This window comes from Saccharibacillus alkalitolerans (genome assembly GCF_011090185.1).
Taxonomy (GTDB): Bacteria; Bacillota; Bacilli; order Paenibacillales; family Paenibacillaceae; genus Saccharibacillus; species Saccharibacillus alkalitolerans.
This window is the reverse complement of sequence record NZ_JAAFGS010000011.1, coordinates 1-57671: the sequence shown is the minus strand read 5'-3', so window position 1 is coordinate 57671 and position 57671 is coordinate 1. Positions and strand designations below refer to the sequence as shown.

Here is a 57671-nt window from a genome sequence, read left to right as displayed (position 1 = left end):
CGTCAGCAGCTTCTCTCCGTTTTCCGTGTAGCCCGAAATGATGCCGTAGCCGCTGTACGAAACCATACTGTAATCGGCATTCACGGCTTGGGCGGCCAAATAGGCGTAAGCCTGCGTCACGTCCTCCGTCGCGGTCGAAAAAGGCTTTTCGCCCTCCTGCTCGTCTACCCCGTAACCGCAGGTGATGGAATCGCCGATAAATTCGATGCGATGCGGCTTGTCCGCCACCGGCTTAATACCGTCCGCGGCCTCGACCCCGATCTCCAAAATGCCGACCGTCGACATCGCCGCCTCCGACAGTTTCACGATCTGAACGCTCACTTCCTGCTCCGTATCGCTTTCGAACACGGTGTACGTTTTGAGCGCTTGATCGACCTGATCGTCGATCACCCGCGCTCCGTTCACGTAAATCCCGATTCTGGCCAAATTCACGCTGCCCGGCGCGACGTTATCGCCTTTGAGAACGATCTCCGCTTTTTTGCCGGTAAAAGAAAAAGCGGCTCCGCTCCCCGACAACCCCAACCACAATGCATCGTTATATTCATAAGTTCTGCCCAGCTTTTTCACGTATTCCCCGGTCGCTTTGAATCTTTTCATTTCGCTCATTCTTTCCCTTCCTTTTCGCTGTCGCTGATATGAACGCGGATCAAGATATCCTGATCGTGATTGCCGAAGCCCGCCCCGTAAAGCGTCAGTCCGCCTACGTTGGCCGCCTGCTCGTCGACTTCGAAACGCAGCGTCCAAAACGGTTCTCCCAGCCGAATGTCCTCCACCGTGATATCCGATAAGCGTTCCCCGTCGATAAAAGTGCCTGCGACGTCGATCCGGATCGTTTTCAACAGGCCGTACTGGTTCACGTTCCGGTGCCACCAGGGCGGCGTGTATTTGCCCCGCGCGGCGCGGCCGAAATCGGCCGGGCTGGTCCAGGTGCCAAGAAAGATGCCGTTGAACGCAATGCCGATATCCGAGGGCCAATCGTCGCGCAGGCCCGGGGCTTCCGAAGCCAGCTCCATCGAAATCTCGATCGCCTCCGCCGTTTGTTCCGGCAGCAGATAATTCGGCGTCTTATACTCGACAAATCCACGTCCGAACCACAGAATCGCGGCCTGCACCCGTTCGGGATCGAGGAAGTAGCGCGGATCGTCCCAGACGCCGATTTCCTTCTCCAGTGTGCCCAGCCCGCAGGTGGGATACACGTCGAACGCCGTGTAATGACCGATCGCGATCGTCTGCTCCCTTACTTTCGACTCTTCGCGGGAGGAGGGAAGTTCGATTTCGATCTTTTTCTGCTTGAGAAAACACAGCTTGTGCGTGCCGCCGTTCAATCGAACCCGGCGGCTTCCGATCAGCCCCGCCTGCTCCAGCTTGCGGATATGCAGGGTCACGATCGACGGACTAAGATTCATCTTCGCCGCAAGATCTTTGGCATTGATTTCGCCTTCGGCAATGAGGCTCATCATTTTCCATCTTACCTCGCTCGCCAGCGCCTCGTACAGCGGCATAAATTCGGCTCTGCCGTTCGCTTTGATCATGGCCTTCTCCTCCGTCCGCCTGTTGAATTCACAATTATATTCATTGAATTGATTTTAGCGGCTGATCCAACTTTATCATATTGTAAGCTTTCCGAGGATACTGTTTAATTTGCTTAGTCGCGATAAATTTACAATTCATAAAAATATGAATTCAGAAAAAGAGGTGCGGAATGAATTACAGCAATCCCGTCGTCAAAGGCTTTTACCCCGATCCCAGCGTATGCAGAGCCGGAGACACTTATTATCTCGTCTGCAGCTCCTTTCACTATTTTCCCGGCGTCCCGCTCTTCGAAAGCAAAGATCTGATTAACTGGACGCAGATCGGACACTGTCTGACCCGCGAAAGCCAGGTTCGGCTCGGCGGGGTCAACAGCTCCGGCGGCGTATTCGCCCCGACGATCCGGCATCACGGCGGTCGATTTTATATGACGACGACCAACGATACGACGCGCCAGAACTTTTACGTGTGGACCGACGACATTTACGGCGAATGGTCGGATCCGGTCTATGTCGATCAAGGCGGCATCGATCCGGATCTGTATTTTGAAGACGGGCGGGCTTACTTTATGAGCAACGGGGTAGGCGACGACGGGATCGGCGGCGTCGTGCAGTGCGAGATCGACATCGAGACGGGAGCGAAACGCTCGCCCAGCCGCTCCGTCTGGCAGGGCGCCGGCGGACGTTATCTGGAAAGCCCTCATATGTACAAAATCGACGGGCGTTATTATCTGATAGCGGCGGAAGGCGGCACGGAGTACGGCCACATGGTCGTGTACGCGCGGGGCGAATCGCTGTCCGGACCGTTCGAGGCGTATCCGGCCAATCCCGTGCTGACCAACCGCAATCTCGGCGGATACGAGCTGCAGGGAGTCGGTCACGGCGACCTCGTGCAGGACGGCGAAGGAAACTGGTGGATGCTGCATTTGGGATTCCGCCAGATCGGACGCTGGATGACTTATCACCATCTGGGGCGCGAAGTTTTCTTGACTCCGGTGACCTTCGGCGAAGACGGATGGTTTACTGCCGGACAAGACGGCACCGTGCTGAGCCGGTTCCAGACCGATCGCATCCCCGAAACGGTCGTGCAGCGCGAGAACAAGGTCGAGACGTTCGGCAGCACGGACTGGACGCTGGATTGGTGTTATTTACGCCATCCGCGTGCGGAAAATTACCGAACGGAATCGGATAAGCTGGTCTTGAAGGGCACGGAAGTCTCCCTGGATATGCCGGCTTCTCCGACTTTTGTCGGCATTCGGCAGAAAGATTTCGAAGCCGAGATCGCCTGCGATATCAAACTGAGCGGGGACGGCGAAGCAGGAATTACGCTGTATATGGACGAAAACCATCACTACGACTTGGCGGTTCGCCGGAACGCTTCCGGACTCCGGGCGATCGAACGCCTGAATGTCGGAGATATCAAATCCGTCGAGCATACGGCGGATCTCGCCATTGAAGGCCGGGCCACGCTGATCGTCCGTTCGGACGCCGAACGTTATCGTTTCTCCGTCGTTGTTGGCGGGCAGGAAATTTCGCTCGGAACGGCTCAGACCCGCTATCTGTCTTCCGAAGTCGCGGGAGGCTTCACGGGCGTGCTGATCGGGCTTTACGCCTATGGGCCGGAAGCGGAAGCCGAGTTCACGAATTTCAAATGCGAATACGCATAAGCTTAGACGAGGCCGGGAAAGGAGGCGCATCATGGAGATTGCCAGAGGCACTTACGGATTTCGGTTCACCGAACACGAAGAGCTGCCGCTCTGCCGCTTATTTGCGGTAGGCTGCGATACGGTGGACCGATCCGACTACGATTGGGACGGGCTGAGACGAACGGACGGCCCCCTGCTGCTGTTCCAATATACGCTGTCCGGCGAAGGGGTATACGAAGCGGAAGGCCGGAAGCACCGCATTTCGGCCGGACAGGCTTTTCTCGCCGAAATTCCCGGTCCGCACCGTTACTACTACGATTCGTCGGCCGAAGCGCCGTGGACCTTTCTGTTTTTGCTGTTCCGGCCCGACACGATTCTGCCTTACTGGCAAAAATACCGGCGCGAAGCGGGCATCGTTCCCCGGCTGTCCTCCGACAGCGCGCCGGTCCGGATGCTGCGCATGATCGTGACCGATGCAGCGGCGGGGAGAATCTCCGATCCGCTGATTGCCTCCTCCTGCGTATATCAGTTCATGACCGAATTGGTTCGCGCGCAGGTCGTAAATTCGCGCAGCCGCTCGAACTGGCCCGAGAATATCCGGCATGCCGCCGAATTCATCGAACGCGATTATGCGGACATGGTCAGCATCGACCAGCTGGCGGAACATGTCGGACTGTCCAAATACCATCTGATCCGGCGCTTTTCTTCCTCTGTCGGAATGACGCCGGGGGTGTATCTCGCACGAATTCGTATCGAAAAAGCGATGGAACTGCTGCGGGGCACGGAGCTGGGCATCGAGAATATCGCGCAGCGGGTCGGCTACTCGAGCGGAAGTTATTTGATCAAAACTTTTCGCCGGATGACCGGACTGACGCCCGGCGAATTTCGTCACGGCAGCGAAAGCCTGCTGTACCGCAAACTTTTCCTGGATTGAACGGCTTGGCCAGCGAAGGTTCCGGGAGAGCAATATCGTACAAGTTCCGAATCAAAATCGTTATGGATACGGTTTCATTGCTCCGCTATTATAAAAGTGCATGAGCAATAAAAATCAATGACGATCAAAGGAGATTCATTATGGATCATAAACTGTCAGCCCCTCTTCCGCCGCTCGGCTGGAACAGCTGGGATTGTTACGGCGCGGCCGTAACGGAAGAAGAAGTTCGCGGCAACGCGGAATATATGGCTCGGCATCTCAAAGAATTCGGCTGGCAGTACGTTACGGTGGATATTCAATGGTATGAGCCGTATGCCAATTCTTCGCAGTATCGGCCTTTTGTTCCCCTGATCATGGACGAACACTCGCGGCTGATGCCGGCCGAGAACCGTTTTCCTTCCGCTGCGGGCGGACGGGGATTCAAGCCGCTGGCCGATTACGTGCACGGACTGGGACTTAAATTCGGCATTCACATCATGCGCGGCGTTCCGCGTCAGGCCGTTCATGCCGCTTCCCCGATCCTGAAGACGTCCGCGACGGCGCGGGACATCGCGCACCCCAATTCCATCTGTCCCTGGAACACCGACATGTACGGCGTCGATGCTTCCAAGGAAGGCGCTCAAGCATATTACGATTCGTTGTTCGAGCTTTACGCGCAGTGGGGCGTCGACCTGGTTAAAGTAGACGACATCGCGGCTTCCCGGCTGTACGATACCCATCAGCCGGAGATCGAGCTCATTTCCCGGGCAATCAAGCGCTGCGGCCGTCCTATGGTGCTGAGTCTGTCTCCTGGACCCGCTCCGATCGAGTATGCGGACTTTTTCGCGGAACACGCCAATATGTGGCGCGTCACGGACGACTTCTGGGATCTGTGGCCGCTGCTGCTCGACATGTTCGATCGCTGCCGGACCTGGCAGGGCGTGCCGCAGCCCGGCTGCTGGCCGGACTGTGACATGCTGCCGCTGGGCCATATCGGCATACGGTCCGTCGACGGCGGCGGATCCGACCGCTGGACCCGCTTTACCCGCGACGAGCAGCTGACGATGATGTCGCTGTGGAGCATTTTCCGTTCTCCGCTGATCTTCGGCGGCGAGCTGCGGGACTGCGACGATTGGACGCTGTCTCTGCTGACCAACCGCGACGTGCTGCGAATGCATCGCGAAAGCCGCGGCGCGCGGGAAGCGCTGCGCGAAGGAGACCTGATCCTCTGGACGGCCGAAGGTCCGGATAAAGAGCGCTATGCCGCCCTGTTCAACATCGGCGACGAAGCCCGATCGTTCGACCTTGGTCTTGAGCAGGCCGGGCTGCAAGGATATCAGGACGGCCTGGAACTCTGGAGCGGTGCTTCGGCAGCGCTGTCGGAAGACGCGCTGAGGGCCGAAGTTCCGCCGCACGGCGTTCGCTTGTACCGCTTCTCCTGATCGGACGCCGGCTTCGGTTCAAGCTCTGCCCGCTATTTTCGGGCAGAGCTTTTTCGTGTTAGGTCGTTCTTGTCGTGCTCCGTTCCCTATGCTGTCCTAACCGTCGACTTACGCAGCAAAAAAAAGAGTCCGCGAATGCGGACTCTTTTTCGTAAAACATACTGCGGAAAGAATTGCCTGGGGCGACTCTCTACATTCTCATGCCGATCTGGTTGTTGCCCATGATCCAGATGGAGCCGATAACGATCGTCAGCAGAATCAGAATGCCGAATACGAGCGTGATCGCGTTCCAACGAGGCTGTTCGCCGTCGCGGATGTGCATGAAGAAGACCAGCTGAACCAAAAACTGCAGCGTCGCCGTGACCATGATAACCGCGATGGTTGCGGTACGGCCCATCATGTCGTTCATGACGACGACCAGCGGAATGATCGTCAGAATGATCGAAATGATATAGCCGATGACGTAGGACTTGACCGAGCCGTGCTCGTGACGTTCTCCGCCATGGCTGTTATGCGTGTTGTTGTGATCCGCCATCTTACATCACCTCCATCAGGTACACGATCGAGAGCAGGAAGATCCAGACGGCGTCCAGGAAGTGCCAGTACAAGCTGAATACCGTAACTTTACCCTTCGTATCCGAATTCAGGCCTCGGCGAAGGATTTGGATAATGATCGAAATCATCCAGCCGATACCGATCGTAACGTGTACGCCGTGCGTGCCGACGAGCGTGAAGAAGGACGACCAGTACGCGCTTGTTTGCAGCGTCGCGCCTTCATGCACCAGTTCGACGAACTCGATCAATTCGAGCGCGAGGAATCCCGCGCCGAGCAGTCCGGTAACGACGAGCCAGGTGATCATCGGCTTGACTTTGTTTTGGTGCATGGCCAGAACGGCCAGACCGCTGGTGAAACTGCTTGTCAGGAGCAGGAACGTTTCGGCGATGACGCCCGTCATGTTGAACAATTCCGCGCCCGTTTCAAAACCGTCGGTGCCGCCGCGAAGCACGATAAAGGTCGCGAACAGCGTTGCGAACAAGATAACGTCGGTTACGAGGAAGATCCAGAAACCGAGCAGTTTGATATCCTGCGGGTCGTGATGACCCGCAGCGTGATGATGATCGTGGTGATCCGTGCCGTGTGCCGGAGACTGTGCCATTATACCGCGCCCCCTCTTAACGTAGCTTCGGTTCTTTCAATTTCCTCAACCGGAATGTAGTATTCCGCTTTGTGGGCGCTGAAGGAACGAGCATACAAACAAATGAATACGCCGATCAGGCCAGGAATGGCCATCCACAGCCAGTGGAAGACGAGGCCGAAACCGAGAACGAACCAACATGCGGCCATAATGGCAGGGATCGCCGAGTTTTTCGGCATGTGGATCGGCTCGATCGGTCCGAGCTGCCAAGGCTTCTCGCCGCGTCTGCGGCGTTCTTTCTCTTCCCACCATTCGTCGCGGCTGTGAACCTGCGGGATAACCGCAAAGTTGTATTCCGGCGCCGGGGAAGGAATCGAGAACTCGAGCGTACGAGCATCCCAGATATCGCCCGTCGTGTCCTTCTCGTGACGGAAGATGCTGTAGCCGATCTGCGCCACTTGGAACAGGAAGGCGATACCCATCAGGTAAGCGCCGATCGTCGAAACGACGTTCAGTCCCGTCCAGTTCGGATCGCTGAAGACGCTGATCCGGCGTGTCATGCCGTCGAGGCCGACCAGGTACTGCGGCATGAAGCAGACGTAGAAACCGATATTCCAGAACCAGAAAGCCCATTTGCCGAGGTATTCGTTCAGCTTAAAGCCGAACATCTTCGGCCACCAGTAGTAAAGACCCGCGAAGTAACCGAATACGACGCCGCCGATCAGCACCTGGTGGAAGTGGGCGATCAGGAAGTAACTGTTGTGGAACTGGAAGTCCGCCGGCGCGACCGAGAGCATAACGCCGGTCATCCCGCCGACGACGAACGCCGGAATGAATGCGATCGTCCACATCATCGGAGTCGGGAAGGTAATCCTGCCCTTGTACATCGTAAACAGCCAGTTGAATATCTTGACCCCTGTAGGAATCGCGATGATCATGGTCGTTACGGCGAAGAAGGCGTTAACGTTCGCGCCCGAGCCCATCGTGAAGAAGTGGTGAGCCCAAGTGAAGAACGAAATGATACTGATGATAACCATGGCGAATACCATCGAAGCGTAGCCGAACAGCCGTTTTCTCGCAAAGGTCGCGACCGTTTCCGAGAAGACGCCGAAGGCCGGCAGGACGACGATATACACTTCCGGGTGACCCCACATCCAGATGAGGTTGATATACATCATCGGGTTGCCGCCGCCGTCGAGCGTGAAGAAATGGGCGCCGAAGAAGCGGTCCATGAACAGCAGCAGCAGCGTGATCGTCAGAATCGGGAAGGCGAAGATGATCGTCGTCGAAGCGGCGAATACCGACCAGGTGAACATCGGCATTTTCATCATCGTCATGCCCGGAGCGCGCATTTTGAGAATGGTGACGATAAAGTTGATACCGGACGCGAGCGAGCCGATACCGGATATCTGAATACCCCAAATGTAGAAGTTCATGCCGACGCCCGGGTTGAACTGCGAACCGGACAGCGGCGGATAAGCCAGCCAGCCGGCGTCAGGCGAACCGCCGATGACGAACGACAGGTTGAACAGCATCGCACCCGCAAAGAAGAGCCAGAAGCTGAGCGAGTTCAGATACGGGAAAGCGACGTCGCGCGCGCCGATCTGCAGCGGCACGACGATATTGAACAGACCGAACATCAGCGGCATGGCCATGAAGAAGATCATGACGACGCCGTGCGTCGTGAAGATTTGGTTATAATGTTCCGGTTCCAGGAAGTTCAGATCCGGAAAAGCGAGCTGGGTCCGCATCATGACGGCGTCCACGCCGCCGCGGAAGAGCATCAGGATAGCGGCCAGGATGTACATGATCCCGATCTTCTTGTGATCGACGGTCGTGATCCAGTTTCTCCAGAGCCAGCCCCATTTTTTGAAGTACGTCAGTACGAAGACGATCCCGAGCGTCGCCAGTACGATGGACGCGTCCGCGCCATAGATGAGCGGGTCGCCCGTTACAAAAAACTCGGATGCGAACTCTTTGATATTATCGAGCATTAGGGAGCTCCTTTCGTTGCGTTGAATGTCCGGGGCTTAATAGGCGGCCAAAGCCGGGTATCAATGCCCGCTATGCGAGGAAGAATGATCTTCCGAGTCCGCGTTGTTGGCGTCGGCCGTAGCCGCTCCGTTCGTTTCTCCGGCCGAAGCGCTGCCGTGTTCGTGCAGCTCGGCGCCTTCATGCATGTATTTCGTCACGATGCTCTCGTAGATGCCGTTCGGGAACGAAGCGTACAGCTTGGGTTCTTCCTTCTCGGTCGGCTTCGAAAGCTCTTCGTACGACTCCGCCGTCAGCGTCTCCGGAGAACTTTTTGCTTCGGCGATGAAGTTCTCGTACTCTTCTTCGCTCGTCGCATTGACGTCGAACGTCATGTTCGCGAAGTGCTCGCCGGTGAAGTTCGCGCCGGTACCGAAGTACGTTCCCGGCTCGTCGGCCTGCAGATGCAGCGCCATGGACATGCCGGACATCGCGTAGATCTGTCCGCCGAGTTCCGGAATCCAGAACGAGTTCATCGGCGAATCCGCCGTCAGTTCGAAGCGAACCGGATGTCCTTCCGGAATCGTGATCGTGTTGACTGTCGCGATGCCTTCTTCCGGATAGAGGAACAGCCATTTCCAGTTCAGCGACACGGCTTGGATGACGACTTCATCCTTGTCCGAAGCCAGCGCCTTGGAAGGCTCGAGTTCGTGCGTGTAACGAACCGTCACGATTGCCAGAGCGATAATGATGACAATCGGAATTCCCCACCAGATCGTTTCCAGCAGGTTGTTGTGCGCCCATTCCGGCTTATAATCGGCTTTCTTGTTGCTGGCCCGATAGCGCCAAACAATGACGAACGTGATAATCAGCACCGGCACGATGATAACCGAGCACAGTAACGTGGTGATGATAATCAGGTCCAGCTGCTTTTCCGCAATCGGTCCCTTCGGATCGAGAACCATGTAGTTCCCGCAGCCCGAGAGCAGCAGCATCGTCAGAACAAGAGTGACGGCCGAGAAAGCTGCACGAACGAGCGATCTTCGTTTTTTGCTCATGTAGATCCCCTCTCCTTGTTGAACGCTCAAGTCATTCGATAAGCATTTCACACAATAAAACGCAACTTTGATTCTACACTTAAAGATAACAGAAATGAACAGATTTTTCGAAAAGTTTTGACTTTGTTAACAAAGATGTCAAACTATCCGGTTTGTTTGGTGATATTGAGCCTTGAAAAAGGCCATATTCAACCATCTTACTTTCCTTCCATAACCGACTATTTTTCTGCTCCCCCCTCACTTTATTTCAATTTTTAATTTTTCTCTTCCTTTATATACTCTTAATAGCCTTTAACGTCTTCAGGTCCGATCCTAAACATCTTTCTGCGGTCCCTCTCCCCTCCTTCTTGCCTGTCTTTCCTCTATTATCGACCATTCGTTCGCCCTTTGCCTGCTTGGAAAATCGTTTTGTTCGACACTTCTGTGACATATCTCACATTTCCGGGAAAAATGCTCCAACTTCCGTTCTTATCCCCTTCTTTTTCCGAAAAACGCATTAAAAATCCCCGAATCGATTCCTCCCGGAACCCCATTCGGGGATAACGCCCAACAAAAACGGCTTGCGTCCGTAACCCGTCAGTTTTCGACCTTGCCTTTGCCTTCTTCCTTGCGCATTTGCGCCATCCCTACCGCCCGGCTGAGGCCGTAGATGATGATACTGCCGACGATAAATCCGATACCGACCATGACCGGATAACTTTTATCGCTAAAGTTGCCCAGATCCATGACGATCATCACGATTCCGATAACCATCAAGACAATGGAGATGATGGTCGCAACCAGCATGAGACCTCTGGTGTTCTTCGCTTCGCGGTTCATTGTCCTGCCCCCTTCTTTTGATGCCGCTTCCGCGGCTCGAATCGTTTGGTTACTTCCCATTAACTCTTTTGAGGGCCGTTTAAACAATCCGGCTAACCTGCCGGCTGCGGCATGCCGAAAAGGACGCGGGTTTTCGCGTCCTTTTCGCTGCCGTGGTTATTTGTCACGCAAGGCCGCTGGGAACTTCGTTCCCTACGCTACTCCTTGCGCTGTACCCGCAAGCCGCTGGGAACTTCGTTCCCTACGCTACTCCTTGCGGGTTTCCATCCAATTGTTTTTTACGACGTTCTGGTACCAGTAGAAGCTCTCTTTCGGCGTGCGCTTCAGGGAACGGTAGTCGACGTGTACAAGGCCGAATCGCATGCGGTAGCCTTCCGCCCATTCGAAGTTGTCCATCAGCGACCAGGCCATATAGCCTTTGAGGTTGATGCCGTCGGCGATCACGCGGTGGATCTGGGCGATATGCTGCTGAAGGTAGGAAATGCGGCGCGTGTCGTTGACTTTGCCGTTCACGACGTCGTCGTTGATGCAGGCGCCGTTTTCCGTAATGTAAATGTCGATGTTGCCGTATTTTTGCAGGTAATGGATGACGTCGTACAGGCCTCTCGACTCCACCGGCCAGCCGATATCGGTCTTGGTCAGGCCCATGTCCACTTCTTCCATCTGCAGATAACCGCCGTTCGGGTTGAACTTGTTGACGCTCATCGAATAGTAGTTGATCCCGATATGGTCGATCGGCTGCGCGATGGCCTCCATGTCGCCTTCCTGAATCGGAGGAACATGGCCGGACTGCTCGAACCAGTCGTACAAAGGCTTCGGATAACTGCCCTTGTAGATCGGGTCGAGGAACCAATCGGAATAGACTTGAATATTGCGATCCGCCGCGCCTTTGTCTTCCTCGCTCTTGGAGTAAGGAACGGCCCAAGCGACGTTCGGCGCGATGCCGATCTTGCCGTCCACGCCGAGTTCGCGGAATTTGGACACGGATTTGCCGTGCGCGACCAGCACGTGGTGGGCGACGTCCAGCGCGGCCTGCAGATCCTGCTTGCCCGGAGCATGGACGCCGATCACGTTCGACAGGAACGCGATGCACCACGGCTCGTTAAAGGTCAGCCAGTATTTGATTTTGCCGTCGAATTCGCGGTACATGACTTCGGAAAACTTGACGAAAGCGTCGATGCTGCGGCGGTTTTCCCACCCTCCCACGTCCTGAAGCGCCTGCGGCAGATCCCAGTGGTACAGCGTGCAGAACGGTTCGATGCCGGCTTCCAGCAGCTTGTCGACGAAGCGATGGTAGTAGTCCAGGCCTTCGCGGTTGATCTCCCCGTCGCCGTCCGGAATGATGCGCGGCCACGAGATGGAGAAACGGTACGTGTTAATGCCGAGCTCCTTCATCAGTTCGATGTCTTCTTCGTAGCGGTGATAGCTGTCGCACGCCACGTCCCCGTTATCGCCGTTATAGACCCGGCCGGGCGTATGGGAGAACGTATCCCAGATGGACGGACCGCGTCCGCCTTCCTTCGCGGCTCCTTCGATTTGGTAAGCGGCCGTGGCCGTTCCCCATTTGAAGTCGTTCGGAAATTGAAAAATCGTCATAGTTGTCGTTCCTCCATAGGCTTGTTGTCGTTTGGTTTATTGCAAAAATTCGGCAGGGCAAACAAGAACTTCGGCGGGATTCCGCCCCCTGCCTTGCGCATCGCCTACTCGAAGGCGATGCGCAAGGTCTGGCCGGCCGCGATGCTCAGCTCGCCGGCAAAGCTTCCCGCTTCGCCCGCCGCGGCCGGCGAAGCCCCTTCAAAGGCGCGGTCCGCGCGCAGCCGGACCGTGCCGGAGCGGTCGGCCGCGATCTCGGCCGACCGCAGCTGTCCGCCGCGCCATTCCAGCGCGACGGTAAAGCCTCCCCGCGCGCGCAGCCCGCGCACGGAGCCGTCCGCCCAAGCGGCCGGAAGCGCCGGCAGCAGATGCAGCTCGCCGAGATGGCTCTGCAGCAGCAGCTCCGCGATGCCGGCGGTTCCGCCGAAGTTGCCGTCGATTTGGAACGGCGGGTGGTCGTCGAACAGGTTCGGATGCGTCGAGCGCGCCAACAGCGTATGCACGAAACGGTAGGCGCTCTCCCCGTCCAGCAGGCGGGCGTACAGATTGATCAACCATGCGCAGCTCCAGCCCGTATGGCCTCCTCCGTTCGCGATGCGAGCCTCGAGCGAGGCCTGCGCGGCCCGAAGCAGTTCCGGCGCGTCCTGACGGTTGATGGATCGGCCCGGGTACACGCCGTACAAATGCGAGACATGCCGGTGCCCCGGCTCGTGTTCTTCCAGCTCCGTTCCCCATTCGAGCAGGCGACCGTCCGAGCCGACCTGCAGCGGCTGCAGGCGTTCCAGCGCCGAACGGAATTCGTCGGCTTCCCGGCTTTCCAGACCAAGCCGTTTCTCGGCTTCGAGCGTCTGTTCCATGACGTCGCGAATGAGCGTCAGGTCCATCGCCGAACCGAATGCCGTGCTGCACGGCTCCCCGTTCGCCATGCGGAACTTGTTCTCCGGCGAAGTCGACGGGGCGGTCGTCAGGCGGCCGTCCGGACCTTCGACGAGCCAATCCAGAGCGAACAGTGCCGCTTCCCGAAGAATCGGATAGGCTTGGTCTCGCAGGAATTGTTCGTTTCCGGTAAATAAGTAATGCTCCCACAAGTGGGAAGTCAGCCAAAGTCCGCCCATCGGCCAAAACGCCCAGCTGGCATCTCCGCCGGACGGCGTCGTCATTCGCCACAGATCGACGTTATGATGCGCCGTCCAGCCGCGGGCGCCGTAATGGATCTTCGCCGTGCGGCGGCCGGCCTGCGCCAGTTCCCCGATCATCTTCAGCATCGGTTCGTGGCACTCGCCGAGGTTGACGCTTTCGACCGGCCAGTAATTCATCTGCACGTTGATGTTCGACGTGTAATTGCTGTTCCAGGGCGGTTCGATCTGATCGTTCCAAATGCCTTGGAGATTAGCAGGCTGCGTCCCCGGACGCGAGCTGCCCATAAGCAGATAGCGGCCGTAATGGAAGTACAGCGCCTCCAGCGCCGGATCGGACGCCCCCTGCTTGTAGGCTTCCAGCCGCTCGTCCGTCGGCAGCTGCGCGCGCTCCTGGCCGCCCAGGTTCAGTTCCACGCGTCCGAACAACGCCGCATGGTCGCGGACATGGCGTTCGCGCAGTTCCCGCTCGCTCAGTGCCGAAGCGGCGGTAAGCCAGCTTTCGCACAGGCGGTCCGGGCGTCGGCCTCCGCTCTCGGGCAGTTTGTCGTACGCCTCGAAGTTGGTCGCTGCGGCCAGCAGCAGCACGACCTTGTCCGCGCCGCGGATCTCGATCCGCCCGTCCAACGCGCGAACTTCCCCGCCTTCCGCCAGCGTCTTCAGCTGCGCTTCGAAGCGCATGCCTAGACCTTCCTCGAACAGGATCGCCTGCGGATGATCGCGAAAATAATTCGATTCCACGTGGCTCGGCGCCATGCCTTTCATCGTCAATCGTCCATCCGTAAACGCGGCCGTCTCATACGGCAGAAGGCTTTCCAGCGCGACGTCGATATCGATGGATTCCGCCCGGTCGGCGCTCAATACGACGGTCAGCACCTGATCCGGCTCGCTGATCCAGACTTCGCGCACAAATCGGGTACCCTCTACCGTAAAGCTCGTCTTCAATATCCCGTTCGACAAATCGAGTTCGCGCTCGTATCCCGCAGTCTCCCCCCCGCCGATCCGGTCGATATACAGGTCTCCCAGCGGCTGATACGCTTCCGTATTCCAGCCCAGCATGCGTTGATTGATCAACTTCTCCGCCTCGTCATATTGTCCCGCGAAGATCAGTTCCCGAGCCTGCTTCAAATAGCGCTGCGCGTCATAATTGACTTTATCCCGCGGAAAACCCGACCACAGCGTATCTTCGTTCAACTGCAGCCGTTCCCGGCGTTCCCCGCCGAACACCATGGCGCCAAGCCGCCCGTTGCCGGCCGGAAGCGCCTCTTCCCAGCGCGCCGCAGGCTGTCGATACCATAATTTATACGTTCGATTCTGCTCCATTCCGACTAACCCCCGTTTTTTTAGAAAACGTTTTAGGTACGTTCCGGTTCACTCCTGTTGAAAATGCTTACAACCCGTTCTCAGTATAAGTCAGCCGGCAGCTGAGCGTCAATTCATTACTTTAAATTTGATCGACGATTTCGACAAATTGCAACCGTGCTCGAACATAAAAAAGCGGGGAGTTGGGGTAACGAATCGTTTACGCGCAGCTAAAAAACTTCGTAAAAACAGCCTCCATCCGCGGGGATGAAGGCTGTTCGCTTATGCTTGCCGTATGATTGTCGCCTGCTTATTTGGCCGACCAAGCTTCAACCGTGTCTTTGATCAGCTGCGTATACATCGCTTCCATTTCCGGAATGTTGGAACCTTCGAGGTCCGTCAGCATTTGATCGTAGATGGCGTCGAATTGATCCGGGCTCGCTACGATCGCGGCCGGGATAGCTTTGCGCACGATGTCCTGCGATTTTTGGAACGGTACCGTGAAGTCCGGCGTGCTCGGCGAAGGCAGATTGTACGCCGCGCCCCATGCCTTAACCGGGAATTCGTCTTTGCCCGGGAACAGGTCTTTCCAAGTCGTCGCGTTGTACGCTTTCAGCGCTTCCTTCATCGGCTCGCTGTAGTTCGCCGTGATCTGCTCCGGATAGTTCGTCGTGTAATAGTTGTCCGTCGAGTCCTTGACGCCGTCGCCGTAGCGGACGGACAGCGGAGCGTACAGGCCGATGCCGGATTCTTTCGTGAACGCGGCATTGTCGTTCGTCTTGCGGTCCTGCACGTCGTCCGGAATAACGCGCTTGCCGTTTTCGACTTTGTAATGCGTGCCTTCGATCCCCCAGTTATTGAGGATTTGCGCTTCGTCGGAAGCCATCCAGTCGAGGAACTCAATCGCGCGAACCTGCTCTTCTTCGCTCAGCGATGTCGTCAGACCGACGCCGTAGCCCGATCCGTTGCCGATATCGACGAAAGAATGGTCTTTATACTCTTCCGTGAGGGTCACCGGGAAGTGTCCGTACGTGCGCTCGTGCTTGCCGGCGCCTTTCAGGGCGTTTTCGGCTTCCTGGTAGTCCCAGTTCTGATCGATCAAGCCGAGGACGCGTCCGCTGGCGATCTTCGCCAGGTACTGGTCGTTCTTCTGCGTAAACGATTCTTTGTCCAGCAGGCCGGTGTTGTACATATGGTTCAGCCAGCGGAAGTATTCTTTTTCCTCCGGACGCTTGTAGTGCAGCTTCGCTTCGTGCGTCTCCGGGTCGATATAGAATTCGCCGTCATCCGGGCCGCCTGTCGCGTATACCGCAGGGTTGGTAACCGTGATCATGATCTTCCAGTCGTCCGCGTTCAGCGTCAGCGGAATGGTCGGCTGCCCGTCGATCGTCGGGTTCTTCTCGTAATATTCGCGCAGCGCGTTTTCGAAGTCTTTGACGGTGCGGATTTCCGGATAGCCGAGTTCTTTCAGCACGGCCAGCTGAAGCTCGAATCCGCCGCCTGCGTCAAAGTACGTGTGATCGACCATGGTATTGGTAGGGATGGTATAGATGGATGGATCGTCCTTGCTGTATTTCAGGCGGTTCATGTAAGGACCGTAGATCTTCTTGATGTTAGGCGCATGCTTGTCGATCAGGTCCGTCAGGTCCACCATCGCCCCGGCTTCGACCAGCTTGCTCGTCTCGCCTTTCGGGAAGATGATGTCCGGGTAATCGCCGGAAGCGATCATCAGCGCGACCTTCTGCTGGTCGGTACCGCTGACGGCAAATTCCGCGTTCAGCGTGACGCCCGTCTTTTCCGTAATGGCTTTGCCGACCGCGTCCTGCATGGAATTCCAGTTCGGGCTGGCATCGCCGCCGAAGAACGAAAAAGTAACCGGTTCGGTGCTCGGTGCCGTTTCGGCAGCCTTGTTGTCGCCTCCTGCAGACGCTCCCCCGTTTGCATTGTTTGTATTGCTTGCCGTATTGCCCCCGCTGCATCCCACTGCTGCCATAGCCATTGCCGTCAACAATACCGTCGCCTTTAATCCCTTACTTGTTCCCATTGTCTCTACGCCCCTTTGAAGATTGATTTTATAAGCAGACCCGACGATTTAAAACGCTTACATTTATAGTTGATAGAAAGCTTCCGCTTTACTTTTCAAACGGAAGCTTTCGCCTAACTCATGAGTCTCGCAACCGTAGGCCGCAAATTACTTGCTTACCGGTTCGCTTTCCCAAAGTTCAACCGTGTCCTTGATCAGCTGCGTATACATCGCTTCCATTTCCGGAATGTTGGAACCTTCAAGGTCCGTCAGCATTTGATCGTAGATGGCGTCGAATTGGTCCGGGCTCGCTACGATCGCGGCCGGGATAGCTTTGCGTACGATGTCCTGCGATTTTTGGAACGGTACCGTGAAGTCCGGCGTGCTCGGCGAAGGCAGGTTGTACGCTGCGCCCCACTTTTTAACCGGGAATTCGTCTTTGCCCGGGAACAGGTCTTTCCAAGTCGTCGCGTTGTACGCTTTCAGCGCTTCCTTCATCGGCTCGCTGTAGTTCGCCGTGATCTGCTCCGGATAGTTCGTCGTGTAATAGTTGTCCGTCGAGTCCTTGACGCCGTCGCCGTAGCGGACGGACAGCGGAGCGTACAGGCCGATGCCGGATTCTTTCGTGAACGCGGCGTTCTCGTTCGTCTTGCGGTCCTGCACGTCGGCCGGAATAACGCGCTTGCCGTTTTCGACTTTGTAATGCGTGCCTTCGATCCCCCAGTTATTGAGGATTTGCGCTTCGTCGGAAGCCATCCAGTCGAGGAACTCAATCGCGCGAACCTGCTCTTCTTCGCTCAGCGCCGTCGTCAGACCGACGCCGTAGCCCGATCCGTTGCCGATATCGACGAAGGAAGGATCCTTATACTCTTCCGTGAGCGTCACCGGGAAGTGTCCGTACGTGCGCTCGTGCTTGCCGGCGCCTTTCAGGGCATTTTCGGCTTCCTGGTAGTCCCAGTTCTGATCGATCATGCCAAGGACGCGGCCGCTGGCGATCTTCGCCAGGTACTGGTCGTTCTTCTGCGTAAACGATTCTTTGTCCAGCAGGCCGGTGTTGTACATATGGTTCAGCCAGCGGAAGTATTCTTTTTCCTCCGGACGCTTGTAGTGCAGCTTCGCTTCGTGCGTCTCCGGGTCGATATAGAATTCGCCGTCATCCGGGCCGCCTGTCGCGTATACCGCAGGGTTGGTAACCGTGATCATGATCTTCCAGTCGTCCGCGTTCAGCGTCAGCGGAATGGTCGGCTGCCCGTCGATCGTCGGGTTCTTCTCGTAATATTCGCGCAGCGCGTTTTCGAAGTCTTTGACGGTGCGGATTTCCGGATAGCCGAGTTCTTTCAGCACGGCCAGCTGAAGCTCGAATCCGCCACCTGCGTCAAAGTACGTGTGATCGACCATGGTATTGGTAGGGATGGTATAGATGGATGGGTCGTCCTTGCTGTATTTCAGGCGGTTCATGTAAGGACCGTAGATCTTCTTGATGTTCGGTGCATGCTTGTCGATCAGGTCCGTCAAGTCCACCATCGCCCCGGCTTCGACCAGCTTGCTCGTCTCGCCTTTCGGGAAAATGATGTCCGGATATTCGCCGGAAGCGATCATCAGCGCGACCTTCTGCTGGTCGGTACCGCTGACGGCAAATTCCGCGTTCAGCGTGACGCCCGTCTTTTCCGTAATGGCTTTGCCGACCGCGTCCTGCATGGAATTCCAGTTCGGGCTGGCATCGCCGCCGAAGAACGAAAAAGTAACCGGTTCGGTGCTTGCCGCCGCTTCGGAAGCCGAGTTATTCTCGTTCCCTTTCGGTGCTGCCGTCTTTGCCGTATCGCCGCCACCGCCGCATCCTGCCGCTACGACAAGCGTGCTTGTCATCAGCAGGGCTGCTATTTTTTTTGTATTCCCCTTCATCAATCTACATCCCCCTTTGGATGATTTTTTTATATGTGTACAACGGGCAGCGCCCGGTCATACCGTCGATTAGCTTTCTTTCTCTCTTCTCATTATTTCCTTTTTGAAGTTAATTGTCATATAAAGCGTTTACATTATTAGAAAATAATTAAACTTTGTTCTTAAGCCTGTTTTTAACCTAATTTATGAGTTATTTCGGATTAGGATAAAGCGGTTTCGAACAAAGCTGAAATAATTACTTCATATAATGTAAGTGCTTACAGTAAGAATATAACCCCAGTGCCGCTTCGTGTCAATACAAATGTTTATTTTTGATTAAAAAAGAAAAAGAACCCTTCTCAGGATTCTTTTTCTAGTGATTCGGTTATGAAATTCGACGAATTATTTGCCTGTGCCCCACAGCTCAACGGTGTCTTTGACCTGCTGGCTGAAGATTTCTTCCATCTTGACGATGTCCGGAGCGTTCAGCTCTTTGATCATACCGTCATAGATGGCATCGAATTTGTCCGGTGTTGCCAGAATGGCTTCCGGAATGCGCTTGCGCACGATGTCCGTTTGTTTTTGGAACGCTACCGTATAAGCAGGGTCGCTTGGAGCCGGCAGGTTGAACGCGGCACCCCAAGGGCTTGTGCCCAGTTCTTCCGGCTGCGGGAACAGATCTTTCCAAGTTTTCGCGCCGTATTCTTTCAGAGCGTCTTTTTCCGGTTGGGTATACGCACTCTGAATTTGTTCAGGGAAGTTCGTCGTGTAGTAATTGTCCGTAGCGTCCTTCACGCCGTCGCCGTAGTGAGGAGCCATTGTCGTGTACTGGCCGATACCCGTTTCTTTCGTGAACGCGGCGGTATCTTTCGTTTTGCGATCCTGAATTTCTTGCGGAATCACGCGTTTGCCGTTTTCGACGTTGTAGTGCTTGCCTTCGATGCCCCACTGATACAGCACTTGACCTTCGTCGGAAGCCATCCAATCGATGAACTTGATTGCGCGAATTTGTTCTTCTTCGCTCAGGTTCGTCGTCAGACCGATGCCGTAACCGCCAGGGAAACCTACGTCCATGAAGGAGTGATCTTTATACTCTTCGCTCAGCGTAACCGGGAAGTGTCCGAAGATGCGGTTCTGCATTGTGGCGTCGCTCGAACCTTTCAGCACGTTTTCGGCTTCGCTGTAATCCCACTCCTGGTTGATTGTGCCCAGAACGCGGCCGCTGGAGATTTTCGCTTTGTACTGGTCGTCTTTTTGCGTAAACGTTTCTTTATCCAGCAGACCTTCGTTGTACATTTTGTTCAACCAACGGAAATATTCTTTCTCTTCCGGACGTTTGTAGTGCATTTTGACTTCGAACGTTTCCGGATTGATGTAGAATTCGCCGTTATCCGGCAGGCCGGTTGCCAGGAAGGCCGGGTTGGTTACCCCGATCATAATCTTCCAATCGTCCGCATTCAGCGTCATCGGAATGGTCGGTTGGCCGTTAATTGTTGGATGCTTGGCATAATATTCCTTGATGGCGTTCTCATAATCTTCAAGCGTGCGAATTTCCGGATAGCCCAGTTCTTTCAGCACTTCCAGCTGAAGCTCGAAGCCGCCGCCCGCATCGAACGAAGTTTGTCCGACGCCGTTATAAGTCGGGATAATGTAAATCGATTGATCTTCTTTGCTGTATTTCAGGCGGTTCATATCTTCCGCAAACATTTTCTTGATGTTCGGGGCATACTTGTCGATCAGGTCCGTCAGGTCGACCAGCGCGCCGGCTTCCACCAGTTTGCTTGTATCGCCTTTCGGCATGATCAAGTCCGGATATTCGCCCGAGGCGATCATCAGCGGGATTTTTTGCGTATCGCCGCCGATTGCGTACTCGGCATTCAGCGTAACGCCCGTTTTTTCCGTAATGGCCTTTCCGACTTCGTCTTTCATGCCTACCCAGTTCGGATTCGGATCGGCGCTGAACATGCTGAATTCAACCGGTCCGGTTTCCGTATCTGCCGCTTTGCTGCTATCGCCCGTACTGCTGCTGCCGCCGCCGCAAGCTGTCAGACCCACGATGGATGCCAAGGCTACCGGTGCTACCCACTTCACTTTTTTACTTACCACTTCAAAAAACCTCCCTTTTTCAATCACCCTGAAAGTTTTATCTCTATTTGAGCTCTTTATCAAAATGTCCGAAAGAATGATTCAGGCGAATTTCGCAAAGCGCCCTTTGTAGATCGGGAGGCCGGAGCCTCCCGTAAATACCTGAGGAACAAGTTTCGGATCGAGATCCGATTACGATTTGACCGCGCCCAGCGTCATGCCGCTGACGAAGTATTTTTGCAGGAACGGATAGACGACGAGGATCGGTACCGTAACGACGATGGTAATGGCCATTTTGATCGATTCCGGCGAGATTTGGGACATCTTCTGCGCCATATCGTTTGCGTTGATCATTTGGCCGCTGCCGCCCTGCTGGGTGCTTTGAAGCACCTTCATCAGTTCGAACTGCAGCGTCGTCCATTCCGGGTGACTGCCGTTGTACAGATAGGAGTCGAACCAGGAGTTCCACTGTCCGACAGCCAGGAACAGCGCGATCGTCGCGAGTACCGGCTTACAGAGCGGCAGGATGATCTTCCAATAGATGGTGAAATCGTTCGCTCCGTCGAGCTTGGCCGATTCCTGCAGCGCATACGGCAGGCCGTCCATGAAGGAACGGATGACGATGACGTTGAACGCATTGACCAAAGTCGGCAGGACGTATACCCAGAACGTTCCCAGCAGGTCCAGATCGCGGAACAGGATGTAGACCGGAATCAGGCCGCCGGATACATACATCGTGACAACCAGGAACGTCGATGTGAATTTGCGGGCCTGGAAGTCGGGACGGCTGAGCGTGTAGGCCAGCATCGAGGCGCTGACCAAGCCGAACAGCGTACCGATAACCGTCCGGAGAACCGAAACCCAGAGACCGCGGATCAAACCTTCATACTGGAAGATCTGCTGATAGTTTTCGAAAGTGAAAACCCGAGGCAGGATCGTGATGCCGCCTTTGACCGTATCGGACGATTCGTTGAGCGAGATCGCCAGCACGTTCAGGAACGGATACAGCGTCACGACCAGAACCAGCGACATGATGATGATATTGACGACGTCGAATACTTTATCGCCCCGTGTGGCGTTGAAAGCTTTAGGTGCTGCCATAACGTTCCCCCCCTTACATGATGCTTTCTTTGGATACTTTTTTGAAGATGCCGTTTACCGTGAACAGCAGGATAACGCTGACAACGGAGTTGAAGATACTGATTGCGGTACCGTACGAGAAGCGTCCCATCTGCAATCCGTACTGCAGCGCGTACAGTTCAAGCACCTGCGAGTATTCCTGCACCAGGTTGTTGCCGAGGAGGAATTGTTTCTCGAAGCCGATTTGCAGCAGGTGACCCACCTGCATAATGAACAGAACCGAGATCGTTGTCCGGATGCCCGGAAGCGTGATGTGCCACATTTGTCTGTAGCGGTTTGCGCCGTCGACCCGGGCGGCTTCGTATTGTTCCTGATCGATGCCCGTGATCGCCGCCAAATAGATGATCGTGCTCCAACCCATTTCTTTCCAAACGTCGGAAGCGGTTACAATGTACCAAAACCACTCGCCTTTGGCCATGAACTGGACCGGTTCGTTAATAATATGGAGTCCGACGAGCAGGTCGTTGATCGCGCCCCCCTGAGTCGAGAGCATTTTGGTTACGATACCGGCCACGACGACCCACGATACGAAGTGGGGCAGGTAAGAGACCGTCTGAACGAACCGTTTGAACAGCATGCCTCGCAGCTCGTTAAGCAGCATGGCGAAAATGACGGGGATGATGAAGCCGACGACCAGGCCCATGACGCTCATCGCCAGCGTATTGCGCAGCGCCAGATAGAAGCGGTCATCCGTGAAGAGTTCCTGGAAATGCTTGAACCCGACCCATTCCTGAGCGAAAAATCCTTTGGCCGGCTTGAAGTTCTGGAAAGCCATCGTCCAGCCCCACAGAGGCAGGTAGCTGAATACGAAAGCCCAAATGACAAAGGGTAGCGACATTAGATACAGGTACTTTTGCTGCAGAGCAGTGCGCCAAAAGCTAGGTTTTTTAAAGCGCTTACCGGCGTTTGCTTCGGCAGCAGGAGCACCCGGGCTGTTTTTGGAAGTTCCGCCTGGTGTGAGCGTTTCCATGTATATGACCCCTCCTGATTTCCTTTATGTCCTAATGATAAGCGTTTTCTTTGAAAGCGCATACCCTATGAATTTTAGACAAAATCATGCGAAAATTAGACATCAAAAACGTCCCACCCGAAAATTCGCAAAAAAAGGGGGGATAAATTAGAGATCGCTCTCCGATTCATCCCCGGGCGCCCCTCTGACGGGACGATTCCTTGGTTCGGTGCTTTTTATTGTTCGCCGCTCTGCTGCTCGCCGTGCATTTCGTTCCGGTAAGCCGAAGGCGAAGTCCCGACGTATTTGCGGAACTTCGAGTGGAAATAATCGGCGTTGGAGTAGCCTACCCTCGCGGCAACCTGATGAACTTTCAGCCCCTGGCCCAGAAGTTCCTTCGCTTTGTCCACTCTGACTTTGTCGACGAAAGCGTTAAAATACTCGCCGGTATAATTTTTGAACAATTTGCCCAGATAGCCGCTGTTGTAGCCGAACATTTCCGCCAGCACCTCAAGCTTCAAGTTCTCGCTGTAGTTGCGCCGGATAAAGTCGATCATCTGTTTCAGCACCGTGTCTTTGTTCGCTCCGCCGAAGCGGTCGATCAGTTCGCCGAGCCGATCGCCGACCTGGCGCTTCAGCATTCCGTAGCTCTGCGCCTGGTTGACGTCCGACAGCAGCAGGCTGTGATAGTTCTGGGCCAGTTCCGCCGCGGAGGAAGCGCTCGAAGACAGCTTGCCGAGCGCCAGCGATAGCGTCCGGGAATATTCTCCCCGCACCGCTCCTTCGTCCATACGCCGGCTTACCGCCGTCCGCTCGAGCTCGGCCAGCACCTTGTCCACGGCATCGCGGCTGCGGATATCCAGCGCGTAATACAGCTTATCTCCGAGCTGCGGACCGTCTTCCGCTTCGTCGTCAGTCCCTCGGGCATCGCCGGCGGCGAAACGTTCCTCGTACGCCGCCCGGTCGATCAGCGAACCGCTCTCGAAGAAAAAGCGGGCGTGCAGCAGCTGTTCGGCTTCCCGGAACGAGGAGGCGATATCCGTCAAACGTTCGACGGTCGGCCCGCAGGCCGCGTGGAATTCCAGGTCGCCGGCCGCTTCGGCCAGCTGGCTTCGCAGCGTCTCTCCGCCTTCCACGTGACTCCGGCGCACCAGCAGCAGGCCGATATGGGAACCCGCCGAAAAAAGAACGTCCCCGCCTCTCTCTTCGAACGATTCTTTTAGGCGCTGACGGAACACGGCATGCTGCCGCGATTCCGTCTCGATTCCCCCGTGGGCGTCCAGCAGCGCGATGCGGTAGGCCGGCGCCGACAAGCCCAGTGCTCCGGCCAGCTTGGCCCGCTGCTCCTCGCCCAGAGGCTCGTCTTCGAACAGCAGCTCTTCGACGATCTGCGCCTTGGGCAGCGCCGACTCCTGCTCGATTCGGGCGCTTCGGGCTTCCTGCTCGCGCTGCAGCAGCTCGCGGACGCGCCGAAGCTCGTCCAGAAGTTCTTCCTCGTCCACGGGTTTAAGCAGATAACCGCTGACTCCGCTCACGATCGCGCGCTTGGCGTAATCGAATTCCGCGTAACCGCTCAGAATGAGGAAATGCGCCGACGAATTGTCTTTGCGCACCCTTTCGATCAGATCAAGCCCGGTCATTCCCGGCATACGGATATCCACGATGGTCAGATCGGGTTCGATTTGTCCGAATTTCTCCAATCCTTCTTTGCCGTTCGACGCCGTATCGACGATTTCGAATCCCTCGGTTTCCCAATCGACGATCGTGCGCAGCCCCTCGCGAATCATCGGTTCGTCGTCCACAATCAGCACTTTGTACATCATTCGTCCCTCCCGGCGGGTATCTTGAAATAAATTTGCGTTCCTTTGCCCAGCTCGCTCGAAATGTGCAGTCCGCATTCTTCCCCGTAAGTCATCACCAGCCGCTGATGCACATTGCGCAGTCCGATCCGGCTTTCTTCTTTCTCGTCTTTTTCGCGGATCGACTCTTCGACTTGGCGCAGCCTTTCGGGCGTCATGCCCGCTCCGTTGTCGATGACGTCGATCAGCACTTCTTCGCCGATTCGCGAAGCGTGAAGCGATACCGTTCCTTCCGCTTCCTTGTTTTCAAGACCGTGCACGATAGCGTTTTCGATCAAAGGTTGTACGATAAGCGGCGGCAAAAACACGTCCAGCGTATCGGGCGCGGCCGCCAGCTCGTAATGCAGCCGGTCGCCATGGCGGAACTTTTGAATTTCCAGGTAGGATTGGACCATGTCCAGCTCGCTTTTGAGCGAAGTATGCCTGTGGCCGATTTCCAGATTGCGGCGGATCAGCTTGCCCAGCAGCCTTACGATACGCGCGATATCCTTTTCCCCCTGGATATGGGCGCGCATGCGGATCGATTCCAACGCGTTGAACAGAAAATGGGGATTGATCTGGCTGGCGAGCATTTTCAGTTTGATTTCCCGCTGCATGACCTCGAGACGATTGTTGGCTTCGCTCGCCTCGTAGACCTGGTTCATCAGCTCTTTGATGTTGGTTACCATATAATTGAACTGTTCGGACAACTGCCCGATCTCGTCGTGCCCGTCGATTCTCGACACCGTATCCAGATCGCCTTCCGCTACCCGATTGAGGTTGCGGTTCAGCTTGAGCAGACGGGAGCTGATCAGGCGCGAATTGAAATAAACGGCCAGCAGCGCCATCAGCAAAATAAAGATAATCAATCCGGCTCCGATCAATCCGATCCGATTGGCGTCGTGCACGATGCTCTCGGACGAAAAGGCGGAGACGATCGTCAAGCCGTTTTTGCTGGATTCGGGAATAAGCGTATTGATCGAGACCCGATAATCCACGCCGTCGATATTCCGTTCGAAAGTCCGTTCCTGCTCCTGATCGCCGACCGCCACTTCGAATCCCATGTCGCTCAGCGTGCGTCCGATCGTGGAGCGGTCTTTGGCCGCGACGATATAGCCGTCCTTGTCTGCAACCATCGTATCGAACGGCTCCTGGCTGAGCAGCGAGTTCAGATAATCGGTATTCACCTGAATCACCAGTACGCCCAGACTGTTCGCGTTCGGGAAAAGAATCTGCCGGACCAGGCTGAGCTGCTTGGTCGCCGTCGCGTTCGACAGGTTCGTATAGGCCGTCGCGTCGTTTATATACGCCCATGCGATCGAACGCCCGCCGCGCTCGGCCGCCTCTTTGTACCAGGACGTTTCCCGAACTTTGCTGGTCGCGTTCATAAATTCCAAGTTGTCCTGCAGCGTCGGATTCTGCACGTACAGCTGGATGCTGCGAATCTCGCTGTACGCACGCGCATAGTCGGCAAAGTCGGTGTATCCCCGGTATGCATTGACCAGCATGATCGGATCGTCCGCCGGGTAAAGGGTAGTCGCCACCCTCTCCATATCCCGGTCAAGCAGCAGTTGGTTGGAGACGTTAATCGGTATCGTAATCTGGTTCTCGATCTGCGTCTTCATCCGCTGCACGTTGACTTCGGTCTGCTCCGTCGCCTTCTCGAGCGCGTCCTGCCTGAAATACTGGATCACGATAAAGCCGACGACCAGCACGGGAATCATGACAACGATTACATAGAAAAAGATCAACTTGTTGCGGATTTTCATGTCGTTCAGCCATCTGACAAATCGTTTTCTCACGTGTTTCATCCCCCGCATATTCGGCGGCGGCTGCCGCCTTCCGCCTTGCCGGTCGCACTGCGACTCGTTTTTATCATACCACAGAAAAGAGCCGCTGTTCATCCGGGCGGCAGGCGCCGCTTTCATCCGTTGCGAATTCGGGAAAACCGGACTATACTGACAACAGTGCCAAGCTGCGTCGCAGCCGGTCTTCGTACCGGTTCGCTCCGTACGTTCAAGGAGGATATATGCATTATTTAGCCGCTTTTCTGCTGTCTCTGGTCGTTGCCTTGATCCTGATTCCCTTTTTGCGCAGTTGGGCAATCCGGCTCGACTTCGTCGACAAGCCGCGCCCGGACAACGAACGCAAACTTCATCGCGAGCCGATTCCGCTGATGGCGGGAATCGCCCTGTTCGCCGGCTTCGCCGTTACTTACATATTTTTCAACGACATGACTCCTGCCGAGTCCGCCGCCATCCTTGGCGGTTCGCTTCTGATTCTGGCGATCGGGCTTGTGGACGACTGGTACAAAGTCAGCCGGCGCGAGTTTCCGGCGCTGCCCAAGCTGGTCGTGCAGCTCTCGGCCGCGCTGCTCGTCTACCTGGCCGGCATTCGCTTCTCCGGCTTCACCAACCCGTTCACGGACAGTTACGTCGTACTGCCGGAATGGCTGCAGCTCGTGCTGACGCTGCTGTGGATCTTCGGCGTCACGACCGTTATCAATTTCACCGACGGATTGGACGGCCTTGCGGGAAGCCTGGCGACGATCTCGGCGGGCACCCTGTTCGTCGTCGCCATCGCCCGGCACCAAGGCGATTCGGCGATCATGGCGATCAGCCTGGTCGGCGTAGGCCTGGCTTATCTGAAATTCAACAAACCGCCGGCAAAAGTGTACATGGGCGACTCGGGCGCCACGTTCCTGGGCTTCATCCTGGCGATCATCGCCCTGGACGGCGCGTTCAAGCAGGCCACGCTGCTCTCGCTGCTCGTGCCGATTCTCGCCCTGGGCGTTCCGATCTTCGACAACATTTTCGTCGTTCTGAAAAGATTGAAAAACGGCCAGAAAATTTACGAGGCCGACGCTTCGCAGATCCATTATCGTCTGCTGTCGAGCGGACTGAATCCCAAGCAGGTGCTGTTGGTGCTGTGCCTGGTCAGCGTCTGCCTCAGCTTGTCTTCGATCATTCTGCTGCTGCTGCCGATCTAGTCGGCTCCAACGCCAAACCCCCGCGTTCGATCATTGCGATCGGACGCGGGGGTTTTCGCTTTGCTGCCGTTCCGGCGGCCAGCAGGCCCGGAGACGCTATTTCCGGTTCATCCGGTAGTGAAGCAGCACCTGCGGACCGACAGGACCTTCCTGACGGTGACCGCGATCTTCGAATCCGGCCTGTTCGTATATATGCAGCGCCGCTTCGTTATGCTTGTTGATGACCAGCACGATCTCGTTCATGTCGGGGAAATAGTCGCTGACGAACTTGGGAAGCAGGCTCATTGCGCGCTTTGCGTAGCCTTTGCCCTGTTCGGGCAAATTCACCGAAAGCGAACGCACCAACATGGCGCGCGGCGACTCGGTAACGCTTCGGATCCGGTCCCCCCGGTGCAGAACGAAGAAACCTACCGGTTTCTTGTCGGCCAAAATCACGATCGGATGGCGGTCCCGGTCTTCCCTGCACAGCTGGATGGCCCTGACCGGCAGGGCCGTATATTTCTCCTGCTCTTCGGACACCTGATAGTCTTCGAACAGAGCCTTTTCGTACTCCGGACGGAAGAACCTCAGCTCCACCTTTTTCTCCGTCCCTTGGGGCATACTGCTCATCCTGCGTTCCTCCTGTCTTCCCTCCCGGCCGCCGCTGGGATGCGAGGCACGGCAGGAGCATATGAAGATGACGTTATTACCCTACTATTAAACGCGAATATTCCTTCTCTAATCGTCGATCGTTCCAAACGGAGCTTACTCGACGATCTGTTTGACCCGACCGACCTGGCCGTCCTGCAGCCGAACCTTGATTCCGTGCGGATGCGTGGCGGAATTGGTCAAAATATCTTTAACGACGCCTCTTGTCAGAGCGCCGGTCGGCTGGTCTTTTTTAAGTACGATATCGACCGTGAGTCCCGGCCGTACATCGGATCTGTTCTTTCCGTTCATCGTCTTCTCTCCTTCTTTTTCGGCTTTCCCTATCATAGCATAGTGCGTCGGTCGCCCCCAGTCCGAGAATTCTTTCCCTTTGCAAAAAAAGCGCCGGGTCTATGCCGAAAAGCCGACGCCCGCCCTGTCGGGCGAACATCGGCAAATCGGGCCGTGACCGGCCTGTGGAAATATCGGCGCGGCTATTCGTTCAGAGCCGCCTTCAACGCTTCCAGGTTGGTGCGCATGACGGAAAGGTAATCTTTGCCGGCGGCTTCTTCTTCCGCCGTCAGACCTTCGAGCGGATTCAGCACATCCGTTTTCGCTCCGATTTCGGAAGCGATCGCTTCGGCAACCTGCGACGACACGAGAGTTTCGAAGAAGATCGTTTTAACGTCGTGCTCCTTGGCGAATTCGATCACTTCCGCCATGCCCTGCGCGGAAGGCTCTTGGTCCGGCGACAGCCCCGCGATCGGAACCTGGGTCAGACCGTAGTCGCGAGCCAGATAGCCGAATGCGGCATGCTGCGTAATAAAGTCTTTGCGCTTTGTATTCGATAATCCGTCCTTGAATTCTTTGTCCAGCTCTTCGAGCTTGGCTGCGTAAGTATCGGCGTTGCTTTTGTATTGATCGGCATTGTCGGGATCGGCTTTGGCGAACGCGGCTTCGATATTGCGAACTTCGCGAATGGCTTCGGCAGGGGACAACCAGACGTGCGGATCAAGGCCGCCGTGATCGTGGTGATGTCCGTGGCCTTCTTCCGCTGCCGCGTCATGATCGTGGTCATGGCCTTCTTCCGCGGCCGCGTCATGATCGTGGTCGTGGCCTTCTTCCGCGGCCGCGTCATGATCGTGGTCGTGGCCTTCTTCCGCGGCCGCGTCATGATCGTGGTCGTGGCCTTCTTCCGCCGCCCCGTCGTGATCATGGTCGTGGTCGTCGCCATGGCTGTGGGAATGTCCGCCGGCGCTTTCCATGATTTCAAGGCCCGCGCTCGCTTCCACAGGGGTCATCTTGGAGCCCGACGAAGCGTTCACGACCTGATCAACCCAGCTCTCCATGCCTGCGCCGTTATAGACAAGCAGGTCGGCTTCTTGAATCTTTGCGATATCCTGAGGAGTCGGTTCCCAATCATGCGGCTCCATGCCCGCCGGAACGAGCAGATGGACGTCGGCCAAGTCTCCGCCGACGCTGCGCGCGAACTCGTACATCGGATAGAAGCTTGTCTCCACCTTCAGCTTTTCCGTCGGCGCCGCCGTCTGTTCGGACTGCGTACCCGTATCGTTTTCGGCCCCGTTATCCGTGTTCGCCGCGTTATTCGCCGCATTCGATCCGCATCCGCCCAGTACGAGCATCAAGCTGAGCAGGGAAGCTCCTACCGCCGCTTTTGTTCTGCCGTGTTTTCTATTCATTGTTTTCCTCATTCCTTTCAAATGGATGGTTCCGTTACGCCCCGTTTCCTTCTGATAAAGACCGATGCCTTTTGCAGGCCGATACCCAGCAGCAGGAAAGCCAATAAAATCAGCGCGATCGTTCCGCCGGGGGGCATATTATAAAAGTAAGAGACGGTCAATCCGCTAAAAATCCCCGTCAATCCGACGACGATCGCGATCACGACGGCCGAGAGAAATCCGCCGGCAATCCGCAGCGCGAGCGCGGCCGGCAGAACCAGCAGCGCCGAGACCAGCAGAACGCCCACGATCGGCATCGCCGCCGCCACGGTCATCCCCGTCAGAACGGAAAAGGCCGTCGTCAGCGTCCGTACCCGCACGCCGCTGATTCCCGCCGCTTCCTCGTCGAACGTCAGATCGTACATCGGCCGGCGAAAAACGAAGAAGAACAGCAGTCCGACGACCGTCGCGCCTCCGATCAGCCAGAGCTGAGTTTCGCTCACGGCTACGATCGAACCGAACAGGTATGAATTGAAGCTCTGCGAGAGCGTCCGGCCGAAATTCATCAGCACGACGGCCAGAGCAAGGCCTCCCGTCATCATGATGGCGACCGGAACTTCCGCATAAGTGCGATAGCCTTTGCGCAGCCGTTCGATCAGCAGCGCCGCGACGACCGCCGCGGCAAAACCGCCGACGGAAGGGTTCATGCCTGTGAGGGCCCCTGCGGCAACGCCGGCCAGCGACACGTGAGACAGCGTATCGGCCAGCAGAATCTGCCGGCGAAGCATTAAATAAATGCCCAGAATCGGCGCGATCAATCCGATCAACGCGCCGGCCAAAAAAGCGCGCTGCATAAATTCGTAAGCCAGCATCGCCGTTACCCCATTTCCCAACGGTCATCCGCGGCCGTTTTGCCGATATTCGCGGAAGTCTCGACCGATTCCGTCTCGAGACGCTCCAGCGTTATGACGCGGTCCAAATAGCGGCCCGCTTCTTCCAGACCGTGCGTGACCATGACGACCGTTACGCCGTGATGGCGCACCTGATGCTTCATCAGCCGATAAAGCGCCGTTCGGCTGCGCACGTCCATCCCCGTCGTGGGTTCGTCCAGAATGAGCACGTTCGGACATTGCACCAGCGCTCTCGCGATACATACGCGCTGCTTCTGGCCTCCCGACAGCTCGCCTATGCGGCGGCGTCTGAGCTCCCACATGCCGACCTGCTCAAGACTGTCCCGCACGAGCCTCTCCTGCTCGGAACCGAAGCGGCCGAACAATCCCAGGCGCGAATGGCAGCCGGAACGTACCAGTTCGATGACCCGGCTCGGAAATCCGGAATTGAACGCCGAAGCGTTTTGAGGAACGTAGCCGATCACCGGCTTTTCTCCGTCGAACGCTTCTTGGTTCAGCCGGACCTCTCCGCTCCACGGCTTCAGCAGGCCGAGCAAAATTTTCAGCACCGTCGTTTTGGCCGTGCCGTTGGGACCGGTAATCCCCAAAAACTCTCCCTTATGGATATCAAGCGACACTCCGTTGACGACGGGGCTTTCGCCGTAACCGAACACGACATTTTCCATGGAAGACAATATCATGGCGAACACTCCTTAAATAAAACCCGCGCAATTTAAAAGAGGGGCAAATGCTTCCGCCCCCCTTGCTCTTGGCTTGCTTCCCGCAGCGACCCAAATCCGGAAATCCGAGCGGCGGGAGCTCCGCGCACATGCGGGCCGTCGGCGTACCGACAGCACTTCGCAGACGCTTCTGCGGGACTTACCGCGTTTCGCGGTGAATCGTATACTTTTTGAGACGCGGGCAGTATTTTTTCAGTTCCAGCCGCTCGGGATGGTTCCGTTTGTTTTTCGTGGTCGTATAATTGCGGTCTCCGCACTCGGTGCAGGCCAGGGTCACGATGACTCTCATGGTTGAATCCTCCTCTGTATTTGCGTCGGTGAGGCGAAAAGTCGAACCCGACTCTTAATAGTTATCGTAATTTTTACGATTAATTTTAAGCATAAGGAATGAATCGTCCCTTGTCAACTCCGACGGACGACTTGAGCTTTTATTTACCAGCTGGACTTCGTAACGCCCGGAATCTGTCCTTTGTGCGCCAGTTCCCGGAACATGATCCGGGATACTTTGAACTTGCGCAAATAGCCGCGGGGACGTCCCGTCATTTCGCAGCGGTTTTTCAACCGGGTCGGGGAAGAATCGCGAGGAAGCTTTTGCAGCGCCGCGTAGTCGCCTTTCGCTTTCAATTCGCGGCGCAGCTCCGCATATTTCGCTACCGTTTCCTGACGCTTTTTCTCGCGTACCACTTTCGATTTCTTTGCCATGTTTATGCGCTCCTTTTCATTTTGGGATATCGCTTCTTATTGGGTGCGAAGGGACCCGGACGCCGTCTTTGCGCTCTCTTACGCGTCGGCCGTCTCGGCGGCCGCCCACGGCAGCGGGTTCGGGAAGCTTCCCCAGTCCGCCTTCATTTCTTCTTCGCTGAGCAGGCAGGCGTCCAGCTCCGCTTCGATTTCTTCCCGGTCCATTCCGATTCCGATCAATACGAATTCGTTGATCCGGTCGCCGGTCTCGTCGTCCCATCCTTCCGACAGCTCGGGCTGCCCGGCCAACAATTCGCTGCGCTCCGCCTCCGGCAGGCCGGCAATCCAGCTTCCCGCCGGTCCGAACTGAATCGAGGGGCCCGCCTGGCTGAAGCTGGCCGCCCAGTCTTCTTTGACGGCCAGCCATATCAGGCCTTTGGCTCTCACGATTTCAGCCGGCCACTCGCCCAGCGTTTCGGCCAATCGCTCCGGATGGAAAGGACGTCTGCGGCGGTAAACGAACGAACCGATGCCGTACTCTTCCGTTTCGGGCGTATGCTCTTCCTTCTGCAGCTCGCGGATCCAGCCGGGCGCCAGGCTCGCCTGTTCGAAGTCGAACCTGCCCGTATTCAGAATCTCCGCCGGATCGACTTCGCCGCGCACCGTGCGAATGATTTTCGCGGAAGGCTGAAGTTTGCGCAGCACGCCTTCCAGCCGCGCAAGTTCTTCTTCTTCGACCAGATCGCATTTGTTGAGCAGCAGCACGTCGCACATCTCGACTTGGTCGATCAGCAGGTCGGTCACGTCGCGCGTATCGTCTTCGGCGGTCGCCTGACCCCGCGCGAGCAAACTTTCGCCCGATTCGAAATCATGCCAGAACCGGTAAGCGTCGACTACGGTCACCATGCAGTCGAGCCGTGCCAGGGAAGTGAGATCGACGCCCGTCGTCTCGTCGGCATAAGTAAACGTCTGGGCGATCGGAACCGGCTCGCTGATGCCCGTCGATTCGATCAAAATGTAATCGAAGCGTCCTTCGGCCGCCAGCTTCTCCACTTCGCGCAGCAGATCTTCCCGCAGCGTGCAGCAGATGCAGCCGTTGGACATTTCGACGAGCTTCTCTTCGGTACGCGACAATCCCGCTTCGCCGGCTACCAGCCCGGCGTCCACGTTGATTTCGCTCATGTCGTTGACGATGACCGCCACTTTCATGCCCTGACGATTGTGAAGAATATGATTGAGCAGGGTCGTCTTGCCCGACCCCAAATAACCGCACAGGACGGTAACGGGAATTTTTTTTGCTTCCATTTATACTGCTCCTCGAATCTAATAGTAATTATTACGATTAACAACCGATACTATACGCCTTTTCTTACGGGGTTGTCAATGTCCGCGCAAAAAAAAAAGAAACCCGGCTTCTGCCGGATTTCTTTTTCGAGCGTACAGGCTCTCCGAATTTATCGCTGCCCGCTTCATGCGTTCCTACGCTTAATCGTACTTGTTGATTTTTTTGCCTTCGCTCTGGCTGAGCAGGTATTCGAAGTCGTTTTCCAGACGTTTGCGTTCGGCTTTTTTCGCTTCCGCGGCCATCCGCTGTTCTTCTTCCCGACGCTCCTGCTCGGTCGCTTTCAGCTCGTTCGCCTGGGCTTGAAGCTTCGCCAGCACCTCGGGATTCAGCATATCTTTCAGCGTCGCCGGTTTGTCCGATGCGGCCGGACGCGCGGCGGCTTGTTTTTTCTTGGCGGCCATGCGCTTCCCCTCCCTTTTGTCGCGGTCCCTGTACGAAGGAACCTTCCTTTTCTATTATACGGCGGCTCAAATGGGAAAGGAACCCTCATGAATCTGTACCAGCCTGTGTATAAAATGCCGCTTACTCACAGGTTATTCTATCCTTATTCACAAGTTTATCCCCAAAAATCAGCTTTTTATCCCCAACCTGTTGAAATCTTTCACATATTCTTCACATAAAGGGTTTTCTTTATCCCCAACTTCCCGTTCTGCCTATATCGTCCATCGGTCGCCGACGATTCCGATCAACTGCCAATCGCTGCCGGTCTGCTCGAAGACGAAGCGAAGGCTGCCCCAGTCCATGCCTCCGACATCGCCGGCCCCGCTGCGTCCGCCTTTGACATAGAATTCGACAAACTTCGCTTTTGGATAGGCCTTCTTTAAGTTGCTGAGCGTATTGCCGCTTCGCACGACCCGGTTGTAACCGACGCCGTCAGGCGCCGTATAGGGCAGATTGTTCAGAAACCGGGCATAGTAGCCGCGAAAATCAAGCACGATCGGCTCTCCGCTTCCGTCGTAGGCGCCCCAAACATATGTTTCAGGATCCTTCCAAGCTTGGCGCAGCTTGCCGGGCGTCAACACGCGATCGCTTTTAAGTTCGACGTACGCGTAAGGAGAGAATCGAATTCCTCGAGGGGCCGCCAGATCGGCCAGCGCGTCGAAATCGCGATCCGCCAGCGCTCGCAGCGCCAGATTCGCTTCGCGCACGATTTCGAGCTTCGTTTTTTCCGCGTTCGTCGGATACGCTGCGGCGCCGGAAGCCGCGGCGGCACTCTCCTCGCTCCCCGCGTATGCACGAACCTCAGCCGTCCTTTCCGGCAGGAACACCAGCACGGCCGCGAATGCAGCCGCCGCTGTTCGCCGGATTCCTTTTTCGCGATTCATCATCCGCTCCTCCTTCTATTCCCCGCCTGTTCAATTCGGTTCCGCTTCCCGTTCGTTCCCCGCCGCGCGAACCGCTTCGATCTGCCCGATTCGGCCGCCCTGCATCTCGCGGATCGTCCAGTCCCAGCCGGCTTCGTTCAGCGTGTCGCCTTGCTTAAGATCGAACTTTTCCGACAGCAGCCAGCCGCCGATCGTGTACACTTCTTCCGAATCGATGTCCGTGCCGAGCTGACGGTTCACGTCATGCAGCAGCGCCTTCGAACTGAGCAGGAACCGTCCTTCTCCGTCGGGCCGAATCAGCGGGGTCGGAACCGCGGCGCCCGCCGGCGAAGAACCGGAAGGAATATCGCCCACGATCTCTTCCAGCAGATCCTCGAGCGTAACCAGTCCGGAAGTGCCGCCGTACTCGTCCATCAGGACGGACATATGGATGCCTTCCTTCTGCATCCGTCCGAGCAGGTCGCGCGCGCGTACCGTTTCAATGACCTGGATGACGGGACGGATATACGGCGCGATCGGCTGCGGGCCGCCCCCGCCCCGGCGCACGTAATCGCTCAGCACCTGCTTGACGTTCACCATGCCGACGATATGGTCTTTGTCCCCGTCCAGCGAGACCGGCACCAGGCTGTACGTCTTCGGTTCGATCAGCTCCAACAGATCGCGAACGTCCGCATCCTGCGGAATGTGGCGAATCTCGGTGCGCGGTACCATGATCTCCTGCGCGTCCCGCTCGTCGAAATCGAATACGTTGTTGAGATAGCGGTACTCGGTCGGCGTAATTTCCCCGCTCTTGAACCCTTCCGACAGCGCCAGACGAAGTTCCGCCTCGCTCTGCGCGGCTTCTCCCTCCGTCAGCGGCTTAAGCCCGAACAGTCCGCTGATGACCCGGGAGGAACGACTCAGAATCCAGTTGAACGGATACGTGATGCGGTAAAAAATAATGAGCGGACGCGCCAACGCGAGCGCCAGCGGCTCCGCGACCTGAATGGCGACGGTTTTCGGCACCAGCTCTCCGATCAGCACTTCGAAATAGGTCAGGATCAGGAACGCCAGCAGGAAGGACAGAATCCCCGTAACCGACCCCGGAATATGCAGCCAGACGAACACCGGTGCCAGCAGTTCCTCCACCGTCGATTCGCCCAACCATCCGAGCGCCAGCGACGTCAGCGTCGTGCCGAGCTGGCTGGCGGACAGAAACTCGTCGAGCCTTCCCAGTATTCGCTTGACCGCCTGCGCATTCTTGTTGCCTTGATCCGCAAGCTGATTGATGCGCGATACGCGCACCCGGATGATCGAATACTCGGAGGCGACGAAAAAGGCCGTTAACAAAATGAGCAAAATGACAAGCATCACATTTACGATTTCCACGCTGTTCCTCCGTTCCGCACGTTTTCATGATACCTATATACCCATTTTTACGTATCCTCATGCGGAAGCATGCAGAGCAGCAGCGCGGCAGCCGCCCGTTTACCCCGTATGGTGCTTGGCGTGAATTTCTTTCAAGTCTCCTAAGGGATCGTGAGTCGGAAAGTACTCGATGCCGACGTATCCGTCGTAGTCGGTCTGTTTGATGAAGTCGAAAATGCGGTCGTAGTTCAGTTCCCCGGCGAACAGTTCGCCTCGGCCCGGCACGCCGGCCGCCTGGATATGCGCGATCCGGTGGATGTTGTTTTGCATGCGAGAAATGACGTTGCCCTCCATGATCTGAACGTGGTAAAAGTCGTAGCAGACTTTGACGAGCGGATGGTCCACTTCGCGGACGATGCGAAACGCTTCCTCCGACGTGTTCAGGAAATAGCCGGCCAGCTCCTTGTCCCGCACCGTGTTCATCGGCTCGATCGCCAGCGTCACCCCGGATTTGTCCAGCAGGGGAGCCGCCTCCCGGAGTCCTTTGATCAGAATCTCCCGCGTGTCTTCCCTGTTCTGTTCTTCCACCTCGAAGCCGACGCTGTGCACCAGAGTCGGGCAGCCCAGAAAACGCGCGGCTTCCGCCGCTTTTTCCATTTCCTCCAGCGCTTCCGATCGTCCGTCGGGCCTAAGCAGCGTATCCGTCACCACGACGATCGAAGCGACATCCATTTCGTACTCCCCGCACAGTTCCTTGATCCGGTGTAAATCCTTGTCCGCCCAAGACCAGAACTCGATCGCTTTCGCTCCGACCTCGTGCAGAATGGGCAGCGCTTCGTAGATGCTTCGTCCGTTAAAAAGAGTCTCGGTATTGTAGGACAGTTTCATTGACATTCGCTCCCTTCGGCTCGGCCGTTCCGCGACTTTGTACGGAGACCCTCGTTTGCCAAATTTTATCCATCTTTTCGGCGCGCGAATCACCAGGGCCTCCTCGGCACAAAAAAAAGCCGCGCAGGCGCGGCTTTTCAGAAAAATAGTGCCGAATTCCTCGGCTTTCCGCGGGCTCATCCCGCAAATGCCGCCCTTTTCGGCTTGGCTTTGCGATTGACCAGATAGATCCCGCTTCCGATCAGCACCAGTCCGAGCAGAAGAAAGCGGCTGAACGGCTCGTGCAGCGCCAACGTCCCGACCAGGACCGACAGCAGCGGAACGAGGAACGTATAAGAAGCGACCTGGCTCGCTTCTCCCGCCTGAGTCAGCGTGATGTAGATGATCCAGGACAGCGCGATGCCGAAAAACACGCCGAACAGCAGGCCTGTCCAGTATGCGCCGTTCCAGACGATGTCGCCCCAGCTTTCGGACAGCGAGCCCGACAGCGTCAGCACGACGCCCCCCAGCGTGCACTGAAAAGCGACCAGCCAGAGCGAATCGACGGAAGCTCCTTCCTTCTTGATGAACACGGTGCCGAACGCCCAACTGAACGCCGTGGCGATCGCCAGCACGACGCCGATAACGGCGACATGGCCAGAGAAGCCGCCCAGGCTGACCGAGACCACGCCCAGAAAACCGAGCAGCAGGCCGGCAGCCTTCATCGGCGTCATCCGCTCCTCCAGCCACAGCGACGCGAACAGCCCGACCAGCACCGGCTGCAGGTAGACGAGCACGGTGAACAATCCCGACGGCATGTAGATCAGTCCGATCGTCTGCAGGCCGTAGAACAGCACCACGTTCAGCAGCGCGGATATCAGATATACCCGGCGGTTCTCTTTCCAGCGGATGCGGCCGCGCTTGGGCAGAAGGAAGAGCATCAGCAGCAGCCCTCCGATCAGCGTGCGCAGTCCCGCAAACAGCAGCGGCGGCGTGTAATCGAGCGCGACTTTATAAATGGACCAGGATACGCCCCAGATCAGCACGAGCGCGGCGATCAAGCCCAGGCGCTGCGCTCCCGTCAACGTTTTCATCGAATAATTCTCTCCTCTATTTCTATTTTTCGTTACTCTCTATCTTTAAGTAAGAAGACTTTTCGATCATACGCCCCCGTCCGGAAAATTTCAATACGGCGTCCGCTTCTAAAACGGGGCAGGGCGAAAAAGCGGCGGCGCGCCGCTCAGGCGCATCCCCCGCTTTTCCGCTTTGTTTCTGTCGTTCGCTTCGTTCGTCCGCACTTACTCTTTATGGTCCTGATCCAGACGGCTCAAGCCGGTCTCCAGCGTATTCATTGCCAGCGCCAGGCGGTCGGCCAGCTCGTTCAAATCTTTTTTGCCCTGAGAAGGGCCTTCGCTGACGGTCGGGATCGGGTCGCCGATTACGAGCCGGGTCTTGGTTCCGCGCAGCAGCTGCTTCAATCCGGTAGGACCCGCGTAAGCGGCCGGTACGATCGGCACCTTCGCCATATTGGCGATCGTGACGGCGCCGCGCTTCAGCGGCACGTCTTCCGACGAACGGGTGCCCGAAGGGAAAATGCCGATCGTCTTGCCCTGCTTCAGCAGTTGAATCGGAATTTTGAGGCTGCTCGGCCCGGGATTTTCTCGGTCTACCGGAAAAGCGTTGATGTCGCGCAGAAATTTATCGGCAATCTTTTTGCGGAACAATTCTTTCTTCGCCATGAAATGAACCTCGGTCGGCAGCAGCGAGCATCCCAGCGCCACGACGTCCAGCCAGCCCCGGTGCGTACAGGTAATGACGTAGCCGCCCTCCTTGGGCAGCTTGTCCGCTCCGATAACCTCGAATTTTCCGAATCCCCGCAATATCAGTCTGGCCAATCTGGCGATGGGTTGATACAACACGTCGACTGCTCCTTCCGCATTCCGCTCATTTATATGATTAGTATCTGGTCCTAAATTTAAGGTAAACCGCCGCCGCCTACAAAAACGCAGCGTATATGGCTAGTTTACCACGCCCTCATGTTCCTGAACAGCCGTCCGATCCGAAAAAGGAGGGGCTTTCGCTCCGATGCGGGTAGCATGGCGCGGCGGAATGACCTATAATGACGATAAAGCCAATCCTTTTGCCCGGCCGAATGCCGGACGCAGCAGGATTCTATCCGTAAACGAAGGAGACCGGCGTATACGATGAACGATTTTATTTTATTCAAACTGGCCGACAAAACCTACGGTATTCCGTTTCACGAGATCGACGAGATTCAAAATGCAAAGCCGGGCACGTCGATTCCTTTCTCCGCCAACTGGCATGAAGGCGTAGTCAAAATTCGAGAAGAAATTTATACGATCGTGAATCTTCGCAAAAAATTGAACGTCTCGCACGAAGACCAACGCGACACGGACAAATTCATCCTGCTGCGCCGCGAGAAAGTCGCCCTGCTGGTCGATTCGCTCGACGACACGGCTTCCGTTGCCGATTCGGCGCTGACGGATAACGAAGAAATGGCGAGCCGGCGTTTCCTGCCGTCCGTGTTCGAGCACGGCGACCGGATCGTTCTGGTGCTGAACGTGGACGCGCTGCTCGCGACTACGACCGGAGGCGGAGCTTAGGCTCCGTCTTTTTTCATCCGCCGGATTCCGCCGCGAGACGACTTCCCTGTGCTTCGCGGGAATGAACAGAGAAAAGCCCCGATTGAAAAAATCGGGGCTTTTTCTGTTCCGCGGCTGCCGGCGTACGAAGAAGAGAGCTGCGAACGGAGTGCGTCTATTGGAATGTCGCCGTGAATCGAAGAAGACGGACGCTGGATGATCGACGAAGCCTAACCGAAGTCGGGCGTTTACGAATGCGCCGCGGAAAGCGAGAGCGCCAGCTGTTGATGGATCAGATGGGCAATGGGGCAATAGGGCCGTTCAAGCTGTCGTTCTGTGGCGCTCTCACTTTATAAAACGCACAGCCTTCGATATTGGATCACTTTTCGCCAAAAGTTTTTGAAGAAAGGCGTGCCGGTCAGCTTCGCCATACGGCGGCGATCCGGGCGATTTGTTCCGGCGTCGTCCGGCAGCAGCCGCCGATCAACCGCGCTCCCGCTTCGTGCCAGGCGCGCGCCGACTCGGCGAAGCCGCCGCAGGCCTCCGCCGCGCCGGGCTTCCAGGTCTTGGTCGACGGGTCGTACGTTTCGCCGGAGTTCGGATATACCAATATCGGCTTGGACGTACTTGCCGCCAACCGTGCCGCCGCTTCGGCCGCTGCCGAAGACGGCGCGCAGTTTATTCCGACCGCCGCCACGAACGGGTACGCTTCGAGCGCCCGCGCGCACTCTTCGAGCGGCGTGCCTTCGCTGATTGCGCCGCCATCCCGCAGCGAGAACGACATCCAGGCGAACGTCCCCGGAAATTCTTCGAGCAGATCCGCGAGTACCCGGGCTTCCTGAAGCGACGGAATCGTCTCGAATGCGAGCAGGTCGGCGCCCGCTTCGACCAGAGCCCGCATCCGCGGGCGGTGAAACGAAGCAAGCCGTTCGTCCTCGACGCCGTAATGGCCGACATACTCCGAGCCGTCCGCCAGATAAGCGCCGTACGGACCGACGGAAGCGGCGACGAACGGCTTCGGACGATCGCCGCTTTCTTCCGCCGCCCAGAATTCGTCGCGGGCCTCGGCGGCCAGCGTTACCGTCCGGCGGATCAATTCCAGCGCCCTCTCTTCGCCGACGCCCTGCGCCGCAAAGCCTTCGACGGTCGCTTGATAACTGGCCGTGATGGCGCAGTCCGCGCCGGCACGGAAATAGTCGGCGTGCACGCGGCGGATCAGCTCGGGACGTTCCAACAGCACGCGCGCCGACCACAATGGATCGTTCAAATCGCAGCCGTGCCGTTCCAGCTCGGTTGCCAGCGCCCCGTCCAGGATCAATACGGGATAGCGCTCCAAAATGGCCTGGATCGGGTTGATCGGATGATTCGTTATCGATTCGTTCATGCTCGGTTTTCCCCTTTCGTTTCCCGCTTGCGGGCCGTGACGTAATAAGCCGCATAACAAAATAAAACAAACGGAATTCCGCAGTACAGCGCGATCCGCTGCGTCGGGTCGAACCCGATGCCGATGCAGGAGAGCAGGCACAGCAGGAACGAGGCGATCGGCACGAACGGATATCCGGGCGTTCGGAACGCCAGGTCTCGGACCGAGTGCCCTTCGCGGACGTAGGCTCGCCGGAACAGCAGCTGCGACACACTGATGCTCATCCAGACGGCGACGACGGCAAGACCGGAGATCGAGACCAGCGCGATATATACCGTATCCGGAGCCACCACGCTCGACAGCAGCGCGAGCGCGCCCCCCGCCATGCTCAGCGTCAGCGCGTTGAACGGAACGCCGCGGGCGTTAAGACGGGCCAGCGACTTCGGGACGGTTCCTTTATCCGCCAGCGACCACAGCATGCGCGACGACGCGTACAGACCCGAATTCGCCGCCGACAGAATCGCCGTCAAAATCACGAAGTTCATGACGTCGGCCGCGTAAGGAATGCCGACCCGATCGAGTACGGCCACGAACGGACTTTCCAGCACGCCCGCTTCATCCGTCGGCAGCAGCGCCGACAGAACGAAGATCGTGCCCAGGAAAAACAGCACCAGGCGCAGCAGCGTCGTCTTGATCGCCTTCGGAATGGTGCGTGCCGGATCGACCGTCTCGCCGGCGGCGATGCCGATCAGCTCGGTCCCGGAAAAAGCGAAATTGACGGCCAGCATCGTCATCAGGATCGCGAAGGCGCCGTTCGGAAACCAACCGTTCGCGGTCAGATTCGACAGCAGAGGCGCGGAGCCGCGTCCTTCCATCGGCACGATGCCGAATATGGCCGCCGCTCCGAGCACGATGAACGCGACGATCGTCAGCACTTTGACGAGCGAGAACCAAAATTCCGATTCCGCGAAGAAACGAACGCTGCTCGCGTTCAGGAAAAAGATCAAGGCCGCGAACAGCGCGCTCCAGATCCAGACGTTTACGTCCGGGAACCAGCGCTGCATCAGCAGTCCCGCCGCCGTGAACTCCGAACCGAGTGCCACGGTCCAGGTCAGCCAGTACAACCAGGCCACCGTATAGCCGGTCGCAGGTCCGATATATTTGGCCGCGTAGCTGTGGAACGCCCCGGTTTCCGGCATCTGTACCGACAGTTCCCCGAGACACAGCATAACGAGGTATACGGCGATTGCGCCGACCAAATAAGACAAGATAGCCCCGATAGGCCCGGCCTGCTGGATCGTGTAACCGGAGCTGAGAAATAACCCCGTTCCGATGACTCCGCCGAGCGACAGCATGACCACGTGCCTGACCTGCATGCTCCTTTTAAAATGTGCCGCTTTTTCTTGTTCCATCCTTATTCCCCTCTTCCGGTCCGCATGCAAAAAAGGCGCCTTCGCAGTGAAGACGCTCCGAAAACCCTTTCCTGCGGGGACATGTCTTCCATCTTTGTCGTCCCGCGTCAATTCGCCGTCTTTTCCCGTTTCCGATGCAGCATGAGACCATGAAAAGTCAGGAGGCGGCCGGTTTGCCGGAACGCCCGCGATTTGAACATACGCCGTAGGACTTGCGATTTTCAAACCAATATACCGGGACCGTCCCCGCCTGTCAATGATTATTTTATATCACTTCACCGCTTTGAACCGTCAGTCCGCATAAGCAAGCTTGCCATTTAGGAGGATTGCGAGGAAAAGATAAAGAAAAAGACCGGCTCAAGGCCGATCTTCTTTGTCTTCCTAACGTTCTGCCGGCACGATCCACTCCAGCGCTTCGTTCAACCTTCTCTCGAAATCTTCCGGATAATCATGCCCGGTTCCGGAGACGATATCCAACCGACACTCGAGACCGGCCGACTGCATCGCCTGCGCCAGAGGTTCCGCCGACCCCCGGCCTTCTTCGTCCGCTTCGCCCGCGATCAGCACACCTCGCGGCGTCCGCCCGTCCAGGCGGTCAAGCGACGTCGTCCATTCTTCCGGCTCCGCCAGCCAAGGCGATACCAGCAGCAGGCCGGCGGCCGGAAATTCGTCATGCAGCACAGCGTTCAGCGCGACTTCCGCGCCTGCAGAAAAAGCGCCGAGCACGACGGGAACGTCTTCTTGCGATTCCTCCTGCGCGCGCAGACTTTCCAGGTGCTCCCGCAGCTCGGCGGCGCCCAGATCGATATCGTCCCACCCGAAAGCGTCCGAAAAACGGATCTGCGACGAGCGGACCAGCCCTACCGTCCAGCCCGCCTGCAGCGCAGATTCCCAGAACGGGCGCGCGTCGCTTCCGCTTTCCTGGTCGCCGTGCAGCACCAGCAGCAGCCGCTTGGACGAAACAGAAGTTCCGTCTCCGGAAGACGAAACCGCCGGCTCTGTCGGTTTCAGCACTTCCAGGCCCGGTACGGCATTTGACAGTGCCGCTTCTTCGCGCCGTGCGCACAGATCCGCCAGCTCGGCAAAGCCTTCGAAGCTGCGCAAAGCTTCCAAGTCCTCGTCTTCCAGCAGGTAGTCCGACGGATACCAAAAGCCTCGTTCCGTCACCGCTTCATGCAGCAGCGAGAAGGCTTCGGCTGTCCGCCCGGAAGCGGAAGCCAGCGCATACAGCACATTTACCTGCCTTGCATCGCCGCGGTCGACGTACGCATGCGCAAAAGCGTAAGCATCCTCCGCGCCGTATCGTTCGCGTCTGTCCAGCGCTTCGTTGAACAGACGGGTCGCCGTCATCTTTTTCATATTGGACTCCTTATTTCGTCAGGATGATCGGCTCGCCTTTGGTGATGATCATCGTATGTTCGTACTGGGCCACCAGGCTGCCGTCGTCCGCTCTCAGCGTCCAACCGTCATGCTCGTCCTCGAACACTTCGCGCGCGTTGGTCGACACGAAAGGCTCGAACGCGATGACCGTGCCTTCTTTCCACAGATCGGTATCGGTCGGGTCGTAGTAGCTCAGGATATACTCCGGCTCGTCGTGCAGCGCCGTGCCGATACCGTGTCCCGTCAGCGTTTCGATGATGTTGAATCCGTGACGGCGCGCGACGTTGTAAGCCGCTTTGCCCGCGTTGTTGCGCTTCGAGCCGGCTTTGATCTTCGCGGCCCCCGCTTCGAACGCCTCTACGGCCGCTTCGCACAGCTCGACCAGACGAGGGTCTCCTTTACCTACGACGAACGATACGCCCGTGTCCGCGAAATAACCGTCGCAGGAAGCGGATACGTCCACGTTCACCAGATCGCCTTCCTGAATAACGCGCTCGCTCGGAATGCCGTGCGCCACTTCTTCGTTAATGCTGATGCAGGTATAACCCGGGAAATCGTACGTCGATTTCGGAGCCGATACCGCGCCGTGTTCCTCGAAGAGCTCGGCCGCTCGGCGATCGAGGTCGATCGTGCGAACGCCGGGTTTCGCCATTTCTTTCAATTCGTCCCGGATGATCGCCACGATCCGCCCGATTTTTTTCAATCCTTCGATTTCCTGTTCCGTTTTCGCTATCATGTTCGTTCTCCTTCGTCTTATTGAATAATGGGATCATCCTTCTGCCGATAACCGATTTCCGGCGGCTGTCCCACGCTTGCTTTCAGGCTGTCGGACCCGTTGCAACAACACGCGAATCCCGCCGGACAAGAACCGTACCTATCATGAATTCCTCTCCTTGCCGTTACCCGCTATTATACCACTGTGCGGCCGCTCTTTCTTCCCCCGTCGAAAAAAGGCTTCGGAGACTGCTCCGAAGCCTTACCAGCCCAGTATCCGGCGCAGTTCCGGCACGAGCCGATCGGCCATTTTGACGTTGCCCTGCGCGGAAGGATGCAGCGCATCGGTATAATCGCCCGCCGCTTCCGACAGCCAGCCGTCCGTGGCGATAACGTGCAGACGGGCATCCCCCGCCGACTGCCGAAGCAGAACGGCTTCCTGCGCTTCTTCGTTCATATACCCGTTCAGCGGCCGGATCACGATCAGTTCCGCTTGAGGATACGCTTTTCGCAGCCGTTCGAGAAACCGGACATACGCTTCCCGGAAAGTGCCGGCGTCGATGTCTGCCCGTTCGTCGTTGGTGCCGAGATTGATCACGACGGCGTCGGGCTGCCTCGAAGAAACGTCCCACTCCGGCGAATCGGCGTAGTCGAGCGGCTGCAGCTTGAAATACTGCTCGCTCATGCCGGAAGGCGGCAGACCGTTGCAGGATACGCCGTCCGTCAGGCAGATGCCGGTATACGCGATCTGCGTATGCTCCGCGTTCAGCCGTTCGCCGGCCAACCAGGCGTACGATTCGATCGACACGTTCGGCGTTTTGTAGCCGACCGTGATCGAGTCGCCGACGAATTCGATCAGACGCTTTTTCTCCGGCGGAGGCAGCGTCTGCGCGCCTTCGTCCAGCAGCAGTCCTTTGAATACGACGACGTCTCGAATATCCCGCGTGACCACGGTCAGCGTATGCTCGCCGGGCATCAGCCGTTCCGGCGTCAAATTGATGATGCCCGACGCATTTTTGTACAGATTGAAAGGCCCTCCGTCGACGGAAGCGTACAGATCCGAGCCTGCCGGCGGCGCGGCATAGCCGAGCCTCAACCGGACGCCCGTGCCCGTAAAAGCCGTCGTAAGCGAGGTTCCGGCCCAATAACCCCGGTAAGTGTCGGGTTCGGAAGCGTCCCATCGGCCGATGTAATGAATATTCGGATCATTCGGCCCGGTTGCGGCCATATCGGCGTTGACCCGGCCCACCGAAGGCGCGGCCAGCAGCACAGTGACCGCCACCAGCAGCCAGACGAGCCAGAAACGGCGGCGCAGCGGCGCGAGACGCCCTTCGGCCGAGATCGAAAAAGCGGAGGGGACGGGCTTACGGTTGTTCAATCGGTTCGCTCCTTTGATGTGTCCGGATCTGTTCCGGCATCAGAGCTTGCTTGCCGGATGATTTCGTAAATGATTCGACTGATCCATTATAGCTTTTTTCCCTGCAAAATCCAGCAACCGCAAGCAAAATCATAAATACGATAGGGTATAATTCCAAGACGTCCAACAAAAAAGGACCAGCGCGGATGCAATCCGGCTGATCCTCTTCGTTTATGCTTTACAAGTCAAGCGGGGCGTTATCTTATTCGACCGTTACGCTCTTCGCCAAGTTGCGCGGCTTATCCACGTCCAGGCCGAGAGCCAGCGAAGCGTAGTACGCCAGCAGCTGCAGCACAACAACCGACAGCGAAGCCGTCAGGAGCGGCAGCGTCTTCGGAATGGTGACCACTTCGTCGACGGACTTCATCAGTTCCTTCGCGTCTTCTTCGTAGCAGACCGCCAGAACTTCGCCGCCGCGTGCTTTCACTTCCTTGATGTTGCTGACCGTTTTTTCGATCAGCGCCTGCTCGGTCGCCAGGGCGATCACCGGTACGCCTTCTTCGATCAGCGCCAGCGTTCCGTGTTTCAGTTCGCCTGCCGCATAAGCTTCGGAGTGAATATACGAGATCTCTTTCAGCTTCAGCGAACCTTCTTGAGCAGCCGCGTAATCGAGTCCTCGTCCGATGAAGAACAAGTGATCGTGCGAAGAGAACTTCTCTGCGTATCCCTTGATTTCTTCTTCGCGAGCCAGAATCGCTTCGACCTGTTCCGGCAGCGCCTGCATGGCGGCCAGCGTCTCGGCAACCTGCTCTTCCGTCTGCGTGCCGCGAACCTGCGCGAAGTACAGACCCAGCAGGTAGAACGCGATCAGCTGCGAGGTGTAGGCCTTCGTCGAGGCGACAGCGATTTCCGGTCCGGCCAGCGTCGCGATGACGTCGTTGGCGTCGCGGGCGATGGAGCTGCCCACTACGTTGGTGATAGCCAGTACGTGCGCGCCGTGCGACTGCGCTTCGCGCAGGGCAGCCAGCGTGTCCGCCGTCTCGCCGGATTGGCTCACGACGATAACCAGCGTTTCAGGCGTTACGATCGGCGAACGGTAGCGGTACTCGGAAGCGACGTCCGTTTCGACCGGAATGCGCACGAGCCGCTCGATTACGGTGCGTCCGACCAGGCCGGCGTGGTAAGCCGTTCCGCAGGCGATGATCTGCACGTTTTTGATGTTTTTGATCTGTTCGGCCGTCATATGGAAGTCCGGCAGTACGACTTTCTTGCCGCTCTCGTCTATGCGACCGCGCATCGTATCTTGATAAGCTTTAGGCTGCTCATGAACTTCTTTGTGCATGAAATGCTCGTAGCCGCCTTTTTCCGCCGTTACGGCATCCCATTCGATGTACGTCATTTCCCGGGTAATGGCATTGCCTTCGATCGTCATCAGCTTAACGCTGTCGCGGGTAATCAGAGCCATCTCGCCGTCGTTCAAGATGAACACGTTGCGGGTATACTTCAGGATGGCCGGAATGTCCGAGCCGATGAAGTTTTCGTCCTCGCCGATTCCGACGATCAGCGGGCTGGCGTGGCGAACCGCTACGATGCGATCCGGCTCATACTCCGTCAGAACGCCGAGCGCGAAAGCGCCGCGAAGCTGCTTGATCACTTTTTGAACGGCATCCACGATGTCGCCGTTATACTCGCGCGCCACCAGATGGGAAATGACTTCCGTATCCGTTTCGGACACGAATTCCACGCCGCTTGCGATCAGCTCGTCTTTCAGCTCCAGATAGTTTTCGATAATGCCGTTGTGCACGACCGAGAACTTCTGCGTAACGTCCGTATGCGGGTGGGAGTTCACGTCCGAAGGCTTGCCGTGCGTCGCCCAGCGCGTATGACCGATGCCGACCGATCCGGTCAGCGGCGCGTTCTGCAGCTTGTTTTCCAAGTTAACCAGACGTCCCAGCGCTTTCGTCACCCGCAGGCCTCCGTCCGTATAAACGGCGATGCCCGCCGAGTCGTAGCCCCGGTACTCCAGCTTCGAAAGTCCTTCGATCAGAATGTCCTGAGTATTTCTTGGTCCGATATATCCTACGATTCCACACATAATAAATATCCTCCGCTCGTGATTGGTTTGGATCTTCGGACTCCGAGCGGATGAACAACGGGCAAAGCTTATCTTTTGAATGAAAACAAAGATGTGCCGCCGATTCGAATCTCCTTTTCAACAGACGGAACTCCGATTCGAAGCAGGCATGGCATAGGGCGAATTCTGTTCATTTAGACAGACTCTTCCCTTCGGTTTGTTCGATTCTCGAATTTCGCGCGCCGTGATACGAAGCCGCTGCTTGTTCACTCTCGGCCGCGCAAGCTTTCCGCTATTCATCCGCATACGAAAAGCCCGATGATGGTGCATCCGCGAATCCGTTTGTGCGGCCAGTCGCCTGTCCGTTTTCCGAAATTCGCTTACGGTCTGATGCAGTACCGGGAGGTCCCCGCCGAAAATTTCGAACACCTCCACCTCGTCAGCTCGATCCGTACATCCCCGTCGGACTTGCATCCTTCGGCGTTCCGATCTGTCGTTCGAGCTCTGGCGCTTATGAATCCGTAACCTTACGATCCTCACTCTCTATGTATGAGTCGGGGCAGCCGCTTACGGCCTCGCCCAATTGAATAGGAGTGCCCGCCTGAACGCAAGCGGGCACTCCAACATTATATGACATTGAACGTTGCTTTACAACTCGAGCTTTTCCGGCTGCTCAGACCAGCTCGCTGCGAACCACGTCGGCGATTTGGCCTACGACACGATCCAACTGCTCTTTATCCGGTCCTTCGGCCATGACGCGGATCAGCGCTTCGGTTCCGGAAGGACGCACCAGCACGCGACCTTCGCTGCCCAACTCCCGTTCCACGGCTTCCACGGCGGCAAGGATCGCTTGGTTGCCTTCGTAGTTCCGTTTGTCCTGCACCCGTACGTTGACGAGCAGCTGCGGATATTGGCGCATCATGGTCTTCACTTCGCTGAGCGGTCTGCTCGCGGCCACCAGAGTGTCGACCAACTGAATGGCCGTCAGCATGCCGTCCCCTGTCGTGTTATGATCGAGGAAAATGACGTGTCCCGACTGCTCGCCGCCCAGGTTGTATCCGCCCTTGCGCATTTCTTCCATGACATAACGGTCTCCGACAGCCGTCTTCAGCGTATTGAGGCCGAGTTTCTCCGTCGCCTTATAGAATCCGATATTGCTCATCACCGTCGTCACGATCGTGCTTCCGTTCAGCTTGCCGGCGCGGTTCATCGCATCGCCGCAGATGCACAGAATGAAGTCGCCGTCCACCACTTCGCCCTTGTCGTCGATCGCGATCAGGCGATCCGCGTCTCCGTCGAAAGCCAGGCCGATCTGCGCGCCGTGCTTAAGCACTTCCTCGCGCAGCGTCTCGGGATGCGTGGAGCCGACATGATCGTTGATATTCAGGCCGTTCGGTTCCGCTCCGATCGCGATCACTTCGGCGCCCAGTTCGTGGAACAGGCGCGGAGCCAGCTCGTAAGCGGCGCCGTGCGCGCAGTCGAGCACGACCTTGATTCCTTTGAAGGATTGCTTAACCGTCGTTTTGAGGTAGTCCAGATAAACGAATTTGGAGCTCTCGTCGTTCACGACCGTTCCCAGACCCGCTCCGACCGGACGCGGCAGTTCGTCGGCTTCCGCATCCATGAGCGCCTCGATCTGCAGTTCCGTCTCGTCGGACAGCTTGAAGCCGTCTCCGCCGAAAAATTTAATGCCGTTGTCTTCGACGGGATTATGCGACGCCGAAATCATGACTCCGGCGTCGGCTTTCATCGTACGAGTCAGATAAGCGACCGCCGGCGTCGACACGACGCCCAGACGCACGACGTTCGCTCCGATCGACAGCAGCCCCGCGATCAGCGCCGATTCCAGCATAAGACCCGAAATTCTCGTATCCATGCCGATCAATACCGTCGGTTTCTCGACTCTGCCCGCCAGCACGTAACCGCCGCAGCGTCCAATCTTGTAAGCCAGTTCGGCCGTCAGTTCTTTATTGGCGACTCCGCGTACGCCGTCTGTTCCAAAATACTTTCCCATATCGATTCTCGTTCTCCTTTTATTTCAAACCGCGTTCGCTCCCTCTTGAACCCGTTCAAGAAAACAGCGAAACGCCCTCGAATAATTAGTATTAGTTATTGTCTCACATGGATCAGGGGCCGCTTTAAGGCGTCTGCGTGCCTCCTCCGGCATCGCTGCTCTGTTCGGGCGCAGTCTCCGTTTCCGCCGATCCGTTCCCGCTGTCCTCGCCCGGCTGAGGTTGAACGCCATCCGGCGCCGTGCTCTCGGATGGCTGAGGTTCCTCCGGTGTGACCGGAGCGTTGCCCGGGTTATCGGTTCCCTGTTCCTCCTGATCCGGCGGCTGTTTGGAAGCGTCATTCTCGCTGCCCGTTCCCTGACCGGCGTCCGTCCCTTCGCTAGGCGGTTTCGGTTCGCTTGGCTTACCGGTCTCCGGCTCGGTCGCTGCAGGCGGAGTCGTTTCCGTTTCCTCCTCGATGTCGGCGATTTCGACCGTCACCGAAGGCGGCGAAGTTCCTTCCGTTTCGATGTATTCCGGCAGTTCGACCTTAAGTCGCACCTGATGTGTCCCGACTCCGAGTCCGCCCAAGTCGGCCGTCAATTTGATATCCGAGACGGTGACGTCGGATACCAGGCTCGGCGCTCCCATAATGGTCACATCCATTTGACCCGACGCCGGCTCCGTAATAACGGCCTTCGTCCCTTCCTGTTGTCCCGTCAGCGCAACCGGTACCTGCCGAATGACTTTCTTCTCATAAGGCACCACGGTTACCGTGTAGCTTACGGACGAAGGTTGAATCCGCTCGACGCCGCTCGGAGCGGCCAGCGACTTGGTGTAAGTGGTGGCCCCTTCTTTCGTGATTTCGCTCAAATCCAGGGTGACGGGCGGATAGCTTTCCACGCGATCCAACGCCCCCTCGGCGCCGTACAACGTGACCTGCTGCGCTCCGGCCTTGACATCCGATAACACGAGCCCATTCGGAAGCTTCCCGCTGTAGCTCACATTCAGGGGCAGCGTCTTTGAGGAAACGTTCGAAGAGACCGGAATCTGGACTTTGATCGAGGAAGGCTCAATAACCGCGTCGTCAAGCACCTCGCCGTTTTTCGAATAGGCCACCAGCTTGACCCGCCCGGATATGTTCTCGTTCGCTCCGGCTACGCTTATCTCGCCCTGCACTTTCTGTACCTGTTTCATTTCGCTGGCCGGAAGCGTCACCTGCACCTCGCTTCCCTCTTCGAATACGGGATCCAGTTCCGTAAATCCCGCCGCGGGCGTACCCGTCGTCAAAATGGCCGCATTAAACTTTTGAGTGACTTTCTCCTCGATCGTCACGGTCACTCTGGAAGGTTCGATCGACAGCAAGTCCACGCCCGAAGGCGGATCGAACTGCAGCGGTACGGTATACTGCCCGGGTTCGTTGATGCTGCTCAGATCCATCTTGACTTGATACTCGTTCGTCAGCAGCGAGGTGATCTGCGAACGCTGTCCCGAGATCTCGACGCTTACCCGCTGCGGATCGATGGATTGAAGCACGTATTTGTCGCTATCGAAGCCGTAGGGCTCGATCGCCAGGTTCGTAATGGTCTGGTTCCCCTGCGTCGTTCTTGTGAGTGTAGGCGCGTCCGTATCGACATGTACCATCGCCCATAAGATGACGGCAACAGCGAGCGCAATCACTTTTGCCGCCGTATTGTTCGCCAGCCACTTATCCATTAGACTCGTCCTCCTTCTTTCTCCAGAACAAGCCCTTCTTCTCTCTAACGGACGTATTCGGTTTCAGCAGCTCGTAAAGTTTGGATACCAAAGCTTCTTCGCTTATGTCGCGTACGACCTTGCCGTCCAAGGCAAGGGACACTTGTCCCGTTTCTTCCGAGACGATTACGGACACGGAATCCGCCACCTCACTGATCCCGATTGCCGCTCGGTGTCTCGTTCCGAGTTCTTTGCTGATGAAAGGATTTTCGGATAAAGGCAGATAGCAGGCCGCCGCCGACAGCGTACGGTCTTGGACGATGACCGCCCCGTCGTGCAAAGGCGTATTCGGAGTGAAAATATTGATTAGCAGTTCCGACGTCACTACGGATTTCATCGGGATTCCCGATTCCGTATATTCGTTCAAGCCCGTGCTCCGCTCGAAAACGATCAGTGCCCCGATCTTGCGCCGGGACAAGTAGGCCACGGCTTTCATCAGCTCGCCGATCATTTTTCCGATTTCCTCTTCGTCCGCGCTGCTTCGGCCTACGAACTTGCCACGGCCCAGCTGTTCGAGTCCTCGCCGGAGCTCGGGCTGGAAAATGATAAAGATCGCCACGACCCCGAATGTGAACATCCGGTCCATCAGCCATTTCAGCGTATAGAGATCGAGCCAGATACTGATCGCCCATATGATGACCAGCACCAAAATGCCTTTGAGCAGCTGTACGGCCCGGGTTCCTCGAACCAACAGAATCAATTGATACACAATATAGGTAACGATCAAGATGTCCGCGACATCCTTGACCGTATCTTTCAAAGTCAGGTTTGTAAAATAATCCATCATGACCCAAGCCCCCGTTATCTCCGTCTCTCTCAGGCTGCTGGCATTTATGTAGGTCCGCCGGCTGTCCAAGCTTCGGAACCGACTGCCGGTTCGGATTGTTATTCGGATTTGTATATCTATAGGTTATAACGTTCGTGCTTTCGTTGCAAGCGACGCAGTTCGAGTTCAACGAAAAAGGCGCCCTGCCCGATCGGGCGAGGCGCCTTGCTTCTACTGCGCTCTAGACGGATCCTAACGATAGGCGACTTCGGAGAAAATGTTCCCCAGCTTATACCAGACCCAGTCGAAAGCCTGATTGATATCTTTGAGCTGACCCGCGACATGAGCCGTCGAAGCCTGGTAGGACGAACCGTCGATCACCGTTACGTCCCCTTTTACCTCCCCGTAGATCTCCAGCTTTCCTCGTTCCACGGTAAGGTCTCCGGATACGGTCGTTCCTTCCGGAACAATGACGGTATTGCCGGCCACCTGCACGCTGCCGAGATCGCTGCCTTTCACGACCAGCTGCGTATCCGCGTTCCAGAAACTGATCGACGTGCCCAGCATAATCAGAAGAAAAGCGGCAGCGGCTGTCAAAGCCGGGTGTCTGCGAATCCAGTTCCATGCGGGGTTGTGCTTTTTGGGCTGCGGAAGAAAACTCATGATGCGATCGGTCATATCGTCGGATACCGACACGGATTCGGTTTTGCGGTTTGCGGCGAACAGCATCATCTCCGTCTCTTCGAGACGTCGAAAAGCCGCTCGGCAATCCGGACAGGCATCAAGGTGACTTTGTAATTCGCGTGCTTGCTCCGAAGGCAGATCTCCATCCAAATACTCGTGCATGAACGAGACGGCTTGTTTGCAATTCATATGAGCCAATCCTTTCGTGAAAACTCGATAAAATCTGATGTTGGCCTTATTATGCCCTACTTAATACGAGGCATCCCGGCCAGAGTTTCAATTGGAAACAACAAAATCGTACTTAAATTTGATTTTTATTCGGCGGCGTTCAATGTTTTGTAAAATTTGAAGTTTGCCCTGCGCAAAATTGCATAAAAAAACCGAAATCGCTCAGTAATTCTGCGATTCCAGCTTTTTTCGCAAAAACTCGCGTCCCCGGTGCACCCGCGTCTTGATGGTAGTGACGGGCATATCGAGCACGTCGCTGATCTCCTGCAGCGACAATTCCTGCAAGTAGCGCAGAATCATCACGGTTTTGTACTTCGGAGGAAGACCGTCAATCGCTTCATGAATCGTGGTACGCGTCTCGGAGATCATATATTCGGTCTCCGGAGTGCGATTGTCGCTCGGGATCAAAGCGTAGCCGTCGGCTCCGTCCTGGTCGCCGATTTCGGCATCGAGCGAGTATGTAGGTTTTCTTTTTCTAAGACGGTCGATACTCAAGTTCGTTCCGATCCGGTAAATCCACGTTGAAAACTTCTGCCCGGGATCGTAGCGGTCAAGATTCCGGTAAACGCGCAAAAACGTTTCCTGAACGACATCTTCCGCCTCATGCCGATTGCTCAGCATGCGATATGCGAGATGAAAAATTCGATCTTTATACAGATCAACGATTTCGGCGAAAGCTCTCTGGTCACCTTTGAGCGCAAGCTTCACCAATCTCGTTTCCAGATTGTCCACCGTGTCTCCCCCAGACTAAGCCCGCTGAATCGGGAACCTGAAGCGCCCTGTCGCTTCTTTTTCGGGGTTCCCTTAACAACTTAAGGCAAGCATTACATCCGGCCGTTCCGACGGCATACAGACAGAACATGCAAATGGCGCAGGTCTCTGCATAAGCCGTCAAAAAGCCATTTTATGCGTATGTTCAAATCGTAATTCATGCGGCGTTAAAAAGCAACACTGCTGTTGTAACTTCTTCCAGCCCTTTACATCCTAAGCGGAAATCAAGAACAAATCGACGGACCAGGCGTTATTCGCACAGAAAAAACCGTGCCTTTTCATATGAAAAGACACGGTCATCACTTCATTGAGCGTTAATCCACGAAGGAGCGCTTTCGACTGATTCGGACTCCCCTTGGAAGGCCGTCCGATCAGCCCGTATTCCGAAGCCCCGCAGCGATGCCGTTGATCGTAAGCAGCACTTCGCGCAGCAGCTCCGGATCATCCGGTTCGGACGCTTCGCGCAGAGCCCGCAGCTCGGCCAGCAGCTGCACCTGCAGATAGCTGAGCGGATCGACGTAAGGATTGCGCAGGCGAATCGATTCTTGGATCACCGGAACATTATCGAGAATTTCCTGCTGCCCGGTAATGTCGAGAATCAACTGTTTGGTCAGCCTGAACTCTTCTTCGATCAATCCGAAAATCCGGCTGCGGCTTTCTTCGTCTTTGTACATGGAGGCGTATTCTTTGGCGATTACCAGATCCGCTTTCGCAATTGCCATCTGCAGCGAGTCGATCAAAGACGTAAAGAACGGGAAGCTGGCATACATCTTTTTCAAGGTCTCCAGGTTTTCCGGTTTGCCCTGATAGAAACTCTGGATTCCTGTTCCAGCGGCATACCAGGCCGGAACGAGATACCGTCCCTGCGTCCAGGCGAATACCCACGGAATGGCGCGCAGGTCTTCGAAACGGTCGCTGTTTTTGCGTTTTGAAGGGCGGGAGCCGATATTCAACTCGCCAATCTCGGACAGCGGAGTCGCACCTTTGAAGAAAGGCAGGAAGTCCGGATCGCGGAAGATCAGATCCTGATACTTCTTTAGCGAAGCTTCGGATATGCTTCTTGCGATGTCTTCCCATTGACGTTCTTCTTCCATATAGGAAGTATCCGTTGCCGCCATGGCGGAAGTCAGCAGAGCCGAGGTCGCCTGCTCCAAGCTTCGATAAGCGATGCCTCTAAGCGAGTAACGCGAAGAGAGCACTTCTCCCTGCTCCGTGATCTTGATTCCGGCACCGACCGTATGCGGCGGCTGCGCGAGAATGCTTCGGTTGAGCGGCATGCCGCCCCGACCGAGAGAGCCGCCCCGACCGTGGAAAAATTTCAGCTTAATGTCGTAGGCTGTCGCCATCGCCGTAATCTCGTTCAGCGCCACCCGCAGCTCCCAGTTGGCCGCGACCGTACCGCCGTCTTTGCTGCTGTCGGAATAACCGAGCATGATCTCCTGCTGATCGTTCATCGCTTTGACTGCTTCGCGGTAAATCGGAATATCGAACAGCCGCTTCATGATGCCGCTCGCCGCTTGAAGATCTTCGATCGTTTCGAACAGCGGAACCGCCTGCAGCGTGCATACGACTTTGCCGTCCGAATGTTTGCGGAACAGCCCGACTTCCTTCGCGAAAACCATCACTTCAAGAATGTCGCTGGACGCTTCAGCCATACTGATCAGGTAACTGCTGATACAATTCCGTCCGAACTCGTTTTGCGCTTCGAATACCGTCCGGTAAACCTGCAGGCATTCTTCCGTGCCGTCGCTGTAAGTCAGATACGGGGTCGTAAGCGGCCTCGGATCTTCAAGCAGTCCAACCAGAAGTTCGACTTTTTCGTCTTCGGACAGCTCGGCATAATTCGTCACGATGTTCATGCTGCTCAAAATCTCGCTCATGGCTTTCTCGTGTTCCTGGCTGTGCTGCCGGATATCGAGAGTGGCCGTATGGAAACCGAACAATTCGACCTGACGAATCAACTTTTTGATCGAGCTGTTTGCCACATAATCCGCATGGTGATAGCGCAAACTCCGGTCAATGACCATAAGATCGGCAATCAGCTCGGAAGGATGGGAATATCGGTCCGGTTGACCTTTCTTCTCTTCGTCCAGCACGTTATCCAGCTTGTGCATCATATAAGTCAGCTTAACGCGATAAGGTTCGTTATCGTTATGCCAATTCGATTTCGGCTCAACCGTCACCGTACCGCGGTCGCGTTCGATCGACTCCAGCAGTTCGTCCGTCACATTGACGATGCTGCTGCTGAAGCTGAGCATTTGAATAAGTTCGACCAGGATACGATGATATTCGCGAATAGCCAGCTTTCGCTGCATTTGCAGCGTCTGCCAGGTTACGCTTGCCGTTACCGAAGGGTTGCCGTCACGGTCTCCGCCGATCCAGGAACCGAAGCGAAGATAATTGGGAACATGCCAATCGTGCTCCGGGTAATACTTGTCCAGACAGCGCTCCAATTCTCCGTAAACGTCCGGCAGCACGTGGAATAAAGTCTCGTGGAAGTAATACATGCCGTTTCGCACTTCGTCGAGTACCGTCGGCTTGCGATCCCGAAGTTCGTCCGTCTGCCAGAGGGCGATAACTTCGTTCAACAGCTTCTCACGAAGCTGCTCGCGTTCCCGGAAAGTCAGGGAAGGATCGTCAAGCTGCATGACGTCCGCCGCAATACGTTTATGGATATCTAAAATGACTCTCCGCGTCGCTTCCGTCGGATGAGCCGTCATAACCAACTCGAGCGACAATTTTTGCAGGAAAGCCTGTACATCTGCATAGGAGAAATTTTGTTCTTTCATTCGCTGAACCGCGGTCTCGATCGAACCGGGCTGCGGAGCCTCACCGGCCGAGCGTTCGTAATCCCGCTTTCTGCGGATTCGATGATTTTGTTCCGCAATGTTGACGAGTTGAAAATAAATGGCGAAAGCCCGGATCACCTGGTGCCGGATCTCGGGATCAAGCGAATCAATCTCCCGTTTGAATTCTTCGTGCATATCCGGCAGATAAACCGCGCGAAGCGATTTGCTGAGCTCGCGAATTTTCTCAACCTTGTCCAGGAGTTCCTGTCCGCTGTGGTGAACGAGCACTTCTCCAAGAATATTTCCCAGGAACCGCACATCGCGTCTGAGCAGGTTGTTGGAACTGCCTTTGTTTGCGGTTACCGTCAGTTCAGTCATTTTACTCCTCCTATCTTGTCTGCATCGCATGCTTGCTGATATGACATCTTCATCACATCATACAACAATTCATTTGATAAATCTTCACTTTACGGTGAAAAAGCGACCGGCTATTTTGATAGAGACGCATATGATCTATGAATGAAAGCGAAAACCTTATCAAGCAAAAATAAGACTCCCGCTTTAAAACTGCGCAGAGGAAAAGTTAAGAGGTATAAGAAAAGGGCGCCCAATTGAACGCCGGGAATATAACAAAAAAGACCGCTTCCGGTCTCGGCTTTTAAAAAATGGAGCGGGTGATGGGAATCGAACCCACGCTACCAGCTTGGAAGGCTGGAGTTCTACCATTGAACTACACCCGCAAAAGCAATCGGGATGACACGATTTGAACATGCGACCCCCTGGTCCCAAACCAGGTGCTCTACCAAGCTGAGCTACATCCCGTTATGCATTTT

At 56.4% G+C, this 57671-nt stretch carries 47 protein-coding genes and 2 tRNA genes (1 of these 49 running past the window's edge); 5 read left to right on the top strand and 44 right to left on the bottom strand.

All coding sequences use genetic code 11. From position 1 onward, the window contains the following. Together GYN08_RS21405 and GYN08_RS21400 are read right to left on the bottom strand one after the other, a co-directional pair. Nucleotides 1-606 carry the 5' portion of an SGNH/GDSL hydrolase family protein gene (locus tag GYN08_RS21405; RefSeq protein ID WP_235946428.1) on the bottom strand. The gene continues 459 nt to the left of window position 1, outside the view, so the window shows 606 of its 1065 coding nt (coding positions 1-606); its start codon is at nucleotides 604-606; the stop codon falls past the left edge of the window. Next, entirely contained in the window at nucleotides 603-1532 is a 930-nt protein-coding gene (locus GYN08_RS21400) for an ArsR/SmtB family transcription factor (protein ID WP_166279043.1), read from the bottom strand. The genes GYN08_RS21405 and GYN08_RS21400 overlap by 4 nt, the downstream gene beginning before the upstream one ends. A 170-nt stretch (nucleotides 1533-1702) precedes the next feature. On the opposite strand from GYN08_RS21400, the gene GYN08_RS21395 reads away from it, so the two are divergent. The 3 genes from GYN08_RS21395 to GYN08_RS21385 all read left to right on the top strand — a co-directional run bounded on the left by GYN08_RS21395 (nucleotide 1703) and on the right by GYN08_RS21385 (nucleotide 5530). Continuing rightward, nucleotides 1703-3196 (top strand): glycoside hydrolase family 43 protein, encoded by a 1494-nt coding sequence (locus GYN08_RS21395; protein WP_166279040.1) that lies wholly within the window; start codon nucleotides 1703-1705, stop codon nucleotides 3194-3196. A gap of 31 nt (nucleotides 3197-3227) precedes the next feature. Next, nucleotides 3228-4109: an AraC family transcriptional regulator gene (locus GYN08_RS21390; protein ID WP_166279037.1), complete on the top strand. Its 882-nt coding sequence runs from the start codon at nucleotides 3228-3230 to the stop codon at nucleotides 4107-4109. Nucleotides 4110-4249: 140 nt separating this feature from the next. Further along, nucleotides 4250-5530, top strand: a complete 1281-nt coding sequence (locus tag GYN08_RS21385) for a glycoside hydrolase family 27 protein (RefSeq protein ID WP_166279034.1) — start codon at nucleotides 4250-4252, stop codon at nucleotides 5528-5530. A gap of 190 nt (nucleotides 5531-5720) precedes the next feature. Here GYN08_RS21385 and cyoD read toward each other — a convergent pair whose 3' ends face one another. The 14 genes from cyoD to GYN08_RS21315 form a co-directional block, all read right to left on the bottom strand. Further along, nucleotides 5721-6065, bottom strand: coding sequence for a cytochrome o ubiquinol oxidase subunit IV (gene cyoD / locus GYN08_RS21380; RefSeq protein ID WP_166279031.1), 345 nt, complete (start codon nucleotides 6063-6065; stop codon nucleotides 5721-5723). 1 nt (nucleotide 6066) lies between these two features. Beyond that, nucleotides 6067-6687 (bottom strand): cytochrome (ubi)quinol oxidase subunit III, encoded by a 621-nt coding sequence (locus GYN08_RS21375; RefSeq protein WP_166279028.1) that lies wholly within the window; start codon nucleotides 6685-6687, stop codon nucleotides 6067-6069. Then, a complete protein-coding gene (locus GYN08_RS21370; protein WP_166279025.1) occupies nucleotides 6687-8660 on the bottom strand; it encodes a cbb3-type cytochrome c oxidase subunit I in 1974 nt (657 codons plus the stop codon). Before GYN08_RS21370 ends, GYN08_RS21375 begins: the two co-directional genes overlap by 1 nt. A 60-nt stretch (nucleotides 8661-8720) precedes the next feature. After that, nucleotides 8721-9695 carry a ubiquinol oxidase subunit II gene (cyoA, locus tag GYN08_RS21365; protein ID WP_166279022.1) on the bottom strand — a complete coding sequence of 325 codons (975 nt, stop codon included), beginning with the start codon at nucleotides 9693-9695 and terminating at the stop codon, nucleotides 8721-8723. Nucleotides 9696-10271: 576 nt separating this feature from the next. Next, the gene (locus GYN08_RS21360; RefSeq protein WP_166279019.1) at nucleotides 10272-10514 is read right to left on the bottom strand and encodes a hypothetical protein; all 243 of its coding nucleotides are present in this window, start codon (nucleotides 10512-10514) and stop codon (nucleotides 10272-10274) included. A 246-nt stretch (nucleotides 10515-10760) separates the two neighbouring features. After that, complete coding sequence (locus GYN08_RS21355) at nucleotides 10761-12110, bottom strand: GH1 family beta-glucosidase (protein WP_166279016.1); 1350 nt, start codon at nucleotides 12108-12110, stop codon at nucleotides 10761-10763. A 104-nt stretch (nucleotides 12111-12214) separates the two neighbouring features. Then, a complete protein-coding gene (locus GYN08_RS21350) occupies nucleotides 12215-14566 on the bottom strand; it encodes a glycoside hydrolase family 95 protein (protein WP_166279013.1) in 2352 nt (783 codons plus the stop codon). A 289-nt stretch (nucleotides 14567-14855) separates the two neighbouring features. Beyond that, complete coding sequence (locus GYN08_RS21345) at nucleotides 14856-16589, bottom strand: ABC transporter substrate-binding protein (protein WP_235946427.1); 1734 nt, start codon at nucleotides 16587-16589, stop codon at nucleotides 14856-14858. Nucleotides 16590-16736: 147 nt separating this feature from the next. Then, nucleotides 16737-18470, bottom strand: coding sequence for an ABC transporter substrate-binding protein (locus GYN08_RS21340; RefSeq protein WP_166279010.1), 1734 nt, complete (start codon nucleotides 18468-18470; stop codon nucleotides 16737-16739). A gap of 381 nt (nucleotides 18471-18851) precedes the next feature. Then, nucleotides 18852-20555, bottom strand: a complete 1704-nt coding sequence (locus tag GYN08_RS21335) for an ABC transporter substrate-binding protein (RefSeq protein WP_166279007.1) — start codon at nucleotides 20553-20555, stop codon at nucleotides 18852-18854. Nucleotides 20556-20726: 171 nt separating this feature from the next. Then, entirely contained in the window at nucleotides 20727-21635 is a 909-nt protein-coding gene (locus GYN08_RS21330) for a carbohydrate ABC transporter permease (protein WP_166279004.1), read from the bottom strand. A 13-nt stretch (nucleotides 21636-21648) separates the two neighbouring features. After that, entirely contained in the window at nucleotides 21649-22644 is a 996-nt protein-coding gene (locus GYN08_RS21325; RefSeq protein ID WP_166279001.1) for an ABC transporter permease, read from the bottom strand. A 215-nt stretch (nucleotides 22645-22859) separates the two neighbouring features. Beyond that, nucleotides 22860-24446 (bottom strand): response regulator transcription factor, encoded by a 1587-nt coding sequence (locus tag GYN08_RS21320; protein ID WP_166278998.1) that lies wholly within the window; start codon nucleotides 24444-24446, stop codon nucleotides 22860-22862. Then, on the bottom strand, nucleotides 24443-26272 hold the full coding sequence (locus GYN08_RS21315; RefSeq protein WP_206023866.1) for a cache domain-containing sensor histidine kinase: 1830 nt from the start codon (nucleotides 26270-26272) through the stop codon (nucleotides 24443-24445). Before GYN08_RS21315 ends, GYN08_RS21320 begins: the two co-directional genes overlap by 4 nt. Nucleotides 26273-26490: 218 nt before the next feature. Here GYN08_RS21315 and GYN08_RS21310 point away from each other — a divergent pair, with 218 nt between their 5' ends. Beyond that, a complete protein-coding gene (locus GYN08_RS21310) occupies nucleotides 26491-27450 on the top strand; it encodes an MraY family glycosyltransferase (RefSeq protein WP_166278992.1) in 960 nt (319 codons plus the stop codon). 96 nt (nucleotides 27451-27546) lie between these two features. Here GYN08_RS21310 and GYN08_RS21305 read toward each other — a convergent pair whose 3' ends face one another. The 14 genes from GYN08_RS21305 to GYN08_RS21240 all read right to left on the bottom strand — a co-directional run bounded on the left by GYN08_RS21305 (nucleotide 27547) and on the right by GYN08_RS21240 (nucleotide 38867). After that, entirely contained in the window at nucleotides 27547-28059 is a 513-nt protein-coding gene (locus GYN08_RS21305) for a GNAT family N-acetyltransferase (RefSeq protein ID WP_166278989.1), read from the bottom strand. Between the two features lie 135 nt (nucleotides 28060-28194). Continuing rightward, entirely contained in the window at nucleotides 28195-28389 is a 195-nt protein-coding gene (locus GYN08_RS21300) for a YwbE family protein (RefSeq protein ID WP_166278986.1), read from the bottom strand. Between the two features lie 182 nt (nucleotides 28390-28571). Further along, nucleotides 28572-29777: a metal ABC transporter substrate-binding protein gene (locus GYN08_RS21295; RefSeq protein WP_166278983.1), complete on the bottom strand. Its 1206-nt coding sequence runs from the start codon at nucleotides 29775-29777 to the stop codon at nucleotides 28572-28574. Between the two features lie 17 nt (nucleotides 29778-29794). After that, nucleotides 29795-30628: a metal ABC transporter permease gene (locus GYN08_RS21290; protein ID WP_166278980.1), complete on the bottom strand. Its 834-nt coding sequence runs from the start codon at nucleotides 30626-30628 to the stop codon at nucleotides 29795-29797. Nucleotides 30629-30633: 5 nt separating this feature from the next. Continuing rightward, nucleotides 30634-31347, bottom strand: coding sequence for a metal ABC transporter ATP-binding protein (locus tag GYN08_RS21285; RefSeq protein WP_166278977.1), 714 nt, complete (start codon nucleotides 31345-31347; stop codon nucleotides 30634-30636). Between the two features lie 178 nt (nucleotides 31348-31525). Next, entirely contained in the window at nucleotides 31526-31675 is a 150-nt protein-coding gene (gene rpmG, locus GYN08_RS21280) for a 50S ribosomal protein L33 (RefSeq protein ID WP_087801633.1), read from the bottom strand. Between the two features lie 143 nt (nucleotides 31676-31818). Continuing rightward, nucleotides 31819-32088 carry a 30S ribosomal protein S14 gene (gene rpsN, locus GYN08_RS21275; protein ID WP_166278974.1) on the bottom strand — a complete coding sequence of 90 codons (270 nt, stop codon included), beginning with the start codon at nucleotides 32086-32088 and terminating at the stop codon, nucleotides 31819-31821. 78 nt (nucleotides 32089-32166) lie between these two features. Beyond that, the gene (locus tag GYN08_RS21270; protein ID WP_166278971.1) at nucleotides 32167-33372 is read right to left on the bottom strand and encodes a GTP-binding protein; all 1206 of its coding nucleotides are present in this window, start codon (nucleotides 33370-33372) and stop codon (nucleotides 32167-32169) included. 180 nt (nucleotides 33373-33552) lie between these two features. Then, nucleotides 33553-33813 carry a YqkE family protein gene (locus GYN08_RS21265; RefSeq protein WP_166278968.1) on the bottom strand — a complete coding sequence of 87 codons (261 nt, stop codon included), beginning with the start codon at nucleotides 33811-33813 and terminating at the stop codon, nucleotides 33553-33555. Nucleotides 33814-34065: 252 nt separating this feature from the next. Then, on the bottom strand, nucleotides 34066-34740 hold the full coding sequence (locus GYN08_RS21260) for a hypothetical protein (protein ID WP_166278965.1): 675 nt from the start codon (nucleotides 34738-34740) through the stop codon (nucleotides 34066-34068). A 27-nt stretch (nucleotides 34741-34767) separates the two neighbouring features. Beyond that, nucleotides 34768-36105, bottom strand: coding sequence for a hemolysin family protein (locus GYN08_RS21255; protein ID WP_166278962.1), 1338 nt, complete (start codon nucleotides 36103-36105; stop codon nucleotides 34768-34770). Between the two features lie 99 nt (nucleotides 36106-36204). After that, nucleotides 36205-36972, bottom strand: coding sequence for a TIM barrel protein (locus GYN08_RS21250; RefSeq protein WP_166278959.1), 768 nt, complete (start codon nucleotides 36970-36972; stop codon nucleotides 36205-36207). 176 nt (nucleotides 36973-37148) lie between these two features. Further along, on the bottom strand, nucleotides 37149-38045 hold the full coding sequence (locus tag GYN08_RS21245) for a DMT family transporter (RefSeq protein ID WP_166278956.1): 897 nt from the start codon (nucleotides 38043-38045) through the stop codon (nucleotides 37149-37151). 204 nt (nucleotides 38046-38249) lie between these two features. Then, nucleotides 38250-38867, bottom strand: coding sequence for a lysophospholipid acyltransferase family protein (locus GYN08_RS21240; RefSeq protein WP_166279197.1), 618 nt, complete (start codon nucleotides 38865-38867; stop codon nucleotides 38250-38252). A 288-nt stretch (nucleotides 38868-39155) separates the two neighbouring features. On the opposite strand from GYN08_RS21240, the gene GYN08_RS21235 reads away from it, so the two are divergent. Then, a complete protein-coding gene (locus tag GYN08_RS21235) occupies nucleotides 39156-39575 on the top strand; it encodes a chemotaxis protein CheW (RefSeq protein ID WP_166278953.1) in 420 nt (139 codons plus the stop codon). Nucleotides 39576-39972: 397 nt separating this feature from the next. On the opposite strand, the gene mmuM is transcribed toward GYN08_RS21235, so the two are convergent. The 14 genes from mmuM to GYN08_RS21165 all read right to left on the bottom strand — a co-directional run bounded on the left by mmuM (nucleotide 39973) and on the right by GYN08_RS21165 (nucleotide 57660). Continuing rightward, nucleotides 39973-40938, bottom strand: coding sequence for a homocysteine S-methyltransferase (gene mmuM, locus GYN08_RS21230; RefSeq protein ID WP_166278950.1), 966 nt, complete (start codon nucleotides 40936-40938; stop codon nucleotides 39973-39975). Then, nucleotides 40935-42329, bottom strand: coding sequence for an S-methylmethionine permease (gene mmuP, locus GYN08_RS21225; protein WP_166278947.1), 1395 nt, complete (start codon nucleotides 42327-42329; stop codon nucleotides 40935-40937). The genes mmuM and mmuP overlap by 4 nt, the downstream gene beginning before the upstream one ends. Before the next feature lie 381 nt (nucleotides 42330-42710). Further along, nucleotides 42711-43688, bottom strand: coding sequence for an alpha/beta hydrolase (locus GYN08_RS21220; RefSeq protein WP_166278944.1), 978 nt, complete (start codon nucleotides 43686-43688; stop codon nucleotides 42711-42713). 10 nt (nucleotides 43689-43698) lie between these two features. Then, nucleotides 43699-44445 carry a type I methionyl aminopeptidase gene (gene map, locus GYN08_RS21215; RefSeq protein ID WP_166278941.1) on the bottom strand — a complete coding sequence of 249 codons (747 nt, stop codon included), beginning with the start codon at nucleotides 44443-44445 and terminating at the stop codon, nucleotides 43699-43701. Nucleotides 44446-44685: 240 nt separating this feature from the next. Further along, nucleotides 44686-45801, bottom strand: coding sequence for an SGNH/GDSL hydrolase family protein (locus tag GYN08_RS21210; RefSeq protein ID WP_166278938.1), 1116 nt, complete (start codon nucleotides 45799-45801; stop codon nucleotides 44686-44688). A gap of 241 nt (nucleotides 45802-46042) precedes the next feature. Continuing rightward, nucleotides 46043-47875, bottom strand: a complete 1833-nt coding sequence (gene glmS, locus GYN08_RS21205) for a glutamine--fructose-6-phosphate transaminase (isomerizing) (protein ID WP_166278935.1) — start codon at nucleotides 47873-47875, stop codon at nucleotides 46043-46045. 652 nt (nucleotides 47876-48527) lie between these two features. Then, nucleotides 48528-49868, bottom strand: a complete 1341-nt coding sequence (gene glmM, locus GYN08_RS21200) for a phosphoglucosamine mutase (RefSeq protein ID WP_166278932.1) — start codon at nucleotides 49866-49868, stop codon at nucleotides 48528-48530. Between the two features lie 124 nt (nucleotides 49869-49992). Next, complete coding sequence (locus GYN08_RS21195; RefSeq protein WP_166278929.1) at nucleotides 49993-51561, bottom strand: CdaR family protein; 1569 nt, start codon at nucleotides 51559-51561, stop codon at nucleotides 49993-49995. Next, the gene (gene cdaA / locus GYN08_RS21190) at nucleotides 51554-52387 is read right to left on the bottom strand and encodes a diadenylate cyclase CdaA (protein ID WP_166278926.1); all 834 of its coding nucleotides are present in this window, start codon (nucleotides 52385-52387) and stop codon (nucleotides 51554-51556) included. Before cdaA ends, GYN08_RS21195 begins: the two co-directional genes overlap by 8 nt. 231 nt (nucleotides 52388-52618) lie before the next feature. Next, nucleotides 52619-53239: a zf-HC2 domain-containing protein gene (locus GYN08_RS21185; protein ID WP_166278923.1), complete on the bottom strand. Its 621-nt coding sequence runs from the start codon at nucleotides 53237-53239 to the stop codon at nucleotides 52619-52621. 201 nt (nucleotides 53240-53440) lie between these two features. Beyond that, nucleotides 53441-54010: an RNA polymerase sigma factor SigW gene (sigW, locus tag GYN08_RS21180; protein WP_166278920.1), complete on the bottom strand. Its 570-nt coding sequence runs from the start codon at nucleotides 54008-54010 to the stop codon at nucleotides 53441-53443. A gap of 410 nt (nucleotides 54011-54420) precedes the next feature. After that, nucleotides 54421-57216 carry a phosphoenolpyruvate carboxylase gene (ppc, locus tag GYN08_RS21175; protein ID WP_166278917.1) on the bottom strand — a complete coding sequence of 932 codons (2796 nt, stop codon included), beginning with the start codon at nucleotides 57214-57216 and terminating at the stop codon, nucleotides 54421-54423. Between the two features lie 288 nt (nucleotides 57217-57504). After that, nucleotides 57505-57578, bottom strand: a tRNA-Gly gene (locus tag GYN08_RS21170). Nucleotides 57579-57586: 8 nt separating this feature from the next. Then, nucleotides 57587-57660, bottom strand: a tRNA-Pro gene (locus GYN08_RS21165). Between the last annotated feature and the right edge of the window lie 11 nt (nucleotides 57661-57671).

Bases quoted from the DNA above. Each gene is read 5' to 3' on its own strand.
- GYN08_RS21400 (WP_166279043.1), bottom strand. From the start codon at position 1,532: ATGATCAAAGCGAACGGCAGAGCCGAATTTATGCCGCTGTACGAGGCG.
- GYN08_RS21395 (WP_166279040.1), top strand. From the start codon at position 1,703: ATGAATTACAGCAATCCCGTCGTCAAAGGCTTTTACCCCGATCCCAGC.
- GYN08_RS21390 (WP_166279037.1), top strand. From the start codon at position 3,228: ATGGAGATTGCCAGAGGCACTTACGGATTTCGGTTCACCGAACACGAA.
- GYN08_RS21385 (WP_166279034.1), top strand. From the start codon at position 4,250: ATGGATCATAAACTGTCAGCCCCTCTTCCGCCGCTCGGCTGGAACAGC.
- cyoD (WP_166279031.1), bottom strand. From the start codon at position 6,065: ATGGCGGATCACAACAACACGCATAACAGCCATGGCGGAGAACGTCAC.
- GYN08_RS21375 (WP_166279028.1), bottom strand. From the start codon at position 6,687: ATGGCACAGTCTCCGGCACACGGCACGGATCACCACGATCATCATCAC.
- GYN08_RS21370 (WP_166279025.1), bottom strand. From the start codon at position 8,660: ATGCTCGATAATATCAAAGAGTTCGCATCCGAGTTTTTTGTAACGGGC.
- cyoA (WP_166279022.1), bottom strand. From the start codon at position 9,695: ATGAGCAAAAAACGAAGATCGCTCGTTCGTGCAGCTTTCTCGGCCGTC.
- GYN08_RS21360 (WP_166279019.1), bottom strand. From the start codon at position 10,514: ATGAACCGCGAAGCGAAGAACACCAGAGGTCTCATGCTGGTTGCGACC.
- GYN08_RS21355 (WP_166279016.1), bottom strand. From the start codon at position 12,110: ATGACGATTTTTCAATTTCCGAACGACTTCAAATGGGGAACGGCCACG.
- GYN08_RS21350 (WP_166279013.1), bottom strand. From the start codon at position 14,566: ATGGAGCAGAATCGAACGTATAAATTATGGTATCGACAGCCTGCGGCG.
- GYN08_RS21345 (WP_235946427.1), bottom strand. From the start codon at position 16,589: ATGGGAACAAGTAAGGGATTAAAGGCGACGGTATTGTTGACGGCAATG.
- GYN08_RS21340 (WP_166279010.1), bottom strand. From the start codon at position 18,470: ATGAAGGGGAATACAAAAAAAATAGCAGCCCTGCTGATGACAAGCACG.
- GYN08_RS21330 (WP_166279004.1), bottom strand. From the start codon at position 21,635: ATGGCAGCACCTAAAGCTTTCAACGCCACACGGGGCGATAAAGTATTC.
- GYN08_RS21325 (WP_166279001.1), bottom strand. From the start codon at position 22,644: ATGGAAACGCTCACACCAGGCGGAACTTCCAAAAACAGCCCGGGTGCT.
- GYN08_RS21320 (WP_166278998.1), bottom strand. From the start codon at position 24,446: ATGATGTACAAAGTGCTGATTGTGGACGACGAACCGATGATTCGCGAG.
- GYN08_RS21315 (WP_206023866.1), bottom strand. From the start codon at position 26,272: ATGAAACACGTGAGAAAACGATTTGTCAGATGGCTGAACGACATGAAA.
- GYN08_RS21310 (WP_166278992.1), top strand. From the start codon at position 26,491: ATGCATTATTTAGCCGCTTTTCTGCTGTCTCTGGTCGTTGCCTTGATC.
- GYN08_RS21305 (WP_166278989.1), bottom strand. From the start codon at position 28,059: ATGAGCAGTATGCCCCAAGGGACGGAGAAAAAGGTGGAGCTGAGGTTC.
- GYN08_RS21300 (WP_166278986.1), bottom strand. From the start codon at position 28,389: ATGAACGGAAAGAACAGATCCGATGTACGGCCGGGACTCACGGTCGAT.
- GYN08_RS21295 (WP_166278983.1), bottom strand. From the start codon at position 29,777: ATGAATAGAAAACACGGCAGAACAAAAGCGGCGGTAGGAGCTTCCCTG.
- GYN08_RS21290 (WP_166278980.1), bottom strand. From the start codon at position 30,628: ATGCTGGCTTACGAATTTATGCAGCGCGCTTTTTTGGCCGGCGCGTTG.
- GYN08_RS21285 (WP_166278977.1), bottom strand. From the start codon at position 31,347: ATGATATTGTCTTCCATGGAAAATGTCGTGTTCGGTTACGGCGAAAGC.
- rpmG (WP_087801633.1), bottom strand. From the start codon at position 31,675: ATGAGAGTCATCGTGACCCTGGCCTGCACCGAGTGCGGAGACCGCAAT.
- rpsN (WP_166278974.1), bottom strand. From the start codon at position 32,088: ATGGCAAAGAAATCGAAAGTGGTACGCGAGAAAAAGCGTCAGGAAACG.
- GYN08_RS21270 (WP_166278971.1), bottom strand. From the start codon at position 33,372: ATGGAAGCAAAAAAAATTCCCGTTACCGTCCTGTGCGGTTATTTGGGG.
- GYN08_RS21265 (WP_166278968.1), bottom strand. From the start codon at position 33,813: ATGGCCGCCAAGAAAAAACAAGCCGCCGCGCGTCCGGCCGCATCGGAC.
- GYN08_RS21260 (WP_166278965.1), bottom strand. From the start codon at position 34,740: ATGATGAATCGCGAAAAAGGAATCCGGCGAACAGCGGCGGCTGCATTC.
- GYN08_RS21250 (WP_166278959.1), bottom strand. From the start codon at position 36,972: ATGAAACTGTCCTACAATACCGAGACTCTTTTTAACGGACGAAGCATC.
- GYN08_RS21245 (WP_166278956.1), bottom strand. From the start codon at position 38,045: ATGAAAACGTTGACGGGAGCGCAGCGCCTGGGCTTGATCGCCGCGCTC.
- GYN08_RS21235 (WP_166278953.1), top strand. From the start codon at position 39,156: ATGAACGATTTTATTTTATTCAAACTGGCCGACAAAACCTACGGTATT.
- mmuM (WP_166278950.1), bottom strand. From the start codon at position 40,938: ATGAACGAATCGATAACGAATCATCCGATCAACCCGATCCAGGCCATT.
- mmuP (WP_166278947.1), bottom strand. From the start codon at position 42,329: ATGGAACAAGAAAAAGCGGCACATTTTAAAAGGAGCATGCAGGTCAGG.
- GYN08_RS21220 (WP_166278944.1), bottom strand. From the start codon at position 43,688: ATGAAAAAGATGACGGCGACCCGTCTGTTCAACGAAGCGCTGGACAGA.
- map (WP_166278941.1), bottom strand. From the start codon at position 44,445: ATGATAGCGAAAACGGAACAGGAAATCGAAGGATTGAAAAAAATCGGG.
- glmS (WP_166278935.1), bottom strand. From the start codon at position 47,875: ATGTGTGGAATCGTAGGATATATCGGACCAAGAAATACTCAGGACATT.
- glmM (WP_166278932.1), bottom strand. From the start codon at position 49,868: ATGGGAAAGTATTTTGGAACAGACGGCGTACGCGGAGTCGCCAATAAA.
- GYN08_RS21195 (WP_166278929.1), bottom strand. From the start codon at position 51,561: ATGGATAAGTGGCTGGCGAACAATACGGCGGCAAAAGTGATTGCGCTC.
- cdaA (WP_166278926.1), bottom strand. From the start codon at position 52,387: ATGATGGATTATTTTACAAACCTGACTTTGAAAGATACGGTCAAGGAT.
- GYN08_RS21185 (WP_166278923.1), bottom strand. From the start codon at position 53,239: ATGAATTGCAAACAAGCCGTCTCGTTCATGCACGAGTATTTGGATGGA.
- ppc (WP_166278917.1), bottom strand. From the start codon at position 57,216: ATGACTGAACTGACGGTAACCGCAAACAAAGGCAGTTCCAACAACCTG.